The sequence below is a fragment of the Mycolicibacterium vinylchloridicum genome (assembly GCF_013404075.1).
In the GTDB taxonomy this organism is placed as follows: domain Bacteria; phylum Actinomycetota; class Actinomycetes; order Mycobacteriales; family Mycobacteriaceae; genus Mycobacterium; species Mycobacterium vinylchloridicum.
In genome coordinates, this window is record NZ_JACBJQ010000011.1 from 1 (window position 1) to 55,409 (window position 55,409).

General features: G+C 66.3%; 58 protein-coding genes (1 of these 58 running past the window's edge). 27 read left to right on the top strand and 31 right to left on the bottom strand.

Annotation, left to right across the window (positions count from 1 at the left end; genetic code table 11):
- Nucleotides 1-236: 236 nt before the first annotated feature.
- Nucleotides 237-1,631, bottom strand: a complete 1,395-nt coding sequence (locus tag HPC46_RS11385) for a cystathionine beta-synthase (RefSeq protein WP_179469826.1) — start codon at nt 1,629-1,631, stop codon at nt 237-239.
- Nucleotides 1,632-1,664: 33 nt separating this feature from the next.
- Nucleotides 1,665-2,717: an alpha/beta hydrolase gene (locus HPC46_RS11390; RefSeq protein ID WP_218894033.1), complete on the bottom strand. Its 1,053-nt coding sequence runs from the start codon at nt 2,715-2,717 to the stop codon at nt 1,665-1,667.
- Between the two features lie 190 nt (nt 2,718-2,907).
- Between HPC46_RS11390 and HPC46_RS11395 the strand changes: the two genes are divergently transcribed.
- Both HPC46_RS11395 and HPC46_RS11400 read left to right on the top strand, forming a co-directional pair.
- On the top strand, nt 2,908-3,873 hold the full coding sequence (locus tag HPC46_RS11395; RefSeq protein ID WP_179469828.1) for an SGNH/GDSL hydrolase family protein: 966 nt from the start codon (nt 2,908-2,910) through the stop codon (nt 3,871-3,873).
- A 37-nt stretch (nt 3,874-3,910) separates the two neighbouring features.
- Nucleotides 3,911-5,128: an acetyl-CoA C-acetyltransferase gene (locus HPC46_RS11400; RefSeq protein ID WP_179469830.1), complete on the top strand. Its 1,218-nt coding sequence runs from the start codon at nt 3,911-3,913 to the stop codon at nt 5,126-5,128.
- A gap of 67 nt (nt 5,129-5,195) precedes the next feature.
- On the opposite strand, the gene HPC46_RS11405 is transcribed toward HPC46_RS11400, so the two are convergent.
- Nucleotides 5,196-6,044 carry a Bax inhibitor-1/YccA family protein gene (locus HPC46_RS11405; protein ID WP_179469832.1) on the bottom strand — a complete coding sequence of 283 codons (849 nt, stop codon included), beginning with the start codon at nt 6,042-6,044 and terminating at the stop codon, nt 5,196-5,198.
- A gap of 222 nt (nt 6,045-6,266) precedes the next feature.
- On the opposite strand from HPC46_RS11405, the gene HPC46_RS11410 reads away from it, so the two are divergent.
- Genes HPC46_RS11410 through HPC46_RS11420 form a run of 3 tightly spaced genes read left to right on the top strand, consistent with a single transcriptional unit; the run spans nt 6,267 to nt 9,778 of the window.
- Nucleotides 6,267-7,316, top strand: a complete 1,050-nt coding sequence (locus HPC46_RS11410) for an enoyl-CoA hydratase/isomerase family protein (protein WP_179469834.1) — start codon at nt 6,267-6,269, stop codon at nt 7,314-7,316.
- Complete coding sequence (locus tag HPC46_RS11415) at nt 7,313-8,086, top strand: enoyl-CoA hydratase (protein ID WP_179469836.1); 774 nt, start codon at nt 7,313-7,315, stop codon at nt 8,084-8,086. The genes HPC46_RS11410 and HPC46_RS11415 overlap by 4 nt, the downstream gene beginning before the upstream one ends.
- A 9-nt stretch (nt 8,087-8,095) precedes the next feature.
- Nucleotides 8,096-9,778, top strand: coding sequence for an alpha/beta hydrolase (locus HPC46_RS11420; RefSeq protein ID WP_179469838.1), 1,683 nt, complete (start codon nt 8,096-8,098; stop codon nt 9,776-9,778).
- Here the strand turns inward: HPC46_RS11420 and HPC46_RS11425 are convergent.
- Both HPC46_RS11425 and HPC46_RS11430 read right to left on the bottom strand, forming a co-directional pair.
- The gene (locus HPC46_RS11425; RefSeq protein ID WP_179469840.1) at nt 9,690-10,154 is read right to left on the bottom strand and encodes a rhodanese-like domain-containing protein; all 465 of its coding nucleotides are present in this window, start codon (nt 10,152-10,154) and stop codon (nt 9,690-9,692) included. The two genes, HPC46_RS11420 and HPC46_RS11425, sit on opposite strands and share 89 nt — an antisense overlap.
- A 4-nt stretch (nt 10,155-10,158) precedes the next feature.
- Nucleotides 10,159-10,719 carry a cysteine dioxygenase gene (locus HPC46_RS11430; protein WP_179469842.1) on the bottom strand — a complete coding sequence of 187 codons (561 nt, stop codon included), beginning with the start codon at nt 10,717-10,719 and terminating at the stop codon, nt 10,159-10,161.
- Nucleotides 10,720-10,834: 115 nt separating this feature from the next.
- Between HPC46_RS11430 and lpqV the strand changes: the two genes are divergently transcribed.
- The 3 genes from lpqV to HPC46_RS11445 all read left to right on the top strand — a co-directional run bounded on the left by lpqV (nt 10,835) and on the right by HPC46_RS11445 (nt 12,702).
- Nucleotides 10,835-11,266 carry a lipoprotein LpqV gene (gene lpqV, locus HPC46_RS11435; protein ID WP_179469844.1) on the top strand — a complete coding sequence of 144 codons (432 nt, stop codon included), beginning with the start codon at nt 10,835-10,837 and terminating at the stop codon, nt 11,264-11,266.
- A 143-nt stretch (nt 11,267-11,409) separates the two neighbouring features.
- The gene (locus HPC46_RS11440) at nt 11,410-11,595 is read left to right on the top strand and encodes a hypothetical protein (protein WP_179469846.1); all 186 of its coding nucleotides are present in this window, start codon (nt 11,410-11,412) and stop codon (nt 11,593-11,595) included.
- 93 nt (nt 11,596-11,688) lie between these two features.
- Complete coding sequence (locus HPC46_RS11445; protein ID WP_179469848.1) at nt 11,689-12,702, top strand: patatin-like phospholipase family protein; 1,014 nt, start codon at nt 11,689-11,691, stop codon at nt 12,700-12,702.
- Here HPC46_RS11445 and HPC46_RS11450 read toward each other — a convergent pair.
- From HPC46_RS11450 to HPC46_RS11475, 6 genes are all read right to left on the bottom strand, one after another.
- The gene (locus HPC46_RS11450; protein ID WP_179469850.1) at nt 12,683-13,534 is read right to left on the bottom strand and encodes a patatin-like phospholipase family protein; all 852 of its coding nucleotides are present in this window, start codon (nt 13,532-13,534) and stop codon (nt 12,683-12,685) included. The genes HPC46_RS11445 and HPC46_RS11450 overlap by 20 nt on opposite strands.
- Nucleotides 13,531-14,760, bottom strand: coding sequence for an ankyrin repeat domain-containing protein (locus HPC46_RS11455; protein WP_179469852.1), 1,230 nt, complete (start codon nt 14,758-14,760; stop codon nt 13,531-13,533). The genes HPC46_RS11450 and HPC46_RS11455 overlap by 4 nt, the downstream gene beginning before the upstream one ends.
- A 154-nt stretch (nt 14,761-14,914) precedes the next feature.
- Nucleotides 14,915-16,063 carry an aromatic ring-hydroxylating oxygenase subunit alpha gene (locus tag HPC46_RS11460; protein ID WP_179469854.1) on the bottom strand — a complete coding sequence of 383 codons (1,149 nt, stop codon included), beginning with the start codon at nt 16,061-16,063 and terminating at the stop codon, nt 14,915-14,917.
- 9 nt (nt 16,064-16,072) lie between these two features.
- The gene (locus tag HPC46_RS11465) at nt 16,073-16,966 is read right to left on the bottom strand and encodes an ABC transporter permease (RefSeq protein WP_179469856.1); all 894 of its coding nucleotides are present in this window, start codon (nt 16,964-16,966) and stop codon (nt 16,073-16,075) included.
- Nucleotides 16,963-17,820 carry an ABC transporter permease gene (locus HPC46_RS11470; RefSeq protein WP_233716379.1) on the bottom strand — a complete coding sequence of 286 codons (858 nt, stop codon included), beginning with the start codon at nt 17,818-17,820 and terminating at the stop codon, nt 16,963-16,965. Before HPC46_RS11470 ends, HPC46_RS11465 begins: the two co-directional genes overlap by 4 nt.
- 50 nt (nt 17,821-17,870) lie before the next feature.
- The gene (locus HPC46_RS11475; protein ID WP_179469860.1) at nt 17,871-19,112 is read right to left on the bottom strand and encodes a polyamine ABC transporter substrate-binding protein; all 1,242 of its coding nucleotides are present in this window, start codon (nt 19,110-19,112) and stop codon (nt 17,871-17,873) included.
- A gap of 134 nt (nt 19,113-19,246) precedes the next feature.
- Here HPC46_RS11475 and HPC46_RS11480 point away from each other — a divergent pair, with 134 nt between their 5' ends.
- Both HPC46_RS11480 and HPC46_RS11485 read left to right on the top strand, forming a co-directional pair.
- Nucleotides 19,247-20,623, top strand: a complete 1,377-nt coding sequence (locus HPC46_RS11480; RefSeq protein ID WP_325096631.1) for an aspartate aminotransferase family protein — start codon at nt 19,247-19,249, stop codon at nt 20,621-20,623.
- A 25-nt stretch (nt 20,624-20,648) separates the two neighbouring features.
- Nucleotides 20,649-21,788 (top strand): ABC transporter ATP-binding protein, encoded by a 1,140-nt coding sequence (locus HPC46_RS11485; protein WP_179469862.1) that lies wholly within the window; start codon nt 20,649-20,651, stop codon nt 21,786-21,788.
- On the opposite strand, the gene HPC46_RS11490 is transcribed toward HPC46_RS11485, so the two are convergent.
- Nucleotides 21,780-22,433 (bottom strand): TetR/AcrR family transcriptional regulator, encoded by a 654-nt coding sequence (locus HPC46_RS11490; RefSeq protein ID WP_179469864.1) that lies wholly within the window; start codon nt 22,431-22,433, stop codon nt 21,780-21,782. The two genes, HPC46_RS11485 and HPC46_RS11490, sit on opposite strands and share 9 nt — an antisense overlap.
- A 116-nt stretch (nt 22,434-22,549) precedes the next feature.
- On the opposite strand from HPC46_RS11490, the gene HPC46_RS11495 reads away from it, so the two are divergent.
- Both HPC46_RS11495 and HPC46_RS11500 read left to right on the top strand, forming a co-directional pair.
- On the top strand, nt 22,550-24,172 hold the full coding sequence (locus HPC46_RS11495) for a phytoene desaturase family protein (protein WP_179469866.1): 1,623 nt from the start codon (nt 22,550-22,552) through the stop codon (nt 24,170-24,172).
- Nucleotides 24,169-26,244, top strand: coding sequence for an acetate--CoA ligase family protein (locus tag HPC46_RS11500; RefSeq protein WP_179469868.1), 2,076 nt, complete (start codon nt 24,169-24,171; stop codon nt 26,242-26,244). The genes HPC46_RS11495 and HPC46_RS11500 overlap by 4 nt, the downstream gene beginning before the upstream one ends.
- Here HPC46_RS11500 and HPC46_RS11505 read toward each other — a convergent pair.
- Entirely contained in the window at nt 26,229-26,576 is a 348-nt protein-coding gene (locus HPC46_RS11505; RefSeq protein ID WP_005144013.1) for a cupin domain-containing protein, read from the bottom strand. The two genes, HPC46_RS11500 and HPC46_RS11505, sit on opposite strands and share 16 nt — an antisense overlap.
- A gap of 16 nt (nt 26,577-26,592) precedes the next feature.
- Nucleotides 26,593-27,789 (bottom strand): NAD(P)/FAD-dependent oxidoreductase, encoded by a 1,197-nt coding sequence (locus HPC46_RS11510; RefSeq protein ID WP_179469870.1) that lies wholly within the window; start codon nt 27,787-27,789, stop codon nt 26,593-26,595.
- Between the two features lie 66 nt (nt 27,790-27,855).
- On the opposite strand from HPC46_RS11510, the gene HPC46_RS11515 reads away from it, so the two are divergent.
- The 3 genes from HPC46_RS11515 to HPC46_RS11525 all read left to right on the top strand — a co-directional run bounded on the left by HPC46_RS11515 (nt 27,856) and on the right by HPC46_RS11525 (nt 31,555).
- Nucleotides 27,856-29,028: an acyl-CoA dehydrogenase family protein gene (locus tag HPC46_RS11515; RefSeq protein ID WP_179469872.1), complete on the top strand. Its 1,173-nt coding sequence runs from the start codon at nt 27,856-27,858 to the stop codon at nt 29,026-29,028.
- Nucleotides 29,029-29,190: 162 nt separating this feature from the next.
- Nucleotides 29,191-29,547: a hypothetical protein gene (locus HPC46_RS11520; protein WP_179469874.1), complete on the top strand. Its 357-nt coding sequence runs from the start codon at nt 29,191-29,193 to the stop codon at nt 29,545-29,547.
- A 190-nt stretch (nt 29,548-29,737) separates the two neighbouring features.
- Nucleotides 29,738-31,555 carry a carboxypeptidase-like regulatory domain-containing protein gene (locus HPC46_RS11525; protein WP_179469876.1) on the top strand — a complete coding sequence of 606 codons (1,818 nt, stop codon included), beginning with the start codon at nt 29,738-29,740 and terminating at the stop codon, nt 31,553-31,555.
- 9 nt (nt 31,556-31,564) lie between these two features.
- On the opposite strand, the gene HPC46_RS11530 is transcribed toward HPC46_RS11525, so the two are convergent.
- Nucleotides 31,565-32,038, bottom strand: a complete 474-nt coding sequence (locus HPC46_RS11530) for an SRPBCC family protein (protein ID WP_179469878.1) — start codon at nt 32,036-32,038, stop codon at nt 31,565-31,567.
- A 15-nt stretch (nt 32,039-32,053) separates the two neighbouring features.
- Nucleotides 32,054-33,112, bottom strand: coding sequence for an NAD(P)H-dependent amine dehydrogenase family protein (locus HPC46_RS11535; RefSeq protein WP_179469880.1), 1,059 nt, complete (start codon nt 33,110-33,112; stop codon nt 32,054-32,056).
- Nucleotides 33,113-33,194: 82 nt separating this feature from the next.
- Between HPC46_RS11535 and HPC46_RS11540 the strand changes: the two genes are divergently transcribed.
- Entirely contained in the window at nt 33,195-34,385 is a 1,191-nt protein-coding gene (locus HPC46_RS11540; RefSeq protein ID WP_179469882.1) for a lipid-transfer protein, read from the top strand.
- Here the strand turns inward: HPC46_RS11540 and HPC46_RS11545 are convergent, their stop codons facing one another.
- Nucleotides 34,386-36,017, bottom strand: coding sequence for a long-chain fatty acid--CoA ligase (locus HPC46_RS11545; RefSeq protein ID WP_179469884.1), 1,632 nt, complete (start codon nt 36,015-36,017; stop codon nt 34,386-34,388). It abuts the gene before it with no gap.
- A 137-nt stretch (nt 36,018-36,154) separates the two neighbouring features.
- Between HPC46_RS11545 and HPC46_RS11550 the strand changes: the two genes are divergently transcribed.
- Nucleotides 36,155-36,487 (top strand): YnfA family protein, encoded by a 333-nt coding sequence (locus HPC46_RS11550; RefSeq protein ID WP_179469886.1) that lies wholly within the window; start codon nt 36,155-36,157, stop codon nt 36,485-36,487.
- A 48-nt stretch (nt 36,488-36,535) separates the two neighbouring features.
- Here HPC46_RS11550 and mbp1 read toward each other — a convergent pair whose 3' ends face one another.
- On the bottom strand, nt 36,536-36,766 hold the full coding sequence (gene mbp1, locus HPC46_RS11555; protein WP_325096632.1) for a microaggregate-binding protein 1: 231 nt from the start codon (nt 36,764-36,766) through the stop codon (nt 36,536-36,538).
- 299 nt (nt 36,767-37,065) lie between these two features.
- Between mbp1 and HPC46_RS11560 the strand changes: the two genes are divergently transcribed.
- Nucleotides 37,066-37,380: a hypothetical protein gene (locus tag HPC46_RS11560; RefSeq protein ID WP_179469888.1), complete on the top strand. Its 315-nt coding sequence runs from the start codon at nt 37,066-37,068 to the stop codon at nt 37,378-37,380.
- On the opposite strand, the gene HPC46_RS11565 is transcribed toward HPC46_RS11560, so the two are convergent.
- The 3 genes from HPC46_RS11565 to HPC46_RS11575 all read right to left on the bottom strand — a co-directional run bounded on the left by HPC46_RS11565 (nt 37,377) and on the right by HPC46_RS11575 (nt 40,401).
- On the bottom strand, nt 37,377-37,700 hold the full coding sequence (locus HPC46_RS11565) for a nitroreductase/quinone reductase family protein (protein WP_218894043.1): 324 nt from the start codon (nt 37,698-37,700) through the stop codon (nt 37,377-37,379). The genes HPC46_RS11560 and HPC46_RS11565 overlap by 4 nt on opposite strands.
- 72 nt (nt 37,701-37,772) lie before the next feature.
- A complete protein-coding gene (locus HPC46_RS11570; protein ID WP_179469891.1) occupies nt 37,773-38,912 on the bottom strand; it encodes a YncE family protein in 1,140 nt (379 codons plus the stop codon).
- Between the two features lie 490 nt (nt 38,913-39,402).
- On the bottom strand, nt 39,403-40,401 hold the full coding sequence (locus HPC46_RS11575) for an oxygenase MpaB family protein (RefSeq protein ID WP_179470084.1): 999 nt from the start codon (nt 40,399-40,401) through the stop codon (nt 39,403-39,405).
- A gap of 100 nt (nt 40,402-40,501) precedes the next feature.
- Here HPC46_RS11575 and HPC46_RS11580 point away from each other — a divergent pair, with 100 nt between their 5' ends.
- On the top strand, nt 40,502-41,098 hold the full coding sequence (locus HPC46_RS11580) for a TetR/AcrR family transcriptional regulator (protein WP_179469893.1): 597 nt from the start codon (nt 40,502-40,504) through the stop codon (nt 41,096-41,098).
- Here HPC46_RS11580 and HPC46_RS11585 read toward each other — a convergent pair.
- Nucleotides 41,081-42,340, bottom strand: a complete 1,260-nt coding sequence (locus HPC46_RS11585; protein ID WP_179469895.1) for an MFS transporter — start codon at nt 42,338-42,340, stop codon at nt 41,081-41,083. The two genes, HPC46_RS11580 and HPC46_RS11585, sit on opposite strands and share 18 nt — an antisense overlap.
- A gap of 46 nt (nt 42,341-42,386) precedes the next feature.
- Between HPC46_RS11585 and HPC46_RS11590 the strand changes: the two genes are divergently transcribed.
- A complete protein-coding gene (locus HPC46_RS11590; protein ID WP_179469897.1) occupies nt 42,387-43,049 on the top strand; it encodes a DUF3060 domain-containing protein in 663 nt (220 codons plus the stop codon).
- A gap of 3 nt (nt 43,050-43,052) precedes the next feature.
- Here HPC46_RS11590 and HPC46_RS35945 read toward each other — a convergent pair whose 3' ends face one another.
- Together HPC46_RS35945 and HPC46_RS11600 are read right to left on the bottom strand one after the other, a co-directional pair.
- On the bottom strand, nt 43,053-43,463 hold the full coding sequence (locus tag HPC46_RS35945; protein WP_218894035.1) for a hypothetical protein: 411 nt from the start codon (nt 43,461-43,463) through the stop codon (nt 43,053-43,055).
- 9 nt (nt 43,464-43,472) lie between these two features.
- Complete coding sequence (locus HPC46_RS11600) at nt 43,473-43,922, bottom strand: cupin domain-containing protein (RefSeq protein WP_179469899.1); 450 nt, start codon at nt 43,920-43,922, stop codon at nt 43,473-43,475.
- A 167-nt stretch (nt 43,923-44,089) separates the two neighbouring features.
- On the opposite strand from HPC46_RS11600, the gene HPC46_RS11605 reads away from it, so the two are divergent.
- Entirely contained in the window at nt 44,090-45,535 is a 1,446-nt protein-coding gene (locus tag HPC46_RS11605) for an amino acid ABC transporter substrate-binding protein/permease (protein WP_233716380.1), read from the top strand.
- Complete coding sequence (locus HPC46_RS11610; protein ID WP_325096633.1) at nt 45,532-46,302, top strand: amino acid ABC transporter ATP-binding protein; 771 nt, start codon at nt 45,532-45,534, stop codon at nt 46,300-46,302. Before HPC46_RS11605 ends, HPC46_RS11610 begins: the two co-directional genes overlap by 4 nt.
- Here the strand turns inward: HPC46_RS11610 and HPC46_RS11615 are convergent.
- Nucleotides 46,299-47,759, bottom strand: coding sequence for an alpha-L-fucosidase (locus HPC46_RS11615; RefSeq protein WP_179469903.1), 1,461 nt, complete (start codon nt 47,757-47,759; stop codon nt 46,299-46,301). The two genes, HPC46_RS11610 and HPC46_RS11615, sit on opposite strands and share 4 nt — an antisense overlap.
- A 127-nt stretch (nt 47,760-47,886) precedes the next feature.
- Here HPC46_RS11615 and HPC46_RS11620 point away from each other — a divergent pair, with 127 nt between their 5' ends.
- Entirely contained in the window at nt 47,887-48,309 is a 423-nt protein-coding gene (locus tag HPC46_RS11620) for an organic hydroperoxide resistance protein (RefSeq protein ID WP_005143990.1), read from the top strand.
- Nucleotides 48,310-48,312: 3 nt separating this feature from the next.
- On the opposite strand, the gene HPC46_RS11625 is transcribed toward HPC46_RS11620, so the two are convergent.
- A complete protein-coding gene (locus HPC46_RS11625; protein ID WP_179469905.1) occupies nt 48,313-49,374 on the bottom strand; it encodes a sensor domain-containing diguanylate cyclase in 1,062 nt (353 codons plus the stop codon).
- Nucleotides 49,375-49,477: 103 nt separating this feature from the next.
- On the bottom strand, nt 49,478-50,260 hold the full coding sequence (locus tag HPC46_RS11630; protein ID WP_179469907.1) for a DUF427 domain-containing protein: 783 nt from the start codon (nt 50,258-50,260) through the stop codon (nt 49,478-49,480).
- Nucleotides 50,261-50,306: 46 nt separating this feature from the next.
- On the opposite strand from HPC46_RS11630, the gene HPC46_RS11635 reads away from it, so the two are divergent.
- The gene (locus tag HPC46_RS11635; RefSeq protein ID WP_179469909.1) at nt 50,307-51,062 is read left to right on the top strand and encodes a dienelactone hydrolase family protein; all 756 of its coding nucleotides are present in this window, start codon (nt 50,307-50,309) and stop codon (nt 51,060-51,062) included.
- Nucleotides 51,063-51,068: 6 nt separating this feature from the next.
- Complete coding sequence (locus HPC46_RS11640; protein ID WP_179469911.1) at nt 51,069-51,341, top strand: DUF6295 family protein; 273 nt, start codon at nt 51,069-51,071, stop codon at nt 51,339-51,341.
- A gap of 80 nt (nt 51,342-51,421) precedes the next feature.
- Here the strand turns inward: HPC46_RS11640 and HPC46_RS11645 are convergent, their stop codons facing one another.
- The gene (locus HPC46_RS11645) at nt 51,422-51,709 is read right to left on the bottom strand and encodes a hypothetical protein (RefSeq protein ID WP_179469913.1); all 288 of its coding nucleotides are present in this window, start codon (nt 51,707-51,709) and stop codon (nt 51,422-51,424) included.
- 112 nt (nt 51,710-51,821) lie between these two features.
- Nucleotides 51,822-52,112 (bottom strand): hypothetical protein, encoded by a 291-nt coding sequence (locus HPC46_RS11650; RefSeq protein WP_179469915.1) that lies wholly within the window; start codon nt 52,110-52,112, stop codon nt 51,822-51,824.
- A 213-nt stretch (nt 52,113-52,325) separates the two neighbouring features.
- On the opposite strand from HPC46_RS11650, the gene HPC46_RS11655 reads away from it, so the two are divergent.
- Nucleotides 52,326-52,646, top strand: coding sequence for a hypothetical protein (locus tag HPC46_RS11655; RefSeq protein ID WP_179469917.1), 321 nt, complete (start codon nt 52,326-52,328; stop codon nt 52,644-52,646).
- A gap of 24 nt (nt 52,647-52,670) precedes the next feature.
- Nucleotides 52,671-53,999, top strand: a complete 1,329-nt coding sequence (locus HPC46_RS35760; RefSeq protein WP_325096635.1) for an FAD-dependent oxidoreductase — start codon at nt 52,671-52,673, stop codon at nt 53,997-53,999.
- A gap of 5 nt (nt 54,000-54,004) precedes the next feature.
- On the opposite strand, the gene HPC46_RS11665 is transcribed toward HPC46_RS35760, so the two are convergent.
- Both HPC46_RS11665 and HPC46_RS11670 read right to left on the bottom strand, forming a co-directional pair.
- Nucleotides 54,005-54,340, bottom strand: coding sequence for a hypothetical protein (locus HPC46_RS11665; RefSeq protein WP_179469919.1), 336 nt, complete (start codon nt 54,338-54,340; stop codon nt 54,005-54,007).
- A 96-nt stretch (nt 54,341-54,436) separates the two neighbouring features.
- Nucleotides 54,437-55,409, bottom strand: partial view of a glycoside hydrolase family 2 protein gene (locus tag HPC46_RS11670; RefSeq protein WP_218894044.1) — the 3' portion only. The gene runs 890 nt beyond the window's last position; the window shows 973 of its 1,863 coding nt (coding positions 891-1,863); its start codon lies beyond the right edge, outside the window; the stop codon is at nt 54,437-54,439.

A 55,409-nucleotide genomic window follows, 5' to 3' on the forward strand; every position in this document is an offset into this window, starting at 1 on the left:
GCCCGGAGGTGGCGGCACGTACCCGCCCTGCGGTGGGGGCGGCGGCGGGAAGTTTCCCGGTGGGGGACCCGGCGGTTGTTCAGTCATGGCACGCCTTCCACATCCGAATGATCACCTGAGGTAAAGCGGCATAAATGTACCTGAGAAGTACCTGGACATCGCGGCAAAGCGGAATCTTCATCTGCCCGACACATCCGGGCGTCAACCAGCGGCAAGTATTTGCTCAGGCAACAATATCAGCGGCGGCGCGGCCCGTCGGAGAGGAAGCCGAGCAGATCGTGGCGGGTGATGACGCCGACGGGCTTGCCGTCCTCGACGACCATCAGCGCATCCCACTCCCGCAGCGACTTCGCGGCCGCACTGACCAGCTCACCCGACCCGATCAACGGCAGCGGCTGACCCATGTGGAGTGACACCGCGTCGGCGAGCTTGGCCCGCCCCTCGAACACCGCGGACAGCAGCTCGCGCTCGGACACGCTGCCGGCCACTTCCCCGGCCATCACCGGGGGTTCGGCACCGACCACCGGCATCTGGGAGACGCCGTACTCGCGCAGGATGCCGATCGCATCGCGCACGGTTTCCGACGGGTGGGTGTGCACCAGGTCGGGCAGCGCGCCGGACTTGCCCCGCAGCACGTCGCCGACCGTCGGTTCGACCACCGAGCCGTCCAGGCGGGAGCGCAGAAAGCCGTACGACGACATCCAGCCGTCGTTGAAGATCTTCGACAAGTAGCCGCGACCGCCGTCCGGCAACAGAACGACGACCAGCGAATCCGGCCCCGCCTCCTGCGCCACCTTGAGCGCGGCGACCACGGCCATTCCGCATGAGCCACCAACCAGCAGGGCTTCCTCGCGGGCCAGCCGTCGCGTCATGTCGAAGGAGTCGGCATCGGAGACAGCGATGATCTCGTCGGGCACCGACGGGTCGTAGGCCGCCGGCCAGAAGTCCTCGCCCACGCCCTCCACCAGGTAGGGCCGGCCGGTCCCGCCCGAATACACCGACCCCTCCGGATCGGCGCCGATCACCTTCACCGTGCCGCCGGAGACCTCCTTGAGGTAGCGCCCGGCACCGGTGATCGTCCCGCCGGTGCCGACGCCGGCGACGAAGTGGGTGACCTTGCCGTCGGTGTCGGCCCAGATCTCCGGACCGGTCGTTTCGTAGTGGCTGGCCGGCCCGTTCGGGTTGGAGTACTGGTCGGGCTTCCAGGCACCGTCGATCTCGGCGACCAGCCGGTTGGAGACGCTGTAGTAACTGTTCGGGTCGTCCGGCGCGACCGCCGTCGGGCAGACGACGACCTCGGCGCCATAGGCGCGCAAGACGTTCTGCTTGTCCTCGCTGACCTTGTCGGGGCAGACGAAGATGCACTTGTAACCCCGCCGCTGTGCCACCAGGGCCAGCCCGACACCGGTGTTGCCGGAGGTGGGTTCGACGATCGTGCCGCCGGGCTTCAGTTCGCCGCTGGCTTCGGCCGCGTCGATCATCTTGGCGGCGATACGGTCCTTGGCGCTGCCGCCTGGACTGACGTATTCGATCTTCGCCGCGACCAGCCCCGAGCCCTCCCGAACGACGGAGTTCAGTTGGACCAGTGGGGTGTTCCCGATCAGCTCGCTGATGTGCGACGCGATTCGCATGCCTACATCGTGTCAGGCTTTCGCGTCGACTGGTTAGCCGGTGGCTTCGCGGATGTACTCACCGATCTGCCGCAGCGAGCGCTTGGCTTCCGGAATCAGCGGAGCGGCGAGCTGGAAGTCGTGGATCTGGCCGGGCCACACCCGTACCTCGGTGGGCACACCGGACGCCGCCAGCCGGCGTGCGGCCAGCCGGGCGTCGTGCAGCAGGACCTCGGATCCCGACACATGGATCAGCGTGCGCGGGAGTCCCGGCTCGATGTGGTCGAGCGGTTCGTAGACGCCTTCGGGTTCGCCGTCGACGATGTTCTTGGCCGCGGCCCGCGCGACCAACGCGACCAGTGCGTCGAAGGCCTTGGGCGGGAACATCGCATCGGTGTGCATGTTCGGGTGGTTGACCTTCTGTTCCTGGTCGAGTTGCAACAGCGGCGATATGGCGACCAGCGCGGCGGGCTCTTCGCCGAGGGCCTGCAGCCGCTGCGCGAGAGTCAGCGCCAGATATCCGCCGGCGGAGTCGCCCGCCAACACGATCTGGTCGGGCTCGTAGCCGCGAGTCCGCAGCCACTGATAGGCGTCGTAGCAGTCGTCGACGGCGTTGCCGATGCTGTGCTTGGGAATCAACCGGTAGTCGACGACCAACACCGGCGAGTCGGCGAACTTCGACAGCGCGACCGAGATCCGGCTGTGGGAGTTCACACCGCAGGTCAGGAAGGCTCCACCGTGCATGTAGAGGACGACGCGGCGGTTCCCGTCGGCCGGCAGCACGCCGGGCGCGCGCACCAGCTGAGCGGAAGCGTTGGGCAGGCCGACAGTGGCCCGGACCGTGCCCGGGGTGGGCAGCAACGCGCGGGCGACGAAATCGACCAGGCCGAACGGCCACGGCCAGTGCGGGACGTGGCTGAGCACGGCCAATGTGGGCCACATGGAGACGCGGGTGCCGATCGAAACGAGCCGCGCGGCGACGCTGGGGCCGCTCTCGACGACCTCGACCGGTGCGCCGTCAGAGACCGGGTACCGGCGCGGGTGATGCCCGCTGCCCGTGGTTACGCGGTGCGGGGCCGAAGCCCGGACCTTACTGGGTGCGGTCATCGTCAACACTCCCTACGCCAATGTAGATACGTGTCCCGGGTAATCGAGCGAACCCCGGTGACTTAGCTTGCCATGCGTATTACCTACAACAACTAACGATCTGATTTCTTACCGGATCTGATACCTGTCCGTAATCGCGGGGCCACTCTGGCGACCGGATTCCAGCCCGAGCAGCACCTAAACTGGACCCGTGGGCATACGCGCTCCGCGAAAGTCGACAGCGGCGCTGGCAGCGGCGGGGGTTCTGGCATCCACCGGTACCGCTGTGCTGGGTGCGCGCAGTTTGCTCAGCGGTCAAGCGGATCAAGTTCGCAATGTCATCCCCAAGTCGTGGGACGTGCCGCCGCGCGCAGACGGCGTCTACGCGCCCGGCGGCGGGCCCGTCATCCGCTGGGAACGCGGCGTGCCGTTCGACCTTCACCTGATGGTGTTCGGGGACTCGACGGCCACCGGCTACGGCTGCCGTAACGCCGACGAGGTACCCGGCGTTCTCCTCGCGCGTGGGCTGGCCGAGGAGTCCGGCAAGTCGATCCGGCTGTCGACGAAGGCGATCGTGGGGGCGACGTCGAAGGGCCTGTCGGGTCAGGTCGACGCGATGTTCGTGGCCGGACCACCGCCCGATGCCGCGGTGATCATGATCGGCGCCAACGACATCACCGCTCTCAACGGGCTCAGCGCGTCCGCGCGCAGGCTCGGCGCGGCGGTGCAGCGCCTGCGGGCGTCCGGCGCGGTGGTGGTCGTCGGCACCTGCCCGGATTTCGGTGTCATCAAAGACATTCCGCAGCCCTTGCGGTGGACTGCCCGCGCGCGGGGCCTTCGGCTGGCGCGCGCGCAGGCCGCGGCGGTGCGTGCCGCGGGCGGCGTTCCGGTACCGCTGGCCGACCTGCTGTCACCGAACTTCCTGGAGGCACCCGAGCTGATGTTCTCCGAGGACCGCTATCACCCGTCGGCGGCCGGCTACGCGCTTGCGGCCAACCAGTTGCTGCCTGCGCTGTGCCACGCCCTCGGTGAGTGGACCGGGGCGACCGTCCCCGATCTGCCGTGGGCCACTCGCTCGGAGGTCCGAGCGTTGACCGACCGGCTCGGGCCACTCGTGCGGCTGCTGCGCCGCCGGACCACCGGGGTCCCCGCACCGATCGTGGTGCCCGCGAGCTAGGTTCGTGTGCATCGTCGCTGCACACCAAGGAGCCGTCATGCCCGAAGCCGTCATTGTTTCCACTGCCCGCTCGCCGATCGGGCGCGCGCAGAAGGGGTCGCTGGCCAGCATCCGCCCGGACGATCTTGCCGCGCAGATGGTGCGCGCCGCACTCGACAAGGTGCCCTCGCTGGACCCCCGTGAGATCGACGACCTGATCATGGGGTGCGGCCAGCCCGGTGGTGAGTCCGGTTTCAACATCGGCCGCGTCGTCGCGGTCGAGCTGGGCTACGACTTCATGCCGGGTACCACGGTCAACCGCTACTGTTCGTCGTCGTTGCAGAGCACCCGGATGGCGTTCCACGCGATCAAGGCCGGCGAGGGCCACGCCTTCATCTCGGCCGGCGTGGAGACCGTCTCGCAGTTCGGCAAGGGCAGCGCCGACGGCTGGCCAGACACCAAGAACTCGCTGTTCGCCGAGGCGCAGGAGCGGTCGACGGCGGCTTCCGCCGGCGCCGAGGAGTGGCATGACCCCCGCGAGGACGGCCTGATCCCCGATGTGTACATCGCGATGGGCCAGACCGCCGAGAACGTGGCGCTGCACACCGGGATCAGCCGGGAGGACCAGGACCATTGGGGTGTGCGTTCGCAGAACCGCGCTGAGGAGGCCATCAAGAGCGGCTTCTTCGAGCGCGAGATCGTGCCGGTCACCCTGCCGGACGGGAGCACCGTCTCGACCGATGATGGCCCGCGTGCCGGCACCACCTACGAGAAGATCAGTCAGCTCAAGCCCGTCTTCCGCCCCAACGGCACCATCACGGCCGGCAATGCCTGCCCGCTGAACGACGGCGCCGCCGCGGTGGTGATCATGTCCGACACCAAAGCCAAGGAGCTGGGGCTGACCCCGCTGGCGCGCATCGTGTCGACCGGGGTGTCGGGCCTGTCGCCGGAGATCATGGGCCTCGGCCCGATCGAGGCCATCAAGAAGGCGCTCGCTTCGGCGAAGATGTCGCTCTCCGACATCGACCTGTTCGAGATCAACGAGGCGTTCGCGGTCCAGGTGCTCGGCTCGGCGCGGGCGCTGGGGATGGACGAGGACAAGCTCAACGTCTCCGGCGGCGCGATCGCGCTCGGGCATCCGTTCGGCATGACCGGCGCCCGGATCACCGCCACGCTGCTGAACAATCTGCAGACCCACGACAAGACGTTCGGCATCGAGTCGATGTGCGTGGGCGGTGGCCAGGGCATGGCCATGGTCGTCGAGCGGCTGAGCTGAGCGCACGCTCGGCGCACACACGACAAAGCCCCGGCCGCCAAGGCCGGGGCTTTGTTCGTGAGAGCAGCTAGCGGTTCTGGAAGTACGACAGCAACCGCAGGATCTCGATGTAGAGCCAGACCAGCGTCACGGTCAGGCCGAGGGCCACACCCCAGGCGGCCTTCTCGGGCGCACCGGCGCGGATCATCTGGTCCGCGGCGTCGAAGTCGATCAGGAAGCTGAACGCCGCGAGCCCGATCACGAACAGCGAGAAGATGATCGCGATCGGACCACCGCTGCGCAGGCCGAGGCCTTCACCGCCGCCGACACCGAACATCGCCAGCACGAAGTTGCCGAGCATCAGCACCAGCACGCCGACCATGCCGGCGACGATCATGCGGGTGAACTTCGGGGTGACCCGGATGGCGCCGGTCTTGTAGACGACGAGCATGCCGAAGAACACGCCGATGGTGCCGAGCACCGCCTGGCTGATCAGCACGCCGGCGTTGGCGCCGGACACGACGACGTTGGCGAAGATGAACGACACCGCGCCGACGAACAGGCCTTCCAGCGCGGCGTAGCTGAGCACGATGGCCGGGTTGTCCTGCTTACGCCCGAACGTCGCGATCAGCACCAGGACCAGGCCGCCGAGGCCACCGATCAGGGTGAGCGGCATGGCCAGCGCCAGGTTGGCCGACACGATGAAGTAGGAGATGACGGCGACGACAGACAACACGCCGAGGGTGATGCCGGTCTTAGTGACGACGTCGTCGATCGTCATGGGCCGCGAGACACCGGTCTGCGGCTGGTAGGCCCCCGCGTAGGGGTCGGTCTGGTAAGCGACCTGCTGGGCACCGGCGACACCGGTACCGAATTGTGCGTATCCGCCCTGCTGCCTGGGCAGCGAACGAAATACCGGGTTGCTGGTCTCCCGCACCGTCGGATCCTCTCCTGGAAATCGAGTAACGCACCGTCAACGAACGGCGCCCAGAACCGGTTCCCAGGAAGTCCACAAGATTCTTCCCGCGTGTCCGGCGCTACAAAGCCTGACCTTACCTGCGGACGGTATCCGGCGGGTCACGAACTTCTGTCGACTGGTACTTTTGCCTTTTTAAAAAGCTAGGACATCCAACCTTTTATCCGGAAGGACCTCACTGTCGTGACGGCTGAATCCGACGAAGTCTTGACCCGCGTCGACGGTGGCATTGGCTTCCTGACGCTCAACCGCCCCAAAGCCATCAACTCGCTCACCCACAACATGGTGACGATCATCGCCAAGGCGCTGACCGACTGGGCCCACGACGACGGCGTGCGCGCGGTGGTGCTGACCGGCGCCGGCGAGCGCGGCCTGTGCGCCGGCGGCGACGTGGTCGCGATCTACCACAGCGCGCGCGACGAGGGGCACGAGGCGCGCAGGTTCTGGTTCGACGAGTACCGGCTCAACGCACAGATCGGCAGCTACCCCAAGCCGTTCGTGGCGATCATGGACGGCATCGTCATGGGCGGTGGCGTCGGCGTCGCCGGGCACGGCAGCGTCCGGGTGGTGACCGACACCTCGAAAGTCGCCATGCCCGAGGTCGGCATCGGCTTCATTCCCGACGTCGGCGGCACCTACCTGCTGTCCCGGGCTCCCGGCGGGCTCGGACTGCACGCCGCGCTGTCCGGCGCACCGTTCTCCGGATCCGACGCCATCGCGCTGGGCTTCGCCGACCACTACATCCCGCACGAGTCGCTGGCGGCATTCACCGCAGCGATCGTCGCCGACGGCGTGGACGCAGCTGTCAAGGCGTTCTCCATCGAGCCTCCCCCGAGCCATCTTGTGGCCCAGCGGGATTGGATCGACGAGTGCTACGCCGGCGAAACCGTCGCCGACATCGTCGCCGCCCTGCGCGGCCACCACGAAGACGAGGCCAAGAAAGCCGCCGACCTCATCGCGTCACGCTCCCCCATCGCCGCGGCCGTCACGCTGGCGTCGGTGCGACGGGCCGCCGAGCTCGACACGCTCGAAGACGTTCTGGTGCAGGAGTACCGGGTGTCCTCGGCATCGCTCGATTCGCACGATCTCGTCGAGGGCATCCGCGCACAGATCGTCGACAAGGATCGCAATCCGACGTGGAACCCGCCGTCACTGGACGCGGTGACCGACGAGGATGTGGAACAGTACTTCGCGCCAGCAGACCCGGACCTGACCTTCGAGGAGCACAAGTGAGCTTTGAAACCATCCTGGTCGACCGCGACGAGCGGGTCGGGACCATCACACTCAACCGCCCCCAGGCACTCAACGCCCTCAACAGCCAGGTGATGGCCGAGGTCACCACGGCCGCCGCCGAATTCGACGCGGACCCCGGTATCGGCGCCATCGTCATCACCGGCAGCGCCAAAGCGTTCGCGGCAGGCGCGGACATCAAGGAGATGGCCACCCTCTCGTTCTCGGAGGTCTTCGACGCCGACTTCTTCGCGGCCTGGGGCAAGCTTGCCGCGGTGCGTACGCCCACGATCGCGGCGGTTGCCGGTTACGCCCTGGGCGGTGGCTGCGAGCTGGCGATGATGTGCGACGTGTTGATCGCCGCCGACACCGCGAAATTCGGCCAGCCCGAGATCAAGCTGGGTGTGCTGCCGGGCATGGGCGGCTCGCAACGGCTGACCCGCGCGATCGGCAAGGCCAAGGCGATGGACCTGATCCTGACCGGCCGCACCATCGACGCCGCCGAGGCCGAGCGCAGCGGACTGGTGTCGCGGGTGGTGCCCGCCGACGACCTGCTGACAGAGGCCAAGACCGTCGCGACGACGATCTCGCAGATGTCGCGGTCGGCCGCCCGGATGGCCAAGGAAGCGGTCAACCGGGCCTTCGAGTCCACCCTGACCGAGGGCCTGCTCTACGAGCGTCGACTGTTCCATTCCGCCTTCGCCACCGACGACCAGACCGAGGGCATGGCTGCCTTCACCGAGAAGCGCACTCCGCACTTCACGCACCGCTAGGGTGCTGACGTGACCGTCACCGAGCCGGAGATTGTGCAGGAGCCGAAACCCGAGCCCAAACCGGACTGGTGGCAGCGGCGCTATACCTTCACCGGCACCGCTGTCGGTCTGGTGTTTCTCGGCCTCTCCCTGAGCCCGTCGCTATTGCCGCGCGGCCCCCTGTTCCAGGGTCTGGTCAGTGGCGCCGCCGGCGCCATCGGGTACGGCCTCGGTGTGTTTGCCGTGTGGCTGGTGAATTTCATGCTGTCGCGGCCTACCAGTCCGCACCCGCCGCGTTGGGCCTGGCCGGTTCTGGTCATCGTCGGCGCCATCTGGCTGGTCCTCACGATCTACTGGTTTCACGTCTGGCAGGATCACGTCCGCGACCTGATGGGCGTGCCACGGCTGAAGTGGTTCAACTATCCGCAAGCCGGCCTCATCGGCGTCATCACGTTGTTCGTGTTCGTCGAAATCGGCCAGCTGGTCGGCAAACTCGTCAGATACCTGGTGCGCCAGCTGAATCGTTTTGCGCCACCGCGGGTTTCGTTCGTTGTCGTGGTCGCGATCCTGCTGAGCCTGACGATCGCGCTGCTCAACGGCATCGTGGTCCGGGGCGGCATGAGCTTCCTGAACAGCACCTTCGCCTCGGTCAACGACGAGATGGATGCCGACAATCCGGCCCCCACCACGCCGCTGCGTTCAGGCGGACCGGGCTCGCTGGTCACCTGGGACACGTTGGGCCATCAGGGTCGTGTCTTCGTCGCCGGTGGCCCCACCGTCGAACAGCTCACGAAGTTCAACGGCACACCGGCGGTCGAACCGATCCGCGCCTACGCCGGCAAGAACTCCGCCCAGAACATCAAGGCCGCAGCCGATCTCGCCGCCCGCGAACTGGAGCGGACCGGCGGGTTCAAGCGCAAGGTCATCGCGGTCGCGACCACGACGGGAACGGGGTGGATCAACGAAGCCGAGGCTTCGGCGCTCGAGTACATGTACAACGGCGACACCGCGATCGTGAGCATGCAGTACTCGTTCCTGCCGAGTTGGTTGTCGTTCCTGGTCGACAAGGAGAATGCGCGTCAGGCCGGCCAGGCGCTGTTCGAGGCGGTCGACGCGCGGCTGCGCGAGATGCCCGAAGCACAGCGGCCCAAGATCGTGGTGTTCGGCGAAAGTCTGGGTTCGTTCGGCGGTGAGGCGCCGTTCCTGAGCCCGAACAACATCATCGCCCGCACCAACGGGGCCCTGTTCTCCGGCCCGACGTTCAACAACACGATGTGGGACGACGTCACCGTCAACCGCGACGCCGGTTCGCCGATGTGGCTGCCGATCTACGACGAGGGCCAGAACATCCGGTTCGCGGCACGGCCGGACAACCTGGGCCGCCCCGATAAGCCGTGGGGGTACCCGCGGATCGTCTACCTGCAGCACGCCTCGGACCCGATCACCTGGTGGAATCCGGATCTGCTTTTCGCCGAACCGGATTGGCTGCGCGAGCCACGCGGCTACGACGTGTCCGAAGACATGTACTGGATTCCGATCGTGACGTTCCTCCAGGTGTCCGCGGACATGGCGGTTGCCGTCGATGTGCCCGACGGGCACGGGCACCGTTATGTGCGCGACGTCGTCAACGCGTGGGCAGCGATCCTGCAGCCCCCGGGCTGGACACCAGATAAGACCGATCGACTTCGGGGAATCGTTCACGCGCCGGAGTGAGTTCGGCGAGCACGCCCGCCTCGACCAGTGCTTCGTAACCACCGATGACGTCGGTGGCGCGGTGCAGTCCGAGGTCGAGCAATGAGGCCGCGGCCAGGCTCGAGGTGTAGCCCTGCGAGCAGAGCACCACCCACTCGACATCGTGGTCTTTCGCTTGGGGCAGCCGGGCGTCGCTGGTGGGATCGCAGCGCCACTCCAACACATTTCGTTCGATCACCAATGCCGCCGCGGTCTCGCCTTCGACGGCACGCTGGGCCGCAGGCCGGATGTCGACGAGGATCGCGCCGCGGCGCAGCGCGGCCGGGACTTCGCCGGCCGCCAGTCGCCGCAGGCGCTGCCGCGCGACGCTCAGGATGCTATCGATTCGACTGGCCATCGGATCAGGATCCTTCGGGTTCGTTGGTCAGTTCCGTGCGCGTACGGCGCAGCGTGTTGCGTTGGGTCAACTCGTAGTACGACATCGCGGTCAGCGGCGGCGAGTAGGCGTGCACGCTCAGCGTAGTCGCCGCGGGCGTCGTGGTGATTGGCGCCCGGACGACATCGTGCACCCACCCGAGCGGGAACGCCGCCTGATCCCCGGCGTCGAGCCGACGGCGGTGCAAACGCTCACCGTCCCAACGATATTCGTGCAGTGCGCCGGAGAGCACGGTTAGCGCACCGAGCGATCCGCCGTGGTCGTGCAGTTCGGTGAAGTGGCCGGGCACCCAGCTGATCAGCCAGACGTCCAACTCGTCGTCGGCATACAGCCGGGTGAACCACCGGTCTTCGGCGGGCGGTCCGCCGGCGGGCAACAAGTCGTTGAACCGACCGCGCAGCACCTCGTCCGCGTACTGGTCGGTGGTGTGCAACAGGTCGGGCAGCCGCAGGCGGGTGGGCGCCGACACGGCTGGGGCGGTGGAGGGGAAGGTGGCAAGAGAAAGGGCAGCGCCCGAATACGGCATGACAAGGGACTTTCGACAGAGATTGCAGGGCAGATCGGGGGTCGGCTAGTACCGACAACACTCCTGAGACCCGGTGCGCTCCGTCATGGTGGCCAGTGTTGCATAGATTGAATCCATGCGCGGGTACCGAAGTCGCTCCCTGTTCGGCGCAATTGCGTGTGCTGCGGCGCTGGCCGCGTGCTCGTCCGGCGGCGGGGGGCAGGGCACGTCGACGACGACCGCACCGTCGAGCAGCGTCCAGAAGTCCGGGGAGACGGCCTCGCCCTCAGGCGACATCGCGGTGTCGCCGGGCGGAGTGACCACCCGGATTGACGTACCCGCCGAATCGACCGAAGAACAGTATGCGCAGGCCTGCATGGCCACCAAGGCATGGATGGAAGCCAAGGGCGGTGATCCGACGACGTTGGTCGAGCCGTTCCTCAAAGATCTGCAGAGCAACGCGGCCGCCGGCCCCCCGACGTTCGACAAGACTTGGGGAGAGTTATCCATGGCCCAGCAGGCCGCGGTGATCATCGCGGTCCGGGCCGCCGCCGAGGGCGGCTGCTGAGCGGTTGGAATCACGGGTAGCAAAAGTCGCCGCAACGGCGAGATTCTGCCAGCCGCCACCGGATTCCTGCCATCGGAATTATTTGCCTGACCTCGCGGTTTACTTCCTTGTAACTGGCAGAACCAACAAGAGAAGGCAACACAATGACCAAGTACGCAGTCGCAACCCTGCTGGGTTCCGCGATGAGCGCGCTCGTCATCGGCTTGGCCGCCCCCGCGGCCGCCGCCCCCAGCGGGTCCGGTGACGCCCGCCACACCCAAATCGATTCGTTGGGATACATGGTCGGCAGCGACAAGATCGGCGCCATCGACGTAATCCAGCGCGACTAGCCGGGGCGCGATGACGCGCACCGACGACGGAAGGGCACCCCGCAAGGGGTGCCCTTTCCCGTTCGCGTGGACCGGGGTGAGCAGAATGGAGCCATGGCCGAAAAATCCCCGAAAGGCCGGGTCGCGCTGGCGCTCGGTAGCGGTGGCGCACGGGGGTACGCGCATATCGGCGTGATCGACGAACTCCAGCGCCGCGGTTACGAAATCGTCGGTATCGCCGGCTCGTCGATGGGCGCGTTGGTCGGCGGTCTACACGCCGCCGGATCACTCGACGAATTCTCGGACTGGGCCAAGACCTTGACGCAGCGGGCCGTCCTGCGACTTCTCGATCCGTCGATAACGGCGGCTGGTGTGCTGCGGGCCGAGAAGATCCTCGACGCGGTGCGCGACATCCTCGGCGATGCCACCATCGAAAGCCTGCCGATCCCCTTCACCGCGGTGGCGACCGACCTGATCGCGGGCAAGTCGGTGTGGTTGCAGCGTGGACCGGTCGACGCCGCGATCCGCGCCTCGATCGCGATTCCGGGCGTCATCGTCCCGCACGTGCTCGACGGCCGGCTGCTGGCCGACGGCGGGATCCTCGATCCGCTGCCCTTGGCGCCGATCTCCGCGGTCAAAGCCGACGTGACCATCGCCGTCAGCCTGTCCGGTCCGGCGCCCGACGACGACGCGGCTGCCGCGGCCGACCCCGAGGCCAGCCCCAGCTCCGAATGGCTCGGCCGGCTGCTGCGCAGCACGTCAGGACTGCTCGACACCAACGCCGCGCGCTCCATCCTGGACACGCCGGCCGCCCGCTCGATGCTGAGCCGGTTCGGCACCAGCTCCGACGGCGACGACATCACCGAGGACACCGAGCCCGTCCCGAAACTGGGCAGCTTCGCGGTGATGAACCGGACCATCGACATCGCGCAGGCCGCGTTGGCCCGCCACCAGATGGCGGCCTATCCACCCGACCTTCTGATCGAGGTGCCCCGAACAGCTTGCCGCAGTTTGGAATTCCACCGCGCCGCCGAGGTCATCGACCTCGGTCGTGAACTTGCCGCCAAAGCGCTGGACGGCTACCGCAATACCGGACCGGAGATCATCATCACCCCAGAAACTCCGTGACCGCGGCCGCCACCCGGCGGCCTTGTTCACGTCCGGCCAGCGTCGACGGCCGTCGGCAGCGGGGATCGAGCAGGTTGGGACCGAAGGCCGCCAGCGACGCATCGTCGGCGAAGACGGCGAAAGTCCGCGCCCCGAACGCTTCGACCTCGGCGGCGGTGCCACTGCTGAACGGCGACGGAGCAGTCGCACTGGCCGGCACCAGCACCACCGCCGTCGCGCAATCGTCGGCCACCGCGGTGTGCACCGAACTGCTGACCCCGCCGTCCATATAGCGCTTGTCGCCGATGGTGACCGGCGGCCACGTTCCCGGCACCGCGCAGCTGGCGGCCACCGCATCGACCAGTGGCACGCCCGAGGACGCGGTGAACACCGCGAGCTCGCCGGTCGCGGTGTCGATGGCGGTGATGCGCAGATCTTGTGCGGGCCAATCGTGCGAGGGCAATCGCCCTTCGATGACTTTTCGGCGTACCGACTCGGGCACGGTCGGCGCGTCCAGCGCGACGGCCCCGATGCGCTGCAATTTCTCCGTGACCTCACCGGGCTGCGCCACCGCCGACATGAACAGCGCGGTGATCGCGTCGAAGTCGGCGCCGGAGTCGATCTCGGATGAGATGTCCCCGATCTGGCGTTCGAAGAGCTCCTCCAGCGACATCGGGCTGCTGATCTGCGCCGCGACCGTGGAGCCGGCCGAGGTGCCGACCAGCACGTCGGAGCTCAGCAGCGCCCGCGCGGTATCCGGCGCCTCGTCGGCGATTCCGCGCAGGATGCCGGTCTCCCAGCCGATGCCGGCGATCCCGCCGCCGGCCAGGATCAGGGCCCGTTTCGTCGTCACAGCGTGCGAGTCTGCCAGCTGTCCAGATAATCGGCCGCCTCGGTCTGGTAGGCGTGCTGCGCCCAGCCCAACGGGGTCGTGCCAAAGCGCGAGTCGACGACGGTCGGGTCTGCTCCGGCCTCGAGAAGCCGACGGATCAGATCGACGTCTCCGCTCCATGCCGCGTGGTGCAGTGGCGTGGCACCGTCGGCGTCGCGCGCATTGGGATCTTCGGGAAACTCCGGCTCGACCAGCTCGGCTCCGGAGACGTCGATGCCGTTGCGGGCCAGCAACGCGAGCCGCTGCGCGAAGCCGTGGCCTGCAGCCCAGTCGATTTGGCGTTGCCACATCTGGTTCCGCGTTTCCATCGCCTCCCCCAGCCGGCGTTCCCACGGGCTCGGCCCGGCGTCGGCGAGACCGTGGTCGAACAACAGCTCGAGGTGCGAGTCGTCGGCGCGGAACATTCGGTTGTAGAGCGTCTGCTGGTCGACGGGGTGCGCCCCGCGCTGCAACAGCAGTCGAGCCAATGCCGGCGCGAACCGATGTCGCGGTTGCCGACCCGGTCCTTGTTCACCTTCACCGAATACCCCGGTGAGGGCCGTGAACGGTGTCGACATGGCCCGCCACAGATAGCCGGAGTTGGGGTCAGCACCAGCGTCGAGAAGTGTGGCTGCCGCGGCGAGCACGTCATCTTCGTTGCAGGACAACGGAACCCGCGAGTAGCACAGGTAGAGCAGCGGAACCCAACCGAACGGGCCGCCCATCGTGGTGGCCAGCTCAGGACGGGCCGCCAGGTGACGGCGCAGCGCCACAGCGTCGGCAGCGGAGGCCGCGGCCCAAATATGGTGTTGCGGCACATCGAGATTCGCTCCGAGCAGGTCGGCGGCCGCACGCCATCGTGGCGGGGCGTCGGTGTGGTCGTAACGCAGCGACGCCAGCGAGCAGAACCGGTCGGCCACATTCATGGCGTCCTCCTCGATCCCAGTGGGATCCACGGCGAGTTCGTCGGCGACCCTCAGATAACCGACCAGTGCCGGCCAGCTACTGAATCCGTAGCTGCGGGCAACGACCAGTTGTGCGTCGTGCAAACGGAATCGTTCGGATTCCAGAGCGATATCGGGACGCGGGTGATACCGACGGATCATCTCCACCGTCCCGCGGTCGTTGGATGTGACGCCGCGTTGCAGAGCACGGGCATCCGAGCGCAACCGCTCGAGCGACGGATTGTCGGGCAGGGTGCTGGCCATCACGGCCTCCTCTCGCGTGCCCTGCGTCCGCGAGGCCGGGCCGAGAAGGAGGTCGGTCAGCTGTCAACGATCATGGCAGGGAGGCTGGGCCTCTTCGAGCGGACATCGGGCGGTCCTGCGCGCCCGGTCCGGACGCTACCACTGAGTCGCTCGCTCAGCGAGACCCGCTGTAAGCCCGGGCCACCCGGGTGACGAACTGGTAGACGCCGTCCTCGTCGGGAGCCAGCGGCCCGGGGCGGGCGTGCGGGGAGCTCAGGCCGCGTTGGACCGATTCGCAGGCCGCCCAGTCCTGCCGGTTGGTCAGGTCCCAGAAATCCACCGCGTACGAAGGATCGAAATCGGGCCTGTCCAACGCTTCTTTCGGGAACGCCCAGGCACATTCGACGTGGGTGCGGTCGACGGCCAACGGCATCATCATGTGCGTCATCACGTAGTCGGGATGCAGGCTCACCAACAGGTTGGGGAATCCCACCAGATACATCACGGTGCGCAGTTCCTGCTCGGACAGGCCCTTGATCGCGACGCCACCGCTGCGCCCGCTCAGCGACATCGTCTCGGCCTCGTCGATCATGCCCATCCAGCCGCCGATCCAGTCGCCGGGCAGGTCGAGGTTCTCACCACTGGTGGGTGGACTGATCTTGGACAGTTCGGGGTGAATCGTCGAGCAGTGGTAGCACTCCTGGTAGTTCTCGACGATCACCTTCCAGTTGGTCTCTAGCTCGTAGGAGTGGCGCGCCACCACGGTGAGATCCTCCGGGCGGTAGGGGCCGATGACGTCTTCCATGCCCGCGACGTGCAGGTCGAAGTCGGAGTCGCGGCCGCTGGGGTCGACGAACAGGTAGCCGTGCCAGTCCACGAGGCGCAGTTCGGCCAGCCCGAACTGACCGGCGTCGAACCCTTCGGCCGTGTCAAAGGTTGGCGCCCTGCGCAATTCACCGTCGAGTTTGTACGACCACGAATGGTAGGGGCAGACGATGCCGCGCCGCTTGGCCGTCGCGCCGCACGCCAGCATCTCGTGTCCGCGGTGGCGGCACACGTTGGCGAACGCGCGCACCTTGTTGTCCTCGCCGCGCACCAACAGGATTCCGTTAGCGCCCGAGCCCACGGCCTTCTGCGCGCCGACGCCGTCCAGGTCACTGGCGTGACCCACGCAGTGCCAGCCGGAGAAGATGTTGCGCTTCTCCCACTCGAACACAGCCGGGTCGACGTAGGCCTCCCGCGGCAGCATCCGGGACTGCCCGAACGGCGCTAGGGAGGCGGCGAGATCGTCGGCGGGTACCGGCGCCGGAGTCTGTTTGAACATACAGTCAGACTAGGCCTCGCCCGCGAACGCGGCAATCCCGCCGCGGGTGGAATCGTCGCCGCGAGTCAGGCGGCGATACACCAGATATCCGACGGTCACCGCGACCAGCGCCGCCAGCAGCAGCACGGTCGCCAGCGCGTTGAGCGCCGGGGTCGGCGCGGCGCGGGCGGTGTTGTAGATCTTCACCGAGACCGGCTCGGTCGAGGCGTTTCCGGATAGGTAGCGCACCAGCACGAAGTCATCGATGACGTCGGCGAACACCAGCACCGTGCTAGCGAAGATCGCCGGGAACAGCATCGGCACCGTCACCCGGCGCAGCGCTTCCATTGGCGAAGCGCCCAAATCCATTGCCGCCTCTTCATATTGGTTGCCGATCGTCGCCAGCCGAGCGCGCACCAACACGGCTGGATAGGCGATCTGAAAGGTGACAAGCCCGATCACCTGCGCAGAGGTACCCAGCCCGATCGGCAGCGCCAGCGACGTCATAACGAACAGCAGCGCGACGGCCAGCAGCACCTCGGGAACCACGAAGGACACCAGCATCAGCAGATTGGCCCCTGCGGGCAACCGCCCCCGCCAGCGGTCGATCCCGATGGCGAACAGCACGCCGAGCGGCACCGTGATCAGCGTGGTGATCACACCGAGCTTCAGTGTCTGTAGCAGCGCGGTGTGCAGCGAGGCGTCGTGCCACACCGACTTCGTCGCGTCGCCCCAGTACCAGCGGAACGAGAAGCCCTGCCAGTTGGTCCGCGACCTGCCGTCGTTGAAGGAGAAAATCACCGCGATCAGCACCGGTAGCAGCGACCAGATCAGGTAACCGGCGGTGACCGCCTGCAGGATCCGCGGCGGCCGCCACGGGTCTTTCCACCACGTGACCGGGCCCCTCATGCCAGCGTCGCTCATGTGGACACCTCGTCAGCGCGCGCGGTCACCCGCACGTAGTAGAACATCGGCACAACAGTGACGATCAGCACCAGCATCACGAACGCGCCGGCCTGCCCGGTCTGTCCCGGCGACTGCACGCTGTCATTGATCAGGTTGCCCACCATCGCCGTCTTGGGCGAGGCCGACAGCATGTCTGAGGTGAAGTAGTCACCGAGCATGGGCAGGCAGGTGAGCAGCACGCCCGCCACGATCGTGGGCCTGCACATCGGCAGCGTCACCCGCCAGAACGACTCGATCCGGTTGGCCCCCAGGTCACGGGCGGCCTCCAACGTCGACTGCGGCAACCGGTCAAGGCCTGCGTAAAGCGGCAGGATCATGTAGGGCACGTAGCCGTACACCAGACCGAGCACCACCACCAACGGTTGGCCGGTCAGCCAGTGCACGTTGACGTCGAACAGTCCGCCAAGGCTGAAGATCCGATTGACCAGGCCGTCGTCCTGAAGCAGGTTGACCCAGGCCAGCATTCGCATCATGTAGCTGATCCAGAACGGCGCGATCAGCGCCGCGAGCAGGACGCCGGCCCACCGGCCGGACAACCGCGCGGTGTAGTAGGCAACCGGGAAGGCGATCAGCAGGCACAGCACACTGGCCAGCACTACATAGATCGCCGTGCGCAGTAGCGCCGGCCCGAATACCCCGTCCTCGCCGACGATGTGGGTGAGCACGTAGGTGAACTGAGACGGGTTCCATTCCAGCGGGTTCCACACCGGGATCGGCGTGCGAAAGATCGGGTCGATCTGTCCGAACACGATGGCCAGCACCACGTAGAGCGGGGCCAGGAAGAACACCGCCAGCCAGACGACGCCGGGCATGGCGAGCAGGGGCCACAGCCCACTGCTGCGTCTGGGCTTTCGCTGAAGCACTATCCCCCGGCTTTGAAGGCGCGCCAAACATTGTGCCAGGCAGCGTCATTGGCGGTGTCAAGCTCAAGCAACCGGTATCCGACGTCGAAGTACTCGGGACGCACGATCGCGGTCTTCAGGTTCTCCGGGATGAACCCGTCGGCCACCAGAGTGTCCGGATTGATCGAGTTCTGCGGCGGTTGGTAGCCGATCGCCGAGAAGTTCTGCTTGGCGACCTCGGGTTCGAGCATGTGGTTGATGAACAGGTGGGCCAGCACCGGGTTCTTGCCACCGCGCAGCGCCACCATCAGGTCATTGTCCACCAGACCCTTGCCGTCCGCAGGGAACCAGTAGCGCAGGATCTCCACACCGGTGCCCTCCGGCAGGTAGCTCTGGGCGTTGATGATGTCGCCCGACCACATCTGCGAGAGGCCGATCTGCCCGGCGGGCAGGTCGCTGTACATCGTGATGGTGACCTTCGGCGAGGTCGCAGCCACCAGTGCGGTCAGCTGCTCGCCGAGTTTCTTCAGGTCATCGGCCGACGACGTGTTGACGTCGGTGATCCCCATCTTCAGCAGCACCATCGCCATCGCGGTGTGCCAGTCGTCGATGACGGCGGTCTTGTTCTTGTAGGCCGGATCCCACAGTGCCTCATAGGGATTCTTCAGCGCGCCGATGTCGGCGGGCACCTGGTCATTACGCCAGCCGATGCCGGTGGTGTAGACGGTGTACGGAACCGTGTATTGCCAGCCCTGGTCATACCACGGGTTGGTGAAGACCGGCCAGACGTTCTTGATGTTGTCGATGTAGCTGTGGTTGAGCGGGCGGAGCAGTCCCCCGGTGACCAACCGGCCGAGCTGATCATAGCTGGGGAAGAAGATGTCGTAGTCGACGTTGCCGCCGCGGATCTTGGTCAGTCCCTCGTCTGTGTCGTTGAACGTCGAGATCTGCACCTTGACGCCGTACTTGTCCTCGAAGGACTTGACCGACTCGGGCGCCATGTAGTCGGCATAGCTGTAGAGCTGCAGCGTGGCACCCTTTTCGGGGGCCAGCCCGTCGGCGATCGGCTTGTTGTCGCTTTGGATGTCCCATTTTATCGGGTTCTGCGGGGACGCGATCTTCAGGGACGGTGCCGAAGTCGACTGTCCCCCTTTGGAACACGCATCGAGGAACGCCACGAGCGCGGGAGTTCCAGCGGCCAGTAGGGCGGCACGCTGCAGGAACTGTCGACGATTCGGGCCGGGTCCTGTCGGTGCTGGCATCCGCGCCTCCGTGGTTTCGAGTCTTCTCGAGCCTTGTCTGTTCCTTGGACTCTGGCATAGACTGAACGCTCAGTCAATAGAACTCGCGGCGCTTTTTCGCAGGTCCGCGCAGCAATCGAGTGAAAGGTTCCCCCGTGGCTTCGCCGATGATCGAGAGCCCGGTTCATGACGCTGTCGACCAGTTGATCGCCGACGAGGAGAAGGTATTCCTGGCCCGCCAGCCGCGCAGCACCGAAATGATCAGCCGCGCACGCGAACACCTCGCGGGCGGGGCGACATCGAACTGGCAGATCGCCCAACCGCAAGCGGTCTGGATGAGCCACGGTGCGGGCTCGAAGGTCTACGACGTCGACGGCACCGAGTACGTCGACATGCACGGCGGCTACGGCGCGTCGATCGCCGGGCACGCCCACCCCGCGATCGTCGAGGCGGTCAGCAGGCAGGTCCGTCGGGGCACGCATTTCGCGCAGCCCACCGAGGACGCGATCTGGGTCTCGGGCGAACTGGCCCGCCGGTTCGATCTGCCGCTGTGGCGCTTCGCCAATTCCGGCACCGAAGCCACCATGGACGCCGTCCACCTGGCCCGGTCGGTGACGGGGCGGGACCTCATCATCAAGGTCGAGGGTTGCTACCACGGCCACCACGATTCGGTGGAGGTCTCGGTACTGCCGGAGGCCGATCAGATCGGCCCACGGGAGCACCCGATCGGCGTGCCTGGCAACAGCGGGATTCCCGCGGCGATCCGCGATCTGGTGGTTGTGGTGCCGTTCAACGACCCCGAGGCGGTCGCCCGGGCGTTGACCGAACACCGTGGGCAGGTGGCGGCGATGATCGTCGAACCGGTGATGATGAACGCCGGCATCATCCCGCCCGACGACGGCTACCTGGCCGCGATTCGCGAGCTGGTGCACGCTGAGGGCGCCCTGCTGATCTACGACGAGGTCAAGACCGGGTTCACCACCGGGCCCGGCGGTGTCACCGCCATATCCGGGGTCGTGCCCGATATTGTCTGTCTGGCAAAGGCTTTGGGTGGAGGGATCTCGGTCGCCGCGATCGGGGGCACCACCGCGGTCATGTCTGCCATCGCCGACGGCAGCTACGAACAGGTCGGCACGTTCAACGGCAACCCGCTGGCGATGGCGGCCACCAGGGCCACCCTTGCCGAGGTGCTGACGCCCGCCGCGTACGCGCGCATGGGTTCTCTGGCCGCGCGGCTGCGCGGCGCTTTGGAAGCGACCACCGCCCAACACGGTTACGGTTGGCACGTGGTGAGCCTCGGGGCCAAGGGTTGTGTGACGTTCAAACGCGAGCCGGTCCACGACTTCCGCGATTTCCTTCAGATCGACGACCGGTTGGGCCATCTGCACTGGCTCATGCAGCACAATGGCGGCGTATTCCTGCCGCCTTGGGGCAAGGTGGAGCAATGGTTGCTATCAGTTCAGCACGACGAGGCCGATGTCGACCGGTTCGCCGCGAACTTCGCCCGGCTGGCCCAGGCGGTGGCGGCCTGAGCCCCTGCGGTGCGGACGGCCGCCGGTGACCGGCGGCGCCATCCGGCTGCACCAACTGGCGAAGTCGTTCGACGGAGTTCCCGCCGTGACAGGCATCGACCTGGATATCCCAGCGGGACAGTTTTATTCGCTCCTGGGCGCATCCGGCTGCGGTAAGACCACCACGCTGCGGATGATCGCCGGATTCGAGAAACCCGACTCCGGGCGGATCGAACTCGACGGCCGTGACGTGGCGCAGGATCCGCCGCACAAGCGTCCGGTCAACACCGTGTTCCAGACCTACGCCCTGTTCCCGTTCATGACGGTCTGGGACAACGTGGCGTTCGGCCTCAAATACCGCAAAACCCCCAAGGACGAGGCCAAGCGCCGCGTGGGTGAGGCGCTGGAACTGGTCCGGATGAGCGGGTACGCCAAGCGTAAACCCGCCCAACTGTCCGGCGGTCAGCAGCAGCGCGTGGCGCTGGCCCGCGCGCTGGTTCTGCAGCCAAGGGTGCTGCTGCTCGACGAGCCGCTCGGTGCACTGGATGCCAAACTGCGCAGACAACTCCAGCTCGAGCTGCGGGCAGTCCAACGCGAAGTCGAGATCACATTCGTCTACGTGACCCACGACCAGGACGAGGCGCTGACGATGAGCGACCAGATCGCGGTGTTGGCCGAGGGACGCGTCGAACAGGTCGGCCCACCACAGGAGATCTACTCCGCCCCTGCCACCACGTATGTGGCCGGATTCCTCGGTGCGGCAAATATTTTCGATGCCGATGTGCTGCAGAACGACAACGGGTCGGCGCTGTGTTCGGCACTCGCGACACGATTGGGCGCAGCGGTGGACAACGCGTGCCAACCCGGCCCGGCCGCCATCGTCATCCGCCCGGAACGCATCACGCTGCAGTCGCCGGACGACCCGGTGTCGTCCGGGCACAACGCGATCAACGGCACCGTGGCCCAGGTCGTCTATCACGGGGCATCGACACAGGTGCACGTCAACGTCGGAGAACCGACCGCACTCGTCGTCGACGTCCCGAACCAATCCGGGCCCGGCTCGGTGGCCTATGACGCAGGGATGGCGGTCACCTGCGTATGCACCCAGGACGCCGTGCGGGTGCTGGCCCGAAGCGCCGCCGCCGTCATCAAGGATCCGGCGGCAGAACTGGTCACCTCAGCGTGATCGTCGGCCGCGGCCCGCGGCCACCGGTCGGCGCCGCTCCCGCGGCAGATCCAGCTCGCGCTCGGCGAACCGCATCGCGATCTCGTAAGCCACCTTCGAGTCGACTTCCGGATCCTCCAGTGCGACCTGAATCGACAAGCCGTCCAGCAGCGCCGAGAACTCCAGGGCGAACATCTTGGGGTCCACGTCGGCCTCCAGCTCGGCCGATTCCACCGCGTCGACGATCATCCGGCGCCAGCGCGCGTCGAGCTCGACCCGCCCGGCCTTGACCTCGTCATGCCGGAACGCCTGCGCCCACAGGTCGAACCACAGCCCCCAGGCGCCGGGGATCTCGTTCGTCCCCTCCGGCACACAGGTCCACTGGATCAGTAGCGACAACCGGTCCCGCAGCGAGGGCACCTCGGCCAGCATCTGCTCGGCGGCCTCGTAGAACGATTCCTCGGAGTAACGCAGCGCATCGACGAGCAGCCGATCGCGGGTGCCGAAGTAGTAGATGACCAACGCCGAGCTGACCCCGGCCCGTTTGGCGACATCGGAGATCCGAGTCTCGGAGAAACCCCGTTCACAGATGAGCTCCGCTGCGGCGCGCAACATCTGGATGCGCCGCGCTTCGTTGTTCTCGGTCGCGGGTGCCGGATCTGCCATCGTGTCGCTCTCCCCTTCAGCCGTGCCTGCGCTGGCACTTGTTGAAAGCTTAACACTTGGTTAGATTGAACAGTCAGTCAAACGATCCCGGATGGGGACGACGAAAGTGGAGCGCCATGTCGAACACCTACGACGCCATCGTCATCGGCGGCGGACACAACGGACTGGTCTCGGCCGCCTATCTCGCACGCTCAGGCGCCAGAACCGTGGTCCTGGAGTCACGGGGTGCGCTGGGCGGAGCGGCGACCACCGAGGCGCCGTGGGAAGACGCACCACATCTTCGGGTCACCCGGCTGTCGTACGTGATGAGCCTGATGCCGCCGACGATCGTGCGAGACCTGAGTCTGGAGCGCCACGGCTACAAGGTCCACCCGATGGGCCCCTACTACCAGGCATTTCCCGAGGGCGGCTCGCTGACCATCTACGAGGACGATCCGGCCCGCACCCATGAGCAGCTGGCCAGATTCTCCAAGAAGGACGCCGACACCTGGCCCAAGTGGAACGCCTGGCTGGAGGGCATCGCCGACGTCATGGGTCCGCTTCTGACGCAGGTGCCGCCCAACATCGGTTCGCACAAGCCGTCGGATCTGTTCGAACTCGCGAAGCTGGGCTGGAGCCAGCGAGGCATGACCACCCGGATGATGGGCGACGTCACCCGGTTGCTGACGATGAGCATCGCCGACCTGCTCGACGACTGGTTCGAATCACCGCAAATCAAAGGCGCGCTCGCCGTCAACGGGGTCATCGGTACCTGGGCCGGGCCGTACGAGCCGGGCACCGCCTACGTGATGGCGCATCACTCGATCGGCGACGTCGGCGACGGCCAGCTCGGCAGTTGGGGATACCCCGAGGGCGGCATGGGTGCGGTGTCGGAGGCCATCGCGAAATCCGCACGCAGCTTCGGCGCCGAGATCCGCACCAAGGCCCGGGTGTCCCGGATGCTGGTGCGGGGCGGCCGGATCGAGGGCGTGGCCCTGGAGAACGGTGACGAGCTGCGGGCACCCCTGGTCGTCACCACACTGCACCCGAAAATCGCTTTCCTGGAACATATTCCGCCGGGCGAGTTGCCCGCGGAGTTCGTCTCCGACATCGAGCATTTCAAGACCCGAAGCGGTGTGGTCAAGATCAACCTGGCCCTTGGCGAGTTGCCGAACTTCACCGCCGATCCCAGCGATGGGCAGGCCGAACACCACACCGGCTCGGTCGAGATGGCACCCACGATGGAGTACATCGAGGCCGCGTTCCAGGATGCCCGCGTCGGCAAGCCCGCGCTGATGCCGTTCAGCGATGGCGTGATCCCCACGACCCTGGACAAGACGCTGAATCCCGATGGCACGCACATCATGTCGCTGTTCACGCAGTGGGTGCCCGCGGCGTGGGCCGACGCTCCGCACACCGAGGAGCTGGACGCCTACGCCGACCGCCTGATCGACCTGTACGACCAGGTCGCCCCCGGCTTCAAGTCCTCGATCCTGCATCGCGACATCGTCGGGCCGCATGAGATGGAGCAGGAGTACGGCCTCATCGGAGGCAACATCTTCCATGGGGAGCTGTCGCTCGAGCAGTTGTTCCACATGCGGCCCGCACCGGGCTACGCCGACTACCGCACACCGATCGCCGGGCTCTACAACGGAAGCTCGGGCACCCATGCCGGCGGCGGGGTGTGCGGCATCCCCGGGTGGCAGGCCGCGAGGGCCGCGCTGGCCGACACCAAGAAGAAGCGTTTCCGCAGGCGATGACCGACAGCCGCCGGACGCCCGTGGCCGCCATGCTGGAGGCCCGCTCGGTGGCACTCGTGGGGGCCAGCCCGAAACCCGGCAGCTTCGGCGAGCGGATGATCATCGAGGCGCGCCGCAGTACCGCGCGCATGCAACTGGTCAATCCGCGCTACGACAGCATCGACGGCATCGCCTGCGCACCATCACTGGCGGCGCTCGATCAGCCGGTCGATCTGGTACTGCTCGGAGTGCCCGACGCCGTCCTGCTCGACGAGATGAAAGCCGCTGCGGCAGTGGGCGCACGGTCGGCTGTCATCTTCGGCTCCGCGCATGGCACGGAGCTACGGCAGGCCGTCGCCGAGGCCGCCACCGAGGCGGGGATGGCGGTCTGCGGTGCGGGCTGCATGGGTTTCGTCAACAACGTCACCGGCCTGCGCGCGCTGGGCTATCTCGAGCCCGATCCCCTACCGCCGGGCGGGGTTTCACTGGTGACGCACTCGGGGTCGGCGTTCTCGACGATTCTGCGGGCCGGCCGCGGGTTCGGGTTCCGGCTCGCGGTCTCGTCGGGTCAGGAACTGGTCACCGACACCGCCGACTACGTCGACTACGTCGTCGAGGACCCGGGAACCACGTTGATTGCGCTGCTACTGGAAACGCCGCGGTCGGTGGGCCGGTTACGGGCCGGGTTACACCGCGCCGCCCAGCGCGGCATCCCGGTGGTGATCCTGCCGGTCGGTCACTCCCCGCGCGGGCGCGCGATGGTGGCCGCCCACTCTGGTGCGCTGGCCGGCGACGCCGCGGGGTGGCAGGCGTTCTGCGCCGACACCGGGGCGATCCTTGTCTCGGACATGGCCGAATTCACGGACACCATCGAACTTTTCGAAGCGGGTCGCCGACGCAGGGCGGGATCGCACGGGATCGCGACCGTGCACGACTCCGGGGCCGAGCGCGCGCTGTGCGCCGATATCGCCCACGACCTCGCCGTCGACTTCGCCGAACTGGCCGCCCCGACGCTGGCCGCGATCGGTGACCTGCTCGACGACGGACTGGCCCCCGGCAATCCGCTCGATGTGTGGGGCACCGGTGCGGACACCCGCGAATTGTTCGGCGGCTGCCTGCGCGCGCTGGTCGACGACGCGGGCGTTGCGGTGACCGCGCTGGCGGTCGACCTGGTCACCGAGTTCGACGATGACACCGCCTACGCCGACGCCGCCCTGGACGTCACGGCCGGCAGCGACGCCCCGCTCGCGGTGCTGACCTCGGTGCCGTCGGCGATCGACCCGCCCACCGCGAAACGGCTGCGCGATAACGGCGTTCCGGTACTCGAGGGCGCCCGCAGCGGTATCGCCGCGCTGGGTCATCTGGCGCGCTGGCCGCTGCCGGTGGCGACGGCAGTCCCCCCGATCGACAGCGCGCGCGCACGGCGCTGGACGGCCCGGTTGACCGAACCCGGCTGGGACGCTCCGGCCGCCTTCGCTCTGCTCGCCGACTACGGCATACCGGTGACGCAATCCCGCGCCGCCCATGATGTCACCGAGGCGTTGGCCGCAGCCGAGGTGATCGGCTATCCGGTCGCGATTAAAACGCTTGGCAGCGCGCACAAGAGCGATGTGGGCGGGGTGGTTCTGGGTGTCGGTGACCGCGAATCGTTGCGGCTCGCCTACGAGGAGATGGCCGGCCGCCTGGGGCCCGACGTCAGCATCGACGCGATGGCCTCTGCGGGCGTGGAGATCTCACTGGGCGTGGTGCGTGACGACAACTTCGGCCCGCTGATCGTGGTGGCCGCCGGCGGCACGCTGGTGGAACTCCTGGCCGACCGCGCGGTCGCCTGCGCGCCGGTCAGCCGCGAGGCCGCCGTGGCACTGCTGCGGTCACTGCACACCGCGCCACTACTGGCCGGCTGGCGCGGCGCACCCCCGGTCGACATCGAAGCCTTGGTTGAGGCAATCGTCGGATTCTCGCAATTGGCAACCGAACTCGGCGAGCATCTGGACGCCGTCGAGGCCAACCCCGTCATCGCCTCACCCACCGGGGTGGTGGCCGTCGACGCGTTGGTGTTCCCGCGCAAGCCCCGACATCAGAAGATGGCGTAAGCCTTGCGCAGGGTTTCGTGGATCACCCAGGTCCCGGTCCAGCCGAGCGGGAAGACGGCGAGGTCGCCTGCACCCACCTCACTGGGCTCGCCGCCATCGGGAGTCACGGTCATCCGCCCGGACACCACATAGATCACTTCGTTCGTCGCGAGCGTCCAGCGCGACGGGCCGGGCGCGCACTGCCAGATGCCGCCCGACTTGTCGCCGTCGACCCAGACCTCGAGCCCGTGAGTCGCCATCGGGTCTCCGGTGGCCTCCTCGAGCGGGCCCCAGTCCTCGAGCTCGGCGTCGGCGGCATCGGCAAGGACAGCGGTGAGTACTGCAGCAGTCACGTGAAAACCTTTCGTATCAAGCGTGTTCGGGGAACGGAAGAGAAATCGGCTCGGGTTCCAGTCGGCTGTTACCATCGGCGTCGAAGCGGTCCAGCCCGAGATCGGTCAGGTCCAGCCAGTCGCAGCCGCCGGTGAGCGTCATGTCGGCGGCGGCCTCGGCGACCGCGGGACCCCACATCATGCCGTGCCCGGCCGCGCATGCCACCACGGTGCCGTCGACCGGACCGTCATCGGTCAGCAGCGGACCCAGAATCGGCAGATGGTCGTTCGTGTAGTCGATCGTCGCCGCCCACGTGCGTCGAAGGCCCAAGCCGCGCACCGGCGGGAACAGCGACTCGATGCGGGCCAGTGCCTTCTGGTAGTAAGTCCAGTCGAACTCGGTCGCCTCGCCGGGCTGCTCGTCAGGGTTGCTCATCCCCCACAGCACCCCACCGTATTCACCTGGGCGCCAGTAGATTCCCTCGCTGACGTCGAACACCATGGGAAGCTCGTCGATGTTGGCGTCGCGTAGCGGTTCGGTGACCACGACCTGGTGCCGGGTGCCGCCGGCCGGGATCCGGCCACCGGCCGCCACCCCGACCTCGCCGAGCTGCGGGCCGCCGGTGAGCACCACCCGGGGGGTGTCGATGGGTCCGTCGGAGGTGTCGACGCCGAGGACGCGCCCCTGCGCCACCCGCAGACCGGTGAAGGCACACCGTTCCCGAACGTCCACGTCGTGCGCGGTCAGCGCGGCGGTGTAGGCCAGCACATTACGCGGCGCATTGATGTACCCGTCGCCGGGTGCATAGGAGCCGCCCGCCGTCACCCCCGGGGCCAAACCGGTGTCGCGGCTGTCGATATCGGAGCTCGACAGCCACTGAACGCTCAGCCCCAGGCTGCGCTGCAGCGCAATCCGCTCGTGCGCCTGCTGCACCTCGACATCGGTGAAGCACGGCATCAGGTACCCCTGTGCCACGAACCCGCAATCCAGTGGATAGCGATCACCGGAGGCGGTATAGAACTCCTGGCTGCGCAGGCCGAGGCGGATCGCGGTCTCGGTGCCACCCTGGGCACGCACCATCCCGGCGGCGCGACTACTGGCACCGTCGCCCAGCGTCTGGGCTTCGAGCAGCACAACGCGGCCGGCCCCGCGTTCGGCCAGCTGGACTGCCGCCCACGCCCCGACCGTGCCGCCTCCGACCACCACGACGTCCGCACTTTGGCTGCTGGTCATACCTCAAGACCGTGACATAGACTGAACGCTCAGTCAATAGCTTCCAGCGAGTAGAGAGCACCGCGAATGTACGGGTTGACAGCGCAAGATCGACGGATCCGCGAGACCGCGCGTGAGTTCGTCGAGACCCTGATCCCCTACGAGACCGAGGCGGAAATGGCCGGCGGCCAGCTGCCCAAGGAGCTGACCGCCGAGCACCATGCGAAGGCCATCGAGCTCGGCCTGTACGCCACCAATATGCCGACCTCGGTAGGTGGCCCGGGATTCACTGCGCTGCAACAGGTTCTGGTGCAAGAACAGGTCGGCCGCGTCACCAACGCGATCGCCTGGGTGATGCACACCCCGCCGCAGTGGTGGGCAGACGTGGCCACTGAGTACCAGAAGCAGCGCTGGCTGCTGCCGGCGGTGCGCGGCGAGAAGCACGAGGCCTACGCCATCACCGAGGAATTCGCCGGGTCCGACGTGTCCGCGCTGGAAACCACCGCACGCCGCGAGGGCGATGAGTACGTCATCAACGGGATCAAGTGGCATGTCACGTCGTTCAACCTGGCCGAGTACGTGTTCGTCCAGGCGGTGTTGGTCGGCGGGCCACATGAGGGCGACCACGTGCTGCTGGTGGTGGACCTGCCATGGCCCGGAGTGGAAGTGGTGCGCACACCGCACTACTCCCACAACATTCCCGACGAACACCCGATCGTGTCGTTCACCGATGTGCGGGTGCCGGCCAGCCATCTGGTCGGCGCCGAGGGCGAGGGTATGCAGTTCACGCAGGACTGGTTCCGCTTCGAGCGGATCATGGTCGCCTCGCGCTGTGTGGGTGCCGCCCAGCGCCTCGTCGACGAAATGACCGCGTTCGCCACCGAGCGCATCGTCGACGGCAAGCTGCTCGGTGAGCATCAGCTGGTGGCCGGCATGCTCGCCGACAGCGCCACCGAGCTGTTCGCCGCGCGCAGCCTGCTCTACGAGGTGGCCCGGGGTATCGACGCCGGACTGGATCGCAAGGCGCTGCACGGCCAGGCGTCGATGGCCAAGCTGTACTGCTCGGAGATGGCCGGTCGCGTTGCCGACCGGGCGGTGCAGATCTTCGGGGGGCGAGGCTACATGCGGGAGAACATCGCCGAGCGGATGTTCCGCGAGCTGCGCGTGGAACGAATCTGGGAGGGCGCCAGCGAGATTCAGCGGATCATCATCGGTCGTCAGCTGATGCAGCGCGGCCCGGCTGCGGTGCTGGAACCTTAGGGCAGACGCGCCACACCCACCCCATCGGCGTGGTACCTGCATGATCGCAGGTAACTCAACGCGAAAAACACCAGTTCCAAGATGCAATACGGCGCGCCTGCTTCCCGACATGGCATAGTTACGTTCTAATATGCATGCAAATGATCGGGACGGAATGGTGGGATGGCGGGCAGCGACGGCGGTGTGACCTGCGGTTTCCGACTTGTCATCGCCGCGTTCGTGCTGATCGTCGTCACGGCCGTCGAGCAGATTTGGGGACTTCCAATGCTGGCATCACAAGCCGAAGTTGACGGCTCGCCGAGGCTCACCGGCCCTGCCGCCGACGAGCCGGTGCTGACTGTCGTCGAACTGTGGGGTGTCTCGCCAACTGGCGACACCGATTTCGGCCAGGCGGCCGCGGTCGCAGCTTCGATGGGACACCCGAACCCACATACGTCGCCCTTGATGCGCAGTGTTCGCCGATCAGTACGGACAGTGCGACTGATGGGGATGCCGGTGCTGGACATCGTCCCGTGGTGACCACGGGAACTGCGGCGATCTTCTTGCTCATCGAGCGATGTATGGACCGAATATTCAACTGAAATAGCAGATTTCGAGAATCCAGTGCGATCACCCCGCCCTACGCGATGAGCGTGCTTAGATCGGAAGGCGAGAGTTCCTGATGCTTCACGGTTCAGCCCGATGCAGGCTGCTGTCGATCTTGCTCGTCATGACGACGACTGTCGCGGCCGTCGTGATCGCCCCGCCCACCATCGCGTCGGCGGACTCGTCACCCTCACTCGAACCCTTTGAAGTCGAACGGGTGCTGAGCTTCTCCGTGCCCGCGGGCGTGACGGTCGACTCTGCCGACGTCGCGCCCGACGATCACCATCTCGTGGTCGAGGTCATGATATCGGGCAACTCGCAGATCGCGACGACTGATCTCAATGGGGATAACTACCAATGCATTTCGTGTGGCGTGGCGACCAACGCCACGAAAATCAAGGCGATGGGTGACAGCAAGCGGGTCTGGTTTGCCAACACCTCGGGCCAGCAGGGTGGCGGGGCCGGACACATCGATTACCAGATTCTGGAATGCGCTCCCTCGATCTACGACTGTCAGACCAAGACGAGCAAGAAGGTTCAGTTCCCAGCCGGCGGCAGCCTGCTCAGCGGCCAGAACCGGGAAGCCAAGCCGGACTGGTACGGCGAGTACGTCACCTGGAATGAAGTGAACCCCATCGAGGGCACCCGGATGAGCATAGCGCGGCTCACCCTCAACGGTGACCGATACGTGCTCACCGACCAGCGCATCTTCAACCCGTCTTGGGTCAAGAAGACGGACTTCGCGGCCGATCTCGCCAACGCCGCTCAGTTCTACGAAGGAGCGAGTTGGCACAACGGTGGGCGGACACTGAAGTATCAGACCACCAGCACCGGACTGAACTACGACATCTGGCTACTCGACACGGCCACGGGTGATCGGCGTCCGTTGACCAGCGACTTGGACTACAACGAGGCCGGGGACATCGCGCCCGATGGCAAGACCACCTACTTCAGTTCGGCTCGCGGATTGAATCGGATGACGGTCTTCACCCAGCTGGTCCGCCCAGCATTGATCGATAGCGCCAGCTTCGGTCAGATCGGCCGGGTGAGTCTCTGGAACAACCGGCGCTGCATGAACGAACCCTGGCTGATGGATACGGCGATCGGTCAGCAAGAGGGCGGCTACTCCGGCCAACCGATCGTGATCGACCCGGCCTGGACCATCCGCGGCTGGAGCTGGTTCGACGATTCCACCCGGGCGCTGGTCAACGAGCAACCCGGACCGGGCGGCCCTGGAAAGCAAACGCGGATAAGCATTCTCAGGTTTCCCGCGCGCACACCGACCGTCCCCCAAACGCCGATACACCAAGATCCGGCGAAGATCGCGCAGTGGTCGGGTCCGGTCAAGGACTTCAACCCCTTGATGGGTCGTATTCGACCCGTCCGGCTGCTGAAGGGGAAGTACTCGGGGACCGCCTTGCTGTCGTATTTCGGTGCATACGCGTCGGGGCGGTTCTCGGTCTCGTACGCCAATTACTCCGACGACGGCGCGACGTTCTTGAACGGCGTGGAAACCATCCTCGTAGTCCTGGCTCCACTCACCGCAACCTGGAGTGCCAACCTGACAAGCTCCGGAGCGCGCAAGGGCTACCTGCGCGGACTGGTCGTCGTCGGGCCAGACAGCAACTACTTGGGCGGGGTGGAATCGGCCATCAACGGCGTCAAGCTCGCGGGTATACCCACTCAAAGCAACTGCCCGGCGCGATCACAACCGCCGCTGTCGATTTCGTTTCCCGCCGGGGAGGGCAGCGTCTTGGTCACAGCCACTATTCCCGAGGACTCGCAAGCTCGGCCAGTGCGCGGGGCGACGGTTTCTGTCGGCCCGGTCACCGTCACCACGAACAACGAGGGCACCGCGGTGATCCCACTCATCCCGGGAGCGACGGTATCTGCCTTCGCAGGTGGGTTTCAATCGGCGACACGTGTTGTCGGCGGCCCCTGACCACAGCGCCTAACGCAACAAGTAGTCAGACAGCGTTCCGAGCGCCTTGGCGGCGTAGCCCTTCCAAATCCGGGCGAATACCGGTAGGGCCGGGGCGGTCAGGGCCGATTTCGGATGCAGGGTCCACTGCCACGTCACCAAGGTTCCGGTGCCCTGCGGCCTGAACTGCCAGAGCCCTTCGATGTGGTCGATGAGCGGTGACATGGCGCCGCGCACATCGGTGAGGGTGTAACCGAAAGCGTCGGGCGCATCCACGCGGGTCAGCGTCTCCCGCATGCCGCCACCACCGACAAGTGCGATGGTGCGGGTCTGGCCCACCGCGGACCAGTCGCCCGTTTGGTCGTGGACGGCCTTGATCGGCGGGATGGGGCCATACCAATGGTTGAACAAGCTGGGCAACGGCATTGGCAGTGTTTTGGCGAACGCATCCGACACCGCCACGGGAATCGCGCGGGACTGCTCGACGACGACGGGATTGGCCATATCGGGAGATGATAGTCAGCGGGACAGCTGCGGCGCCGCCCGTCCGGTGACGAGCGGCAGGTCGAAGAAGCTGGCGATGCCCGGCTCGGCGGCGCAGGTCGCGGGGATGGTGTTGACGCAGTGCGCGGCGGTGGCCACCACGCCAGGGTTGCTCACCAACCCTTCCTCGACGCTTTCCGGCTGCCAGCCCTTGACTGTGACGAAGGTGTTCGGATTGCCCCGCACCTCCATCTCATAGCGCTCCCCTGCCGGGCCGAAAGACCATGCGGGATCCATGTTTTTCTCGCCCATCAGCCAGTTGACGGTGATGCGCACGACGATCGTGTTGGTCACCACGGCATCCCAGTGGAAACGCCGACCGGCGACCTGGCCGGGTTCGATCACCCCGATCGGCGAGTCGATGGGCGCGGTCGCCACCGCGATTTCCTGGGAGGTGCGGATCTTGGGCTCGGCCGCGAAACCCAGGCGGTCGACGATCAGCCGAACCGATTGGAAGAAGCCGCCGTTGAGCAACTTCTGCATGGGTCCGGTCAGCGCGCTCTCGGGTGTGCCGCCAAAACCCATGACGTGGCGCAGCACGTCGGGTGCACCGTAGGTGCGCAGGTCGGAGTACTCCTCGGCGCGAACGTAGGTCACGCCGGTGGACATCACCGACAGCAGCAGCGGGAACAGTTCGGTGGCCGCACCCGGTCCGATCCCGGCACCGTGCAGGGTGACGTTGCCCTCGCGGGCGGCGGCCTCCAGCGGGGCGGCTTCGGATTCACTCGGGTAGAACCAGCCCAGTGGGCTGACGACGTTCTTGCCCGAGCGCAGCAATGCGGTCACCTCGTCGAGGTTGGGCAGCAGCGGTGCGTAGATCACCGCGTCGGCGTCCAGGGCGAGGATGTCGTCGATACTGTTGGTGGCAGTCACGCCCAGCGGTTCGGTGCCGATGATGTCGCCGACGTCCTTGCCGGCCTTGTCCTTGGAATGCACCCAGCAGCCGGCCAGTTCGAGTTCGGGATGTTCGAGTACGCCTTTGATCGCCGCTACCCCGACCGAACCGGTTGCCCACTGCACGACCCGCAACGCCATTGCTGCTCCTCTGCGGAAAACTAGAACGTGTTACAGGCGTCTACACTAACGACATCTCCCATGCGGACGGAAGGATTAGCGCATGCCAAACAAGGTTTTCGTCGTCGGGGTCGGGATGACCAAGTTCGAGAAGCCGGGCCGTCGCGAAGGCTGGGACTACCCCCAGATGGCCAACGAGTCGGGCACCAAAGCGCTGGCCGACGCCGGTATCGACTACGCGCAAGTGCAGCAGGGCTACGTCGGCTACTGCTCGGGTGACTCCACGTCGGGGCAGCGCGCGCTCTACGAACTCGGCATGACGGGCATCCCGATCGTGAACGTCAACAACAACTGTTCGACCGGATCCACCGCGCTGTACCTGGCTGCGCAGGCCATCCGCGGCGGCCTTGCCGACTGCACGATCGCGCTGGGCTTCGAGAAGATGCAACCCGGCTCGCTCGGTGGCGGCGCCGAGGACCGGGAGTCTCCGCTGATGCGTCATATCGTCGCCCTCAACGAGACCGACACGATGACGTTTCCGGTGGCGCCGTGGATGTTCGGCGCAGCCGGTCGCGAGCACATGAAGAAGTACGGCACCACCGCCGAGCATTTCGCGAAGATCGGCTACAAGAACCACAAGCATTCGGTCAACAACCCGTACGCGCAGTTCCAGGAGGAGTACACCCTCGACGACATCCTGGGCGCGAAGATGATCTCCGACCCGCTGACCAAACTGCAGTGCTCGCCCACCTCTGACGGCTCGGGTGCGGCGATCGTGGCCAGCGAGGCATTCGTCGACAAGCACGGCCTTGCCGCGCAGGCGGTGGAGATCGTCGGGCAGGCGATGACCACCGACTTCGCGTCGACATTCGACGGCAGCGCGGCCAATATCATCGGCTACGACATGAATGTTCAGGCCGCACAACAGGTTTACGATCAGTCCGGGCTCGGCCCGGAGGACTTTCAGGTGATCGAGCTGCACGATTGCTTCTCAGCCAACGAACTGCTGCTGTACGAAGCCCTCGGCCTCTGCGGTCCCGGTGAGGCGCCCTCGCTGATCGACAAAGACGACACCACCTATGGCGGACGCTGGGTGGTCAACCCGTCGGGCGGCCTGATCTCCAAGGGCCATCCATTGGGCGCGACCGGCCTGGCCCAGTGCGCCGAGCTGACCTGGCAGTTGCGCGGCACCGCCGACAAGCGTCAGGTGGACAACGTCAGCGCAGCGCTGCAGCACAACATCGGGCTCGGCGGGGCGGCGGTCGTCACCGCCTACCAACGCGCGGAGCGGTAGCTACTCCAGGTGCGTGACCTCGTAGACGTCGTCGGCGTGTCGGGCGCGGATCGTCTTCTTGTCGTATTTGCCGACGCTCGTGCGGGGGATCTCGTCGATGAACGTCCATCGTTCCGGCAGCCACCAACGGACGACCTTGTCGGACAGGAATTTCCGTAGCTCCTCGGGCGAGGCCTCGGCACCCTCCTGCAGCACGACCGCGGCCAGCGGTCGTTCCTGCCAGCGCTCGTCGGGCACGCCGACGACCGCGGCCTCCCGCACCGCCGGGTGCGCGATCAAGTGGTTCTCCAGCTCTACCGACGAGATCCACTCACCACCGGATTTGATGACGTCCTTGGCGCGGTCGGTCAGGGTGATGTAGCCCTGTTCGTCGATGCGGCCCACATCCCCGGTACGCAACCAGCCGGAGGCGAACTTCGACTCATCGGTATTGCGGTAGTAGGAGCCGGTGATCCACGGACCGCGAACTTCCAGTTCGCCCACCGCATCCCCGTCGTTGGGCAGCACCGCGCCACCGTCGTCGACGATGCGGGCCTCGACCCCGCACATCGGCCGGCCCTGCGTGCCGCGGATCTCCCAGACCTTGTCCTCCGGGGTGTTCGGCGCCGGCCAGGCCAGGGTGGCCATCGGTGAGGTCTCGGTCATCCCCCACAGCTGGCGGATCTGCACGCCGTAGCGTTCTTCGAACGTCTTCATCAGCGACACCGGCACCGCCGACCCGCCGCACGCGACCAGCCGCAGCGACGAAATGTCATGGCCGGGATTGCGGTCCAGATGATTCATCACGTCGTTCCAGATCGTCGGCACCGCGCCGGCCACCGTCGGGCGCTGCGTCTCGATCAGATCCACCAGCGACTTGGCGTCCATGAAGCGGTCGGGCAAGACGATGTCGGCGCCGGCCATCAGCGCCGCGTACGGCAGCCCCCAGGCGTTGGCGTGGAACATCGGCACAATCGGAAACGCCTTGTCCGAGAAGCTCAGTCCCATACCGTTGCCGCTGCACACCGACATCGAGTGCAGGTAGCTCGACCGGTGGCCGTACACCACACCCTTCGGGTGGCCGGTGGTACCACTGGTGTAACACATTGCGGCGGCCGAATTTTCGTCGATATCAGGCCAGTCGAACTCGCACGATTCGGCGGCGGTTAGCTCGTCGTAGCGCACCACCCGCTTGCCCGACGCCTCCAGCGGCCCCAGATCTCCTGCGCCCACAGCGATCACGGTGTGCACCGTCTCCATCTTGGGGAGCACGGGTGCCAGGATCGGCGCCAGCGACAGGTCGGCGATCACCACCTGGTCCTCGGCCTCATAGGCGACGAACTCGATCTGCTCGGGGAAGAGCCGAATGTTCAGCGTGTGCAGCACCGCCCCCATCGACGGCACCGCAACATAGGCCTCCAGGTGTTCCTGGTTGTTCCACATGAAAGTGGCGACGCGGTCGTCGCCGTCCACACCGAGGCGGCGCAATGCGTTGGCCAGTCGGCCGGCCTGCTGGCCCAGCTCGCGGTAGGTGGCGTGCCGGTAACCCCCATCACCGGTGGCGGTGGTCACCGTCCGGTCGCCGTGAACGGTGACGGCGTAGCGCAGGATCGCGGCGACCGTCAGAGGAAAGTACTGCATGGTGCACTGCATGGCCCGAATCTATCGGACGGGCAGCGTGACGGGTCCCGTTCAGCTCGTTGAGTGAACGGTGACGCCGCGATTGCGGCGTTTCTTGGAGCGTCAGCACTCAATGAACGGCTCAGCAAGCGCAGGTACTGTTGCGCGCCATGGTGTTGAAGTCGACCGCGTTGTTCGTCGCCGCGGCGCTGCTGGAGATCGGCGGCGCCTGGCTGGTGTGGCAAGGGGTGCGCGAACACCGCGGCTGGATCTGGGCCGGTTTTGGCGTAATTGCTTTGGGCGCTTACGGTTTCGTGGCTACGCTACAGCCCGATGCGCATTTCGGCCGGATCTTGGCGGCCTACGGTGGCGTGTTCGTGGCGGGCTCCTTGCTCTGGGGAATGGCCGCCGACGGGTTTCGTCCCGACCGCTGGGATGTGGCGGGCTCGCTGATCTGCCTTTTGGGCGTGGCGCTGATCATGTACGCCCCGCGCGGACGCTGAACGCATACGGGCCCGGCCGGAGTCACCGACCGGGCCCGCATGGGTCTGCTACTGGTGCGACTCTTGTCGCTTCTCTTGGGCCTTGGCCTCGCCGCGTGCCTTGTCGGCCTCGGCTTCCTTGGCCGCGGCGTCACGCTGAGCGTCGGCCTTGTCCTGCTGGGCCTTTCCCTCTTCGGTGAGGTCGTCCCGTCCCGTGACGGTGCCGACAGCCTCCTTGGCCTTGCCCTTGACGTCCTCGACGACGCCCTTGATGCCTTCTTCGGGTCCGCTGTTGCCCACGAGTCCTCCTCGATGCCTGTGAATGTTGTGCAGGATGAGGCGCATGAGCACCGGATTCATCCTGCCGAGGTACGGGCAATCCATCGCGACGGCCCCTCGTTGACCGTTCGCGTCACCCGCCCAGGCCTTCGGGTTCCCGACCCCGCGAGAGCTAAACAACCGCAGGCAGAATGCAATTCGCTCGGCAATACCAGGTCGTGTTCTCTGCCAGCGAAATGGCCACCCGGTAGCGGAACGTTTCCGACGGCGGCGACGATGTAGATGGAGAATCATTGGGGGCGGAAACGAGGAGGCGCGGTATGCGTACCGCATCAGCACTAGCGGCGATGGCGGCAGTCGGTGGCATCATCGCCGGGCCGGCCGCCCCGGCCTGGGCCGATGACTCGGCCCAGAGCACGATCAGCCAGTTGCAGCAGCAGGGCTACACCGTCAACATCGACCGCATCGGAACCGGGCCGATGTCCAAGTGCGTGGTCACCAACGTGCGCAACCCCCAGACCCTCACCCAATGGGTGCCCTACACCGGTCCGGGGCGCAACGGAGACCGCACGATCCTGGTGCCGGTCGTGACGAGCCAGACGATCTCAGTGTCACTGGACTGCAGCGCCCACTAGTCCAAATCGACGCGGATGGTGAGCAGGTTGTCACCCATCGCGCGCACCGCCGCACTGTTCATCCGCGGAAGTTCGGCCAGCCTGGCCCGCGCGTCATCGTCGGGTAGCAGGGTGGCCGTTCCGCTGTGCCAGCGTCCGCGAACGCGAACCCGCACCCGCGGATTCGCCGCGATGTTGCGGACGTACTGCGATCGATCACCGAACTCCGATACCAGCCAGAACTCACTGCCCGTCAGCCGGCCACCGATCGGGGTACGTCGCGGTTGTCCGGATTTTCGGCCCGTCGTCTCCAACAGGGTCTGAATCGGAACCATCCGCATCACCGGGTTGGCGATGTGGCGCTGAACGAGATTGACGACGCGCTGCCGGGGAGTCACGGTCGCGGCAGGGGTTCAGGACGCCGCGGCGGCCAACTGCGGCTGCTGGGCCGCGGGGTCCAGGCGCAGCGCGGTGATCGCGCCGGTGTAGTCGGCCGCATACAGGCGGTTGCGCACCGGGTCGGCGGCCAGGCAGGACAGCTGCGGGCCGATGACGACGCTGTCGACGATCTCCGAAGTGGCGGTGCACAGCACGGCCACCTCGTTGCGGTCGACGATGTAGGCGCAGGCGCCGTCGCGGCTGAGGACCAGCTGCGTGGGCACACCGCCCATCGCGATCGTGTCGGTGACCCGGGCACCCGCGACGTCGATGACGTGGATGGCGCCGCGGAACTCGGCATCGCAGCCGGTGCCGAACACGGTGCGGCCGTTGGGCATCACCGCGATGTCACCGATGGATCCAGCGATCGCCACCATGTTGCGGACCGCGCGGTCCTTGGTGTCGACGATCGCGAGCAGGCCACCGGCGGGGGTGGTCAGCGCAGCGAACAGGCGCGAACCGTCGGCGCTGATGCACAGCGCCTCGACGGAAGCGCCCGGAGCGGCCGGGATCTCGACGGCCGCGACCGAGCCGGTCTCGATGTCGACGACCGCGATGTCGACCGTGTCGTTGGCGGTACGCGCGACGTAAAGGACGTCGGCGGCCGGGCTCACCGCCATGCCACCGGCAGTCATCTCAAAGGTCTTGGCCGCCAGCGGCATCCCGGTACGGGTGTCGACAGCCACGACGGCGTCGACGTCATTGGACGCCGCGCTGACATACGCGCGATCGGCGACGACAACAGCGGCGTAGGGCTCGGACAGGCCGTCGATGGTGGTGGTCACCGTCAAGGTCGCAGCGTCGATGACGCAGACAACGTCGGCGCCGTAGTGTGCGGTGACCAGGTAGCGGCCATCGGGGCTGACGGCCATGTCACTGACCGGCCCGTGCCCCGCGGCGAGCGTCCTGGCGATGGTGACGACCGGCGCGGCGATCGGCTCGGTCAGCGGCTCCAGCTCGGCGCCCCGCAGCAGCTGCGGCAGCAGATCACCGATCGGGGCGCGCCCGATCGCCGGCAGCGACGACAGCCACAGCGAGTGCGCAGCGGCGGCCCGCTCGGCGACCGCAACACCGGTGTGCTGCGCCCCTTCCGTAACTCCCGTTGCGTTTGCCATGATCTCGTACCTCCGCCGACCGGATGCGGCCGGACATTGTCTTTGGTCGTTGTTGCGTTACCTGGCGGTAACTGCCTTCGACGAGTGTAGCGAGTGAATTCGGGGAGAATTCGCGGCTTTTCACAACCTAATTCCCATGCACCCCGCGGGTCTCAGCAAGGCCTAAGGCGCGCATCGTTATCAATTCGTTGCAAAGCCGGGGAATGCCGCCAAAAATACACGTTGACATGTGATTTCGCATTTGTTCAAGATCACGAATCACGCGCTTCAATGTCTGACCGGCTTAGATTTTCTCAGCCCGGCGGGGCCGAAAGAGGCCGAAATCACAATGCCTCAGTCGCGTCTAAATTATTAAGGAAAATCCTTAAGTTATTGACACTGTCGACACCCGCACTCGACCAGGTAGCCGAATACTCGATCTTGATCCCCGTCAAGTTCGCTGATCCGCGTAGTTAGCGAGTGAGTCTCAGCAATTCGCTAGTGGTTCAGGTCACACCATCTGCTCGACGACCTCGCGACTGCGGGCCGGATCGCTGCCGAGCACATAGGCCGGTTCGGTGTGAGCGACCGTCGTGCCGTTGGCGACCCGCTGCTGGGCTTGTCTGAACTCCGGCAGCGGGCCCATCGCCACCCACGCCGTGTTGAGTGCGGCCCACGTGGCGGCGCGGCGGGCGGCCCACTCGATCGGGTGCGGCCGACGATAAGCGATCATGTCGGCCGCCCAGTCCGGCATGCTGTCGCGGATCGCCCAGTCGAAGAATTTCGCCTCCTGAGGGACGTCGGGATTCTCCATCAGGTTGGGACCGGTGAACTGGGCGGCGCCGTGGGTCAGGGCCAGCTTGGGCAGATACGAGCGTAGGCAGTCCAACGTCTCGCCCTTCGTCGCCGGCAGGTCCGTGCCCCCCAGAGCATGGCCGACGCGGACGAACTCGCCGTAGTAGCGGTCGATGTCGCGCAGCGGACTCGGGTGGTAGAGCTCGTGGGCGGTCGCGATACCCCAGACCACGGTGGCATAGTTCCAGCGCAGCCACTCCGGGTCGTCGGCGTCGTAGGGCAGTCCGTCGGGACGGACGCCCTTGATGGTGTGGTGCATTGCCCGCACGGTCTGGGCAACGCGTTCTGCGGTTTCAGTGGACCCGTATGCAGTCCCGATGAAGAACGCCACCGAGTGCGCAAGCCGGATACCGGACCCTTTGAGGTCCAGCTTGCCGGTGGGATTGCCATCCTCGTCGTGCTGTACCACCCGAGAATGGTCCGATCCCATCCAGAAGATGCTGGGGTCGAAGCGCTCGATGAAGGCGGCGCACTGCAGGCCGAAGATCAGCATCGGGGTGTGCGAATGCACGTGCCACACCGCGCTGCCCGGACCGAACCAGCCCGGGTCGCCCTCTGGTCCGGCGAACTCCAGGCCGCGGAAGAACTGGCTGCGGATGTTCTTGTCGAAGTCGGATCTCACCTTGTTCTCGAGAAGTTGGTGCGGCAGCAGCAGTTTCATCTCGGCTGGCTCCTTCCCCGGAAGCACGACACTTTGGTTACGCCTGTAACCAAAGTAGCATGGGGCGGGCCGTCGGCCGGTATATCCTCAGCGAATGCCGAGTGCCACCCGGTGGGCCGGAGTGTCGCCCGCCGATCGCCAGGCCGAGCGGCGGACGCTGCTGGTGCGCGCCGCCTTCGGTTTGTTCGGCGATGGCGGTGAAGCCGCGGTCTCGGTGCGGTCGGTGTGCCGCGCGGCCGAGCTCAACACGCGGTACTTCTACGAGAGCTTCACCGACACCGACGCACTGCTGGGTGCGGTCTACGACGAGGTGGCAGCCGAACTCGGCGGCATCCTGACCGCGGTGATGGCCAGCGCTCGTGACGAACGTGCCCGACTGCGCGCCGGTATCCGCGCGGTGCTCGACTTCAGCTCGGCCGACCCACGCCGCGGCAAGATCCTGTTCACCGAGGCCCGCACCAACCCGGTCCTGGCTGCGCGTCGCACCATCGCCCAGGACCACGTGCGTGAACTCGTCCTCGACGAACAGCGCCGCGCCGCGCCCCAATCCGACCGGGTGGCAACCGAAGTCGGCGCCGCGATGTACGCAGGCGCGATGGCCGAGCTGGCCCAGCAGTGGCTGGCGGGCACCCTCGGCGACGATGTCGACGCCGTTGTGGCGCATGCCGTTCGGCTATTGCTCCCGAAGTGAGGCCAACCGCTCGTTGGACGGCGCGACCCACACCGCGGCCACCCCGGCGACGATGTTGAGACCGAGCAGCGTCAAGATCGGACCGACCACCGCCGCGTTCTGCGCGACCGCGCCCAGCGCGGCGCCCAACAGCGAGGACTCGACGGCGATCACCAATGACCCGAAGCCCAGCAGGGTGGCCCGGTGCTGTTCGGCGGCGAAGGCGCCGACCCAGGCCAGCCCGGCGCTGAAGATGGCCTGGTAGGCCATCGTCGCGAGGATGAAGACGATGCCGTAGATCCAGATGTGGTTCAGGTCGTCGCGGTACTCCATCGCCACGCACACCGCGGCGGCGGCGCTACCCAGCAGAGCAGAGTTGATCAGCATGCCGCGCACCCCCAGCGTGCGGCTGACGAAGCGCCAGAACAACGAGCCGGCCACCATGCCGATGCTCGACGAGATCACCAGCACGTGCAGGCTGCCCGCGGAGTCACTGTGGTTCACCGACGCGTGGATGCTGTAGAACGACGTGCCCAGGCTGACCGGAACGAACAGCAGCTGGATGACGACGTAGCGGCGGAACCACGACTGCGATTTCGCGGCGCGGACGCCGTCGCTGTACGTCTCCCGGAACGTCACCCGGCTGGTCGCCGAGGCCTGCACCGGCCCGATGAAGACGGCGGCGATCGCAGCGGCCAACAGGCCCGACGAGCCCAGCCAGAGCAGGTCGAGGTGACTGTGCGCCGGGTCCCGCTGCGCCAGGAACGGGAGCAGCACCAAGGTGGTGCCGATGGCGAGAATAGCCCCGATCGCCCCCTGGGTGAGCACCAGGTCGCTGCGACGGTGGTCGTCGAGCTTGCTCGAAACAACCTCGGAGAAAGCAACTTTGGAGATGCCACCGACCACGCCAGTGGCCAGTGAGACGGCCAGGAAAATCCCTGCGATGAACAATTTGGTCCATGCCGAGAAGGCGCTGATCACCACGAGGGCAGCCATCATCAGCGTGGTGGTGGCGATCACCAGGTGTTTGAGATGTCGGGCACGGGCGAGCACGTACGGCGACAGTGAGTTTCCACCGACGATGCCGATGCAGTAGGCCGGATAGAGCAATCCGGCCGCCCAGTAGTACCCCTCCTGGGCGCAGATGAACGGCAGAACCACCGACACGTTGGCCAACTGAGTGCCGGTGGTGTACAGCGTGCCCTGGGTGAGCAACGCGCGGTAGGCGACCTCCACCACGGGGATATTGCCGACTGGAGGCACACCTAGCAATAGTCTGATCACCGACCTGATCGAGGAGCAGGAGCCGATGAACCCAGACGACGATCCCGAGAAGCGCATCCGGGACCTCGAGCGTCCACTGACCGAGCAGGCGCGCGAACTGGGGACCACTGGCACCCCGGGCGGCTGGCCGCCCCCGCCGCCAGCGGGGTACTACGGTCCGCCGATGCCGCCGCCGTCCGTCCCGTCGCCCTCGTCTGGCATGCGGGTGGGCTGGATTGTGCTGGCGCTGCTGGTCGTTGGGCTGATCATCGGTGGCGGCGCGATCGTGGCGACCTCGCTGTTCGCCGTCAACCGTGCGGGCACTCCGACCATCTCCGGCGGCGGCGGCACGTTCACCACGCCCACCCGGCCCAGCCGCACCACCAGGACCCCGACTCCGACAGCGCCGTCCAGTTCGGCGGCCACGGTGGAGACCCCGGCGCCCGGCGGCAACGTCAGCGTGTCCGGCGTCAGCGAGAACAAGAGGATCGCCTGCGACGACACCGTTGTCACCATCAGCGGGGTGGACAACACCGTGGTGACCACCGGCCACTGCAAGCTCGTTCAGGTGTCCGGCATGAACAACATTGTGACCATCGATGCCACCGACACCATCGACGTCTCCGGGATCGACAACAAGGTCACGTATCGCGGCGGCTCGCCGAAGATCAGCAAGTCCGGCTTCGACAACACCGTCCAAAAGGAGTGAGGATCACCGGCGCGGGACGAACCGGGTCAGCTTGCCGGTGGCCTGGCGACGCGGGAGCTGTTCGACGACGGTGACCGTGATCTGCGGGTACCGCAGGACATGTCGAAAAGCGCTGGCCGGCACCGTGATCGCGCCGTAGGAGAAGTCGTCGTCACGGCGGCCGGTGACATCGGCGACCCGCAGGAACGCACTGCCGCACGGGCATTCCCCTGACAGCAGGGTGACCTCGTCTCCGAGGTCGTGCAGACCTTCACCGTGGCTGCAGCCGACCGCGTGGAAGGGCGAACGCTCGCGGTGCCGTTCGATCTGTGCGCGTGACCATTCCAGACGGCCGAGGTGGTCCTCGAGCGCCGCCGAAACCGCCGTCAGGTGTGCGGCGCGCAGACGCTCATAGGCGGAACGGGGGTCCGGCACAGCCGGGTGCTATTTCGCGCATACGTCGGGGGCGTCGCCACGAAGCGGCGCATCGACGGGAAGCGTGTAGGTCAGCACCACCTGCGCTTCCGATGCCGACGGGTTGTCCACCCGGTGCGGCACACCCGCCGGGATGAACACCGCCTGGCCGGCACTGTAGGTCACCGGGCCGCACGCACTGGCGGTCTGCAGTGCCACCGTCCCTGCGGTGATCACCGACAACTCGCTGCCAGGGTGGGTGTGCCAGCCGCTGGAGGCGCCGGGCTGCAGGACGAGGCTCTGAACGATCAGCGTCGTGGGGCCGTCGGTGGTGATCGAAACCGGGGTCTCGGTGGTGCCCTTGGCGAGATCGGTGCGCGCGGCATCACCATCGGGAGGGGTCGCCCCGGCCGGCGCTGCCGGCAGCACCGCGCACACCGCGACAGCGATGCCCGCGACGGTCGATGCTCGAACGGTCATGGAACTCCTTGTCGTAGATGGTGGTCCCCAGCCTGACCGACGTCGGGCCGCGGCGCCACGGAATTGCGGTTCCCCGAGCAGGCGGCAAGCCATGGCATTAGCGTGAACCCCACGCCCACAATCCGAAAACAGGAGGGGAACGCATGCCGACGAGATGGTTACGGCGAATGTCTCGACGAGGGACCGGCCGGGCAGGCGCCGCAGTGGTCTTGGCAGCACTCGTGACCGTGTTCGCGGCCGGATTGCTCTCCCCCGCCCGCGCCGTTGCCGACGGCGAGAACTATCTGATCGCCACCGACACCACCTTCGCTCCCTTCGAATTCCAGGACAAGCAAGGCAATTTCGTCGGCATCGACATGGATCTCATCCGTGCGATCGCCGAGGATCAGAAGTTCACCGTCGACATCAAACCGCTCGGCTTCGACGCCGCACTGCAGGCCGTGCAGGCCAATCAGGTCGACGGCGTGATCGCCGGCATGTCGATCACCGACAAGCGCAAGCAGGTCTTCGACTTCTCCGAACCGTACTTCGAGTCCGGCATTCAGATGGCGGTGCTGAAGACCAACAACGACATCAAGTCCTATGAGGACTTGCGCGGCAAGAAGGTCGCGGTCAAGAACGGCACCCAGGGCGCGACGTTCGCCAACTCCATCAAGGACAAGTACGGCTTCCAGGTTGTCTCGTTCGCGGATTCGTCTTCGATGTTCGACGAGGTCAAGACCGGTAACTCGCAGGCAGCCTTCGAGGATTACCCCGTACTGCTCTACAACATCGCGCAGGGCAGCGGGTTCAAGACCGTGGGACCCAAGGAGGACCCCACCGGTTACGGCTTCGCGGTGAACAAGGGCCGCAATGCCGAGTTGCTCCAGAAATTCAACGCCGGCCTGGACAACCTCAAGAAGTCCGGCCGCTACGACGAGATCGTCAACACCTACCTCGGCGAGAAAGCCAGCACCGACGACACCTCGTACCTCGGCCTGATCAAGAGCACGTACCCACTGCTGCTCGAGGGCCTGAAGATGACCGTCTTCCTGACGGTCGTCTCGATCTTCTTCGCACTGATTCTCGGCATCATCTTCGGCCTGTTCCGGGTGTCACGCTCGATCGTGCTGCGGGGCATCGGCACGACGTTCGTCGACATCTTCCGCGGCACCCCGCTGCTGGTTCAGGCCTTCTTCATCTACTTCGGCATCCCGACTGCCCTCGATTTCCAGATGTCGGCGCTGACGGCAGGCGTCATCACACTGTCACTCAACGCCGGCGCCTACATGACCGAAATCGTCCGCGGCGGCATCCAGTCGGTCGACAAGGGGCAGATGGAGGCCGCTCGCAGCCTCGGCATCGGCTACCTGCCGACGATGCGGAAAGTGATTCTGCCGCAGGCGATCCGGACGATGATTCCGTCGTACATCAACCAGTTCGTGATCACCTTGAAGGACACCTCGATCCTGTCGGTGATCGGTATCGCCGAGCTGACTCAGACCGGGCGGATCATCATCGCGGGCAACTACAAGTCGTTCGAGATGTGGCTGATCATCGGGATCATCTACTTCATCGTCATCATGGCGCTGACCAAACTCTCCGACCGCATCGAGAAAAGGATCGTGAAATGAACCTCGTTCCCGATTCCGCCGCGGCGGAACCCGAAGGCACGGTGATGATTCACATCGAGGGACTCAAGAAGGCGTTCGGCGAACTGGTTGTCCTCGACGGCATCACCACTGATATCAAGCAGGGTGAGGTGGTGTGTGTCATCGGTCCGTCGGGATCCGGGAAGTCGACATTCCTGCGGTGCCTGAACAAGCTCGAGGACATCACCGCGGGCAAGGTGGTCGTCGACACGTTCGACCTCACCGACCGGAAGGTGAATCTGGACAAGGTGCGTCAGCACATCGGCATGGTGTTCCAGCATTTCAACCTTTTCCCGCACATGACTGTGCTGCAGAACGTCACGCTGGCGCCGCTCACGACCAAGAAGATGGACAAGGCCGCCGCCGAGAAGAAGGCGATGGAACTCCTCGGTCAGGTCGGACTGGCCGAGAAGGCCCATGTGAAGCCGTCCACCCTCTCGGGCGGCCAGAAGCAGCGCGTCGCGATCGCCCGGGCACTGGCGATGGATCCGTCGATCATGTTGTTCGACGAGGCCACCAGTGCACTGGACCCCGAGATGGTCGGTGACGTGCTGCAGGTGCTACGCGACCTGGCCGAGGGTGGCATGACGATGGTGGTGGTCACCCACGAGATGGGCTTCGCCAGGGAGGTGTCGTCACGGGTGATCTTCATGGCCGACGGCAACATCGTCGAGGACGACTCCCCCGACGAGGTGTTCGGCAACCCCAAAAGCCAGCGGCTGCAGGACTTTCTGTCGAAGGTGCTCTAAACCGGCCGCGCGCCGTGGCCCAAAGTCAAAACGTGGGCCGGTGACACCGGCATGCGTTCGGGTAGCCGCACGTGCAGCATCGAATCACTCACCCGCCAGTCGACCGGTTCGCCGAGAGCAGGCATCCGCACCTCGGTCACGTCGGTGGCATCGATCCCCCGGATGCCGAACGCCGGTGCCGACACATCCAGCAGCACAGCGTTGACGGCACCATCGCGCTGGGTGAACCGGATCGCCCCGCCCTCGGTGGTGGTCGTTTCGGCGATGTGCCACGGCCGGGTGCCGAATATGGCATCGCCGTTGTGCCGCAACCATTGCCCCAATCCGCGCAGCGGCACCAACTGTTCGTCGGGGAAGCGGCCGTACTGGTCGGGGCCGATGCCCACCAACAGATTGCCGTTCTTGGCCACGATATCGACGAAGGAGCGCACCAGCTCGGTGGCGGTCACGATGTCTTCTGCTCGCTCATTGCGGTTGGCGCCGAACGAATGTCCCACCCCGCGGGTGGACTCCCACTTCTTGTCCTGAATGCTGTCGAACTGCGCGTATTCCGGGGTTCGGATGTCGTAGTGATGGCTGGCCGGGAACGTCAGCGATTTGCGATCCTCCGGGATCAGTGGCCAAAAGCGTTGTAGCAGAGACCCACCCAACCGGGCCAGCGAGTCGGTGACGGTGCCGCGGTGCACGGGTGGCTGGATCCACCGGTCGTTGATCACGCCGTCGGGTACGGCGTTGTAGTACTCGGCGAACAACTCGGCCAGATCGCCGCCGGCGGGCCAGCAGATGTCATTCCACAGCACCGACGGCTGATAGCGCGCTATCAGCTCGCTGATGTGGGCGGCAGCGTAATGCCGGTAATCGGGCGTGTGGGGCACGGCCAGGAAACTGTCGGCAGGGTTCTCCAGGAGTGCGTCGTTGTAAGGCCAGTCATAGCCGCCCGAGTAGTACAAGCCCATCCGCATCCCCGCGTCGAGGACGGCCTTGCGCAGGTCACCGACGATGTCCCGGCTGGCGTGGTAGCGGCCCTTGCGGGGATGCTCCAGCGCCGTGGGCCACAGGCAGAAGCCGTCGTGGTGTTTGGTGGTGAGGACGACATAGCCCGCACCGGCGTCGCGGCATACGTCTGCGATGGCTGCCATGTCTGCGCCGGCAGTGCCCTCGTCGAAGGGCGCGACGAAGTCGTCGTAGGTGGCTTCGGGTCCGTAAGTGTCGCGCTGGTGATGCCAGGTGGGGCTGCCTGTCAGCCGGCTGCTGTTGAGGTACCACTCCGCATAGGGGTTGTCCCGCAACATGTCTGCGGGGCCCTTGGTCTTCAGCAGCTGCTGGATGTCGGCTACCTGCGGGGCCCAGCCGGGCACCGAATACAGCCCCCAGTGCAGGACGATCCCGAGCTTGGCGTCGTCGTACCAGTCCGGAAGCGGATGCGTTCCCACCGATTCCCAGGTTGGGGCGTACATGCGCGCAGGGTACGCGTAGGTTGGCTCCGATGAAGGCGTTCGCCGGCACGGTTCCCCCCTATCCGGATGATTCCTGGCGAGCCCGTGGTTTTTGATGTCGCAAGTACCACCTAGGAAGGGAATCGGCATGAACGTTCTGTATGTCGCAGAGGCGCTGGCCACCGGCGACGGCCGCGATGGCCACGGGCGCACCTCCGACGGCAAGCTCGACCTCGATCTGAGCATCCAGAAGGAGCTGGGCGGTTCGGGTGTCGGGACCAATCCCGAACAATTGTTCGCCATCGGCTATGCGGCGTGCTATCACTCCGCGCTGCGGCTGGTCGCCCGTCAGGAGAAGGCCGACGTCACCGATTCGGCTGTGGGAGCCAAGGTTTCACTGGGCAGCAATGATGCCGGCGGTTTCGTCCTGGCGGTCGAGCTCGAGGTGGTACTGCCCAACGTCGACCATGAGACCGCCGTCGCGCTGGCCGAGAAGGCGCATCAGGTGTGTCCCTACTCCAATGCGACGCGGGGCAATATCGACGTCAAGCTGACCGTCACCGACGACTGAGGATCAGGCGGGCCGACGTGACGTCGGCTTGCCCTTCTTCTCCTCGTACATCAGCTCGTCGGCGCGCGAGAGCAGTTCGTCAATGGTGTCGGCGTCGGCGGGCGCCACGGGGACCATCCCGATACTGGCCGACAAGACGTACGTCCGGTCGCTGTCCTCGTTGAAGCGGTCAAAGGCGTCGAGTAGCCGGTTCCGCAGGGCCGTCTGGTCGCAGTCGGGTTCGACGATCAGGACGCAGAACTCGTCGCCGCCGATGCGAGCGATGACATCGGACTCACGCACGGTGCCGCGCAACAGCTCGCCGACATCGGCGAGCAAAGCATCGCCCACCTCGTGCCCTTGCGTATCGTTGACCAGCTTCAGGCCGTCGACATCGAGGAACACCAGCAGACACGAACCGCCCTGCCTGCGAGACGCGTGCAGCGCCGCCTCCGACCGCAGATAGAAACCTCGCCGATTGTTCAGCCCGGTCAGCTCGTCGGTGATCGAAAGTTTGTGGATCTCGTCGTTGGCCTGCTCCAGCTCGGCGGTCCTGTCCCGCACCCGCTGTTCGAGTTCCGAGTAGAGCTGCACGTTCTCCATGGCGATAGAGGTGGAGTCGGCCAGCGCCTGGAGCAGGAAGACTTCCTTCTCGGTCGCCTCCCGCTCGAAGGCCCAGTAGTTGCCGATCGCGCCGATCGGGTCGACCTTGCGGATCGGGACCATGACCATGCTCTTGACGAATGTGGGGCGGTACGCCTCGTGCGGGACGCGCTCGTCGACGTAGATGTCCGGAATCACCACCGATTCGCGGTGGCGCATCGCCCACCCGCTGACACAGTTCTCCAACGGGAAGCGGCTGCCCTTCCACAACGGTGCGATCGCGTACTCGTCGGCGTAGTAGCAGAACCCATCGTCTTTGAGCACGAACGAGGCCCCGTCACACCCGGTCAGCTCGCGTGCCGCGGTTCGCACGATGACCTGGATCTCCGGGAGGCTGCGCGCCAGCGACAGTTCCTGGACGGCTTGCAGGAGCCGCTCCATCCGCCGCGTGTAGTCGGTTTCGCCCGGTGTTTCGACTGTCATGTGCACCCCCCGACCCCACCGCTGGATGCAACTCATGTCGCTTCTTGACGGCAAGCCCTGGCAAAGTATAAGCCGACTTCTGCCGACCGAGCGGATGGCGCTGCTAGGAAAAATGCGTCCTCGGCCGGCCCACCGCAAGGCCGTCGACCGTGATGTCGAGCTTCTCGTTGTAGAAGGCGACCAGGTTGGCGATCGGCGCGACCGCGGCCAGCGGAGTGTTGTAAGTCCAGGCCAGATCGTTGTGCAGCCTCTCGCCGGCCCGCACCGACCAGTACTGCGACGTCATGCCTTTGTACGGACACAGTGTCTGGGTGTCCGAGGGCTCGAGATTCTCGAACGCGACATCGGTGCGGTCGATGTAATACCTCGTCGGCAAGCCGGTTTCGAACAGCAGAACCGGACTTGCGGTCTCCGCCAGCAACACGCCGTCGAGCTCGATCCGGACGTGCCGATGCGAGCGCAGCGCATCAACCCGGACGTAGGGGTTGCGGGGATGCCCGTAGATCGGCTCGTCCTCCTCGAACCAGGTCAGCGCCGCCCAGTCGAAGCGCACCAACCCGGCGACCGGACCGTCGCCGTCGTCGAACACCCGGGCCGCCGACGGATACGACTGTGCTCCGTCCGTCAGGGCGAACCTCCGCGACGCGCCGAACTGCACGTGCTGCGGATGGTTCTCGTCGCGCAAGAACTCCGCCCGGACGTCGATGCGAGGGATGTAGTACTGCGGGTAGTACGGGACCTCCCACACATAGCGCGCCGAGGTGGTGTCAAAGACCAGCTGGCTGCCGAGGTAGCCGCGAACCCGCCGGGGCGACGGTTCGATGCGTCCACGGGCCGCGGCGCCCTGTGGGTAGTCGATTGCAGGCTGCTCGGCTGCTGTGCTCACGCTGGACTCCCTTGCCGTCGATCACGTCACCTTCCATGATGGCCGAATGACTAGACCGAGCGCGGATGCCATACGCGCGGAGACGATCACCATCACCGGGCATGGCGGCGACGAGATCGAGGCCTACCGGGCCGGGCCACTGGCCGACGGCTCCCGGGGCGGGATCGTCTGGATCCACCACATGCCGGGTTATGACCGGGAGACCAAGGAATTCGTCCGCCGGCTCGCCGTGAGCGGCTATCACGTCGTCTGCCCCAACCTCTACTCGCGCGAGGCGCCCGGCGCCGATCCCGACGACGCCGCCGCCGCGGCACGTGCTGCCGGCGGCGTGCCGGACGAACGACTGGTCGGCGATGTCGCCGGCGCGGTGGTGCATCTGGGCGGTCTGCCGGGCGCCAACGGGAAATACGGCGTCATCGGGCACTGCTCCGGCGGGCGGCATGCGTTTCTGGCGGCGTGCTCACTGCCGTTCGATGCCGTGGTGAATTGCTATGGGGCGTTCATCGTCGAGGATCCGCCTGAAGGGATGCCCAAAGCGATGAAACCGATTCTGGAGCTGGCACCGACGCTGAGCGCGCCGATGCTCGGATTGTTCGGGGCCGAGGACAGGTTCCCGACGCCGGCCGCGGTGGCCGCCCTAGACGCCGAACTGACCCGGCTGGGCAAGCCGCACGACTTCCACAGCTACGACGGTGCCGGCCATTCGTTCTTCTCGGTCGACCGGCCCGCCTATCGGGTCGATGCCGCCCTCGACGGCTGGCGACACATCGACGCGTTCTTCGCGACTCACCTGAAGGGCTAGCGCCATATGTGCACCTATCTCACCGAACGCATCGCCATCGAGGGCAGCGGCAAGGGCGCCACCGGATGGTTCGGCGCCGACCGGGCCACGGTGTATGTCGATCACGCCGTGCATGCCCCCTTCACGCACACCGCCAACATCGATGTGCTTAAACCCGCACTCGGGCCGTCAGCCCGCGTGGCGCTCGAACTCACCGAGGAGAGCGCGCTGGCACTTGCCGACGCGATCCACCGGGCGATCGGGCACGCGCCCGTCGGGCTGGCTTCGCGGAACCAGTAGGGGTTGTCCAGCGACGCCGGGCAGGTCCCCCTCCGTTGCGGATTCTGCCCGGCGCCGAGTCGAGGAGTCGCTGACAGCGACTACTTCTTCTCCGCATCCTCAGACGACCCCAGCGCTCGGTCGGCGCTGCGAATGAGGTTGCGGTTGAACTGATATTGCGCGGTGACAAGCGTGTCCGCCAGCTCGATCGCGGCGTCGACAAGCTTCGTGCGCAGCGGCTGCAGCGCCTCGGGCACGGCTTCGTTCACCGTCTGCCGGAAAATCCGCAGAGCCTCGGCCGCAGCATTCTGGCCCACCTTGGCCGATTCGTGTACCTCGTCGAGGAGCTCGCTGGAAGGGGACGGTTCAGTCTCGGTGACATCAGTCATCTCAGGTCATCTTTCGGTGTCGATGGTTACCGTCATCGACGACGCTAATCCGAACAGCCACCCGAGCCATATGGACGAAGGTCCCCAGGGATGCGGCAGAAGGTCGTCGGTCTCAGTGCAGGCAATCCACCGACACGAACACGGTCGTCACCACGTCGGGGTTGATGGGCTCTCCCCCGTCCTCGGTTCCGCGCAAGCCGTTGATGCTCGTGACGGTGCACCGCGACAACCCGTTGGGCACCGCCCCGTTGACCTGGACGGTGAAGCCGCGTGCCTGAAGCGTCGAGATGACGACGTCGGCCTGGCCACCTTCCAGCGGGACTGCGGATGCGACGGCGGCCGAGCTGACGGCGGCCGCCGCGATGATCGCGGCTCCGCCGGTGGTGATGATGAGTGTTTTCATGGCCAGAGCATCGCGTTGTTCCACCACCCGGTGCTTGGAGGTTCTGTGGAGATTCGGTGGAGTTCCGGCCGGGCGAATCCGCGGTGTCGCGCCGGTGGCCGATCTCCAGCCAATCTCCACAGAACCTCCAAGCCGGGACTGTCCCGCGCCGCCACTGTGGAAGTCATCACTAAGGCGCGAGCGCAATAGCTCGCCCGCACAGGAGGTTTCACGATGACCCGCACTCTCAAATATCACCTCGCAGTGACCATCGCCGGCGCAACGGCGGCGTTCGGACTGCTACTCAGCCTGGCGAGCCCGGCGGATGCCGAGTCCGCGATTGTCACGATCGGTCAGCTGGAGGCACAGGGCTTCGACGTCAAGATCGACAGGGTGGGGTCGGCGCCGCTGGCTCAGTGCGAGGTCACCAGCGTTCGCAACCCCCAGAACCAGACCCAGCTGGTGGAGATCGACCGGGGTCGCGGCCGTGACGTCCTGGTGCCGATCGTGGTCAATCGCACGATCACGGTGTCATTGAACTGCTCACGCCGATGAGCAGGACCACCTATCCTCATCGCGGTGGACAGGCCGGTGGTGGTGGTCGGCAGCGGCCCGATCGGGGCCGTTGCCGCCCGCCGGATCGCCGAGGCCGGCCAGGCGGTGACCGTCCTGGAATCGGGGCCGGTCATCTCCGATCCCCCGGGTTCGCACGTTCGCAACCAGGCCCGCTTCCAGCAGGATCCCGATTCGTACCTGGCCGGAATCGCTGCGGAATTCCGCTATTTCGACCAGACGGCTGCGCCGCGGGGACTGCCGGGGGCATGCGTCACGTCCGCCGTCGGCGGGCAGGGCGTGCTGTGGACAAACAACTGCCCACGACCCACCGTGTCCGAACGTGGCGGGCTGCTTTCGGCTGCCGAGTGGGACCGCTATCTCGGTGACGCCGAACGCTATCTGGGCGTCGCCGACGATACGTTCGCCGGCTCCGTTCGCCAGCAGCGCATCCTCGAGCACCTGGGACCCACCCTCACGGCGACCGGCCGTGAAATCCGCGAACAGCCCATGGCGGGTCACCTGGTCGATGCCGGCACGATCCACTACGCCGCCACCCAGGACATCCTCTCCGGCACCCGAGTGCGCATCGAAACCGGTGATGTGCAGCGCATCGTCCTCGACCAGGGTCGCGTCCGCGGGGTGCAACTCGCCGACGGTACGATGCTGGAAACCTCGGTGGTGGTGGTCGCCGCCGGCGCCTTCGGCACACCAATCCTGCTGCACCGCTCGGGAATTCGACCTCAAGCGCTGGGCCGCTACCTGACCTATCACCCGGTCCTGTACTCGCAGCTGGTGCTCGGTCCGCAGCTGTGCGGTGGCGCCGACGATCTACCTCCGCGGCTGTGGATCCCGCCGGCCCAGGGTGCGCCGTGGAACACGATGGTGCTGCGCGACACCAATCCTGCGCAGCCGTCACCCTCCGATATCGATGTGCCCTGCGCTCAACTCGTCGAGATGCAGTCGTTCTGCCCCGTCGACAACCACCCCGACAACACGATGACCATCACCGACAGCGGAGCCGTGCACTTCGATGTTCCGCTCCGCGAAGCCGATCACGCGCGGATGGCCTCGGTGCTGGCCGACCAGCACGAGCTGGCCGCTGCGTTAGGGCGCTTCCGTGCCGGCATAGAACCACAGTGGATGACGCTGGGGTTCGCGCACGTGATGGGCACCTGCCGGATGGGAGCCCATGACGACGGCACCTGCGTCACCGACGAATTCGGGCAAGTGTGGGGTACCGAGAACCTCTACCTCGCCACCGTCGGGGTCATCCCGACTGCGCTGGCGGTCAACCCGACGCTGACCGGGGCGGCGCTGGCGATCCGCAGCGCCGACCGGTTACTCGCCGGCTGACCGGCTCAGCAGAATTCGTACTGGACATCCCAGAAGCCGGGCGCCGGATTCCACCACGCCGAGAAGTGGCCGCCCAGTGCGGGATTGGCGTCGTTGATCATCCCCTGCCCGCCGATCCCAGGGATGAAGCCGGGCGGATCCCAGGTGATGGACAACGGGTCGCCCGGGGTCTCCGGGGTGCACCCGATCTGTTTGACGAAATAGCCGTCAGTGACTGTCCATTCGGCGCTGGCCTGGTCGGGGGTCGGCGGTGGCGGTGCGGCATGCGCGGTCCCCGTCGCACCGATGATCGTGGCGGCGGCCACGCCCGCCGTCAGTGTCAAGCAGCGTCGAACACGCATCGGCGGCACCCCCGTTTTCAGCAGATTCGATCCGTCCCGCACCACGCTAGACCACCGCGGGCTGTCACCGCGTCGGTTCGGTTACCGCGGGCGTCGTCAGCGGCGAACGTCCGGCGGCACCATGCCCGGGGTGCCGGCGGCAATCACCGCGCGATTACGTTCCGCCACAACCGCAATCGGCATCTTGACCTGCCAGCGGTCGTAGCTCAGGAACCCGTTGACCTCGTTCTCGACATCGGTGGTCTGGGTGTAGATGGCGCCGGACAGACCGGTCCTGCGGACGATGTCCTCGAGTCTGCGACTGACCTCGACGTAGCGGTCCGTCAGACGCGCCGGGGTGCTGGCCATCTCGTAGGCCTGCGGCCGCCCCGGCCACCGGTTGCCGTCGAGCACCAGCCCCAAACCGCCGTATTCACCGTCGACACGCACCCGCCTGTCGACCGGGATGGGGCCCTTCGAATGTGCCTTCACCAGATCGTCGTGGATCTTGGGCTCGCCGGGCCCGACGTAGGTGTGATCGTCGTACACGTCGCCGGCCAACGTGTCCCCCCGCGACTTGCAGCAATTCACACCACTGTTCGCGTCCACCATCCGGGTCGGGTCGGCGGCCTTGGCCACCCCGGCGATCCGGGCAGTGTCGAACTCACCCCAGCCCTCGTTGAACGGCACCCAGCCGACGATCGACGTCACGCTGCGCAGCTGATCGATCATCGCCAGCATCTCTTTTTCGAAGTTGGCCTTCGCGGCCGCAGACGGCTCTGGCGCGGGGCCCACCGGGATGGCCAAGGACACATCGAGCGACGGCATGTCCTGCCACACCATCAATCCCAGCTTGTCCGCCCAGTAGTACCACCGTGCGGGCTCCACCTTGCCGTGCTTGCGCACGAAGTTCATGCCAAGATCCTTGATCCGCAGGAGGTCGGATTTCAGCGCATCATCGGTTGGCGCGGTGTAGATCCCGTCCGGCCAGTAGCCCTGATCCAGCGGGCCGTGCAGGAAGGTGATCCTGCCGTTCAAAGCGATTCGCGGCCTGCCCTGCGGATCGGGCATGGTGCTGATGGTGCGCAGC

Bases quoted from the DNA above. Each gene is read 5' to 3' on its own strand.
- HPC46_RS11440 (WP_179469846.1), top strand. From the start codon at position 11,410: ATGACCAAGTACGCAGTCGCAACCCTGCTGGGTTCCGCGATGAGCGCG.
- HPC46_RS11645 (WP_179469913.1), bottom strand. From the start codon at position 51,709: ATGACTGATGTCACCGAGACTGAACCGTCCCCTTCCAGCGAGCTCCTC.
- HPC46_RS11590 (WP_179469897.1), top strand. From the start codon at position 42,387: ATGAACCCAGACGACGATCCCGAGAAGCGCATCCGGGACCTCGAGCGT.
- HPC46_RS11475 (WP_179469860.1), bottom strand. From the start codon at position 19,112: ATGCCAGCACCGACAGGACCCGGCCCGAATCGTCGACAGTTCCTGCAG.
- HPC46_RS11525 (WP_179469876.1), top strand. From the start codon at position 29,738: ATGACGACGACTGTCGCGGCCGTCGTGATCGCCCCGCCCACCATCGCG.
- lpqV (WP_179469844.1), top strand. From the start codon at position 10,835: ATGCGCGGGTACCGAAGTCGCTCCCTGTTCGGCGCAATTGCGTGTGCT.
- HPC46_RS11500 (WP_179469868.1), top strand. From the start codon at position 24,169: ATGACCGACAGCCGCCGGACGCCCGTGGCCGCCATGCTGGAGGCCCGC.
- HPC46_RS11495 (WP_179469866.1), top strand. From the start codon at position 22,550: ATGTCGAACACCTACGACGCCATCGTCATCGGCGGCGGACACAACGGA.
- HPC46_RS11425 (WP_179469840.1), bottom strand. From the start codon at position 10,154: ATGGCCAGTCGAATCGATAGCATCCTGAGCGTCGCGCGGCAGCGCCTG.
- HPC46_RS11535 (WP_179469880.1), bottom strand. From the start codon at position 33,112: ATGGCGTTGCGGGTCGTGCAGTGGGCAACCGGTTCGGTCGGGGTAGCG.
- HPC46_RS11430 (WP_179469842.1), bottom strand. From the start codon at position 10,719: ATGCCGTATTCGGGCGCTGCCCTTTCTCTTGCCACCTTCCCCTCCACC.
- HPC46_RS11565 (WP_218894043.1), bottom strand. From the start codon at position 37,700: ATGCGGATGGTTCCGATTCAGACCCTGTTGGAGACGACGGGCCGAAAA.
- HPC46_RS11655 (WP_179469917.1), top strand. From the start codon at position 52,326: ATGACCCGCACTCTCAAATATCACCTCGCAGTGACCATCGCCGGCGCA.
- HPC46_RS11455 (WP_179469852.1), bottom strand. From the start codon at position 14,760: ATGGCCAGCACCCTGCCCGACAATCCGTCGCTCGAGCGGTTGCGCTCG.
- HPC46_RS11560 (WP_179469888.1), top strand. From the start codon at position 37,066: ATGCGTACCGCATCAGCACTAGCGGCGATGGCGGCAGTCGGTGGCATC.
- HPC46_RS11445 (WP_179469848.1), top strand. From the start codon at position 11,689: ATGGCCGAAAAATCCCCGAAAGGCCGGGTCGCGCTGGCGCTCGGTAGC.
- HPC46_RS11665 (WP_179469919.1), bottom strand. From the start codon at position 54,340: ATGCGTGTTCGACGCTGCTTGACACTGACGGCGGGCGTGGCCGCCGCC.
- HPC46_RS11490 (WP_179469864.1), bottom strand. From the start codon at position 22,433: ATGGCAGATCCGGCACCCGCGACCGAGAACAACGAAGCGCGGCGCATC.
- HPC46_RS11640 (WP_179469911.1), top strand. From the start codon at position 51,069: ATGTGCACCTATCTCACCGAACGCATCGCCATCGAGGGCAGCGGCAAG.
- HPC46_RS11580 (WP_179469893.1), top strand. From the start codon at position 40,502: ATGCCGAGTGCCACCCGGTGGGCCGGAGTGTCGCCCGCCGATCGCCAG.
- HPC46_RS11385 (WP_179469826.1), bottom strand. From the start codon at position 1,631: ATGCGAATCGCGTCGCACATCAGCGAGCTGATCGGGAACACCCCACTG.
- HPC46_RS11390 (WP_218894033.1), bottom strand. From the start codon at position 2,717: ATGACCGCACCCAGTAAGGTCCGGGCTTCGGCCCCGCACCGCGTAACC.
- HPC46_RS11520 (WP_179469874.1), top strand. From the start codon at position 29,191: ATGGCGGGCAGCGACGGCGGTGTGACCTGCGGTTTCCGACTTGTCATC.
- HPC46_RS11550 (WP_179469886.1), top strand. From the start codon at position 36,155: ATGGTGTTGAAGTCGACCGCGTTGTTCGTCGCCGCGGCGCTGCTGGAG.
- HPC46_RS11635 (WP_179469909.1), top strand. From the start codon at position 50,307: ATGACTAGACCGAGCGCGGATGCCATACGCGCGGAGACGATCACCATC.
- HPC46_RS11510 (WP_179469870.1), bottom strand. From the start codon at position 27,789: ATGACCAGCAGCCAAAGTGCGGACGTCGTGGTGGTCGGAGGCGGCACG.
- HPC46_RS11400 (WP_179469830.1), top strand. From the start codon at position 3,911: ATGCCCGAAGCCGTCATTGTTTCCACTGCCCGCTCGCCGATCGGGCGC.
- HPC46_RS11530 (WP_179469878.1), bottom strand. From the start codon at position 32,038: ATGGCCAATCCCGTCGTCGTCGAGCAGTCCCGCGCGATTCCCGTGGCG.
- HPC46_RS11605 (WP_233716380.1), top strand. From the start codon at position 44,090: ATGTCTCGACGAGGGACCGGCCGGGCAGGCGCCGCAGTGGTCTTGGCA.
- HPC46_RS11465 (WP_179469856.1), bottom strand. From the start codon at position 16,966: ATGAGCGACGCTGGCATGAGGGGCCCGGTCACGTGGTGGAAAGACCCG.
- HPC46_RS11620 (WP_005143990.1), top strand. From the start codon at position 47,887: ATGAACGTTCTGTATGTCGCAGAGGCGCTGGCCACCGGCGACGGCCGC.
- HPC46_RS11515 (WP_179469872.1), top strand. From the start codon at position 27,856: ATGTACGGGTTGACAGCGCAAGATCGACGGATCCGCGAGACCGCGCGT.
- HPC46_RS11625 (WP_179469905.1), bottom strand. From the start codon at position 49,374: ATGACAGTCGAAACACCGGGCGAAACCGACTACACGCGGCGGATGGAG.
- HPC46_RS11545 (WP_179469884.1), bottom strand. From the start codon at position 36,017: ATGCAGTGCACCATGCAGTACTTTCCTCTGACGGTCGCCGCGATCCTG.
- HPC46_RS11540 (WP_179469882.1), top strand. From the start codon at position 33,195: ATGCCAAACAAGGTTTTCGTCGTCGGGGTCGGGATGACCAAGTTCGAG.
- HPC46_RS11570 (WP_179469891.1), bottom strand. From the start codon at position 38,912: ATGGCAAACGCAACGGGAGTTACGGAAGGGGCGCAGCACACCGGTGTT.
- HPC46_RS11470 (WP_233716379.1), bottom strand. From the start codon at position 17,820: ATGCCCGGCGTCGTCTGGCTGGCGGTGTTCTTCCTGGCCCCGCTCTAC.
- HPC46_RS11650 (WP_179469915.1), bottom strand. From the start codon at position 52,112: ATGAAAACACTCATCATCACCACCGGCGGAGCCGCGATCATCGCGGCG.
- HPC46_RS11610 (WP_325096633.1), top strand. From the start codon at position 45,532: ATGAACCTCGTTCCCGATTCCGCCGCGGCGGAACCCGAAGGCACGGTG.
- HPC46_RS11460 (WP_179469854.1), bottom strand. From the start codon at position 16,063: ATGTTCAAACAGACTCCGGCGCCGGTACCCGCCGACGATCTCGCCGCC.
- HPC46_RS11600 (WP_179469899.1), bottom strand. From the start codon at position 43,922: ATGACCGTTCGAGCATCGACCGTCGCGGGCATCGCTGTCGCGGTGTGC.
- HPC46_RS11615 (WP_179469903.1), bottom strand. From the start codon at position 47,759: ATGTACGCCCCAACCTGGGAATCGGTGGGAACGCATCCGCTTCCGGAC.